Source organism: Aureimonas sp. AU12 (genome assembly GCF_001463705.1).
GTDB lineage: Bacteria > Pseudomonadota > Alphaproteobacteria > Rhizobiales > Rhizobiaceae > Aureimonas.
Map to the genome: position 1 here is coordinate 56,944 of NZ_BBWH01000044.1, position 56,429 is coordinate 113,372.

The 56,429-nt window shown below is 67.4% G+C and carries 52 protein-coding genes (2 of these 52 only partly in view); 21 read left to right on the forward strand and 31 right to left on the reverse strand.

Features of this window, described 5'->3' with window-relative positions; all coding sequences use genetic code 11:
* From AUL33_RS18165 to AUL33_RS18185, 5 genes are all read right to left on the reverse strand, one after another.
* Positions 1 to 243 carry the 5' portion of a GNAT family N-acetyltransferase gene (locus AUL33_RS18165; protein ID WP_062211598.1) on the reverse strand. The gene continues 195 nt to the left of window position 1, outside the view, so 243 of the gene's 438 nt are visible here — the first part of the coding sequence; its start codon is at positions 241 to 243; the stop codon falls past the left edge of the window.
* A gap of 78 nt (positions 244 to 321) precedes the next feature.
* The gene (locus AUL33_RS18170; protein ID WP_062211602.1) at positions 322 to 1,317 is read right to left on the reverse strand and encodes a biotin-dependent carboxyltransferase family protein; all 996 of its coding nucleotides are present in this window, start codon (positions 1,315 to 1,317) and stop codon (positions 322 to 324) included.
* The gene (locus tag AUL33_RS18175; RefSeq protein WP_062211605.1) at positions 1,314 to 2,183 is read right to left on the reverse strand and encodes an allophanate hydrolase subunit 1; all 870 of its coding nucleotides are present in this window, start codon (positions 2,181 to 2,183) and stop codon (positions 1,314 to 1,316) included. Before AUL33_RS18175 ends, AUL33_RS18170 begins: the two co-directional genes overlap by 4 nt.
* Positions 2,180 to 3,553 carry an acetyl-CoA carboxylase biotin carboxylase subunit gene (locus AUL33_RS18180; protein WP_062211610.1) on the reverse strand — a complete coding sequence of 458 codons (1,374 nt, stop codon included), beginning with the start codon at positions 3,551 to 3,553 and terminating at the stop codon, positions 2,180 to 2,182. The genes AUL33_RS18175 and AUL33_RS18180 overlap by 4 nt, the downstream gene beginning before the upstream one ends.
* A gap of 2 nt (positions 3,554 to 3,555) precedes the next feature.
* Complete coding sequence (locus AUL33_RS18185) at positions 3,556 to 3,798, reverse strand: acetyl-CoA carboxylase (RefSeq protein ID WP_062211613.1); 243 nt, start codon at positions 3,796 to 3,798, stop codon at positions 3,556 to 3,558.
* Between the two features lie 133 nt (positions 3,799 to 3,931).
* Here AUL33_RS18185 and AUL33_RS18190 point away from each other — a divergent pair, with 133 nt between their 5' ends.
* From AUL33_RS18190 to AUL33_RS18200, 3 genes are all read left to right on the forward strand, one after another.
* The gene (locus tag AUL33_RS18190; RefSeq protein ID WP_062211615.1) at positions 3,932 to 4,897 is read left to right on the forward strand and encodes a LysR family transcriptional regulator; all 966 of its coding nucleotides are present in this window, start codon (positions 3,932 to 3,934) and stop codon (positions 4,895 to 4,897) included.
* 69 nt (positions 4,898 to 4,966) lie between these two features.
* Positions 4,967 to 5,692 (forward strand): LamB/YcsF family protein, encoded by a 726-nt coding sequence (locus tag AUL33_RS18195; protein ID WP_062211618.1) that lies wholly within the window; start codon positions 4,967 to 4,969, stop codon positions 5,690 to 5,692.
* Positions 5,693 to 5,695: 3 nt separating this feature from the next.
* On the forward strand, positions 5,696 to 6,316 hold the full coding sequence (locus tag AUL33_RS18200; protein ID WP_156419481.1) for a glutathione S-transferase family protein: 621 nt from the start codon (positions 5,696 to 5,698) through the stop codon (positions 6,314 to 6,316).
* Here the strand turns inward: AUL33_RS18200 and AUL33_RS18205 are convergent.
* The 11 genes from AUL33_RS18205 to AUL33_RS18255 form a co-directional block, all read right to left on the reverse strand.
* On the reverse strand, positions 6,280 to 7,512 hold the full coding sequence (locus AUL33_RS18205) for a PotD/PotF family extracellular solute-binding protein (RefSeq protein WP_062211623.1): 1,233 nt from the start codon (positions 7,510 to 7,512) through the stop codon (positions 6,280 to 6,282). The genes AUL33_RS18200 and AUL33_RS18205 overlap by 37 nt on opposite strands.
* Before the next feature lie 31 nt (positions 7,513 to 7,543).
* The gene (locus AUL33_RS18210) at positions 7,544 to 8,596 is read right to left on the reverse strand and encodes a GTP-binding protein (protein WP_062211626.1); all 1,053 of its coding nucleotides are present in this window, start codon (positions 8,594 to 8,596) and stop codon (positions 7,544 to 7,546) included.
* Complete coding sequence (locus tag AUL33_RS18215) at positions 8,593 to 8,919, reverse strand: hypothetical protein (RefSeq protein WP_062211629.1); 327 nt, start codon at positions 8,917 to 8,919, stop codon at positions 8,593 to 8,595. The genes AUL33_RS18210 and AUL33_RS18215 overlap by 4 nt, the downstream gene beginning before the upstream one ends.
* A gap of 67 nt (positions 8,920 to 8,986) precedes the next feature.
* Positions 8,987 to 9,868, reverse strand: coding sequence for a polysaccharide deacetylase (locus AUL33_RS18220; protein WP_062211632.1), 882 nt, complete (start codon positions 9,866 to 9,868; stop codon positions 8,987 to 8,989).
* 45 nt (positions 9,869 to 9,913) lie between these two features.
* Entirely contained in the window at positions 9,914 to 10,999 is a 1,086-nt protein-coding gene (locus AUL33_RS18225) for an ABC transporter ATP-binding protein (RefSeq protein ID WP_062211636.1), read from the reverse strand.
* Between the two features lie 81 nt (positions 11,000 to 11,080).
* Positions 11,081 to 12,313 (reverse strand): PotD/PotF family extracellular solute-binding protein, encoded by a 1,233-nt coding sequence (locus AUL33_RS18230; protein ID WP_062211638.1) that lies wholly within the window; start codon positions 12,311 to 12,313, stop codon positions 11,081 to 11,083.
* A 73-nt stretch (positions 12,314 to 12,386) separates the two neighbouring features.
* Positions 12,387 to 13,148: an SDR family NAD(P)-dependent oxidoreductase gene (locus AUL33_RS18235; RefSeq protein WP_062211806.1), complete on the reverse strand. Its 762-nt coding sequence runs from the start codon at positions 13,146 to 13,148 to the stop codon at positions 12,387 to 12,389.
* 11 nt (positions 13,149 to 13,159) lie between these two features.
* Positions 13,160 to 13,903, reverse strand: a complete 744-nt coding sequence (locus AUL33_RS18240; RefSeq protein ID WP_062211641.1) for an SDR family NAD(P)-dependent oxidoreductase — start codon at positions 13,901 to 13,903, stop codon at positions 13,160 to 13,162.
* Positions 13,903 to 14,745 carry an ABC transporter permease gene (locus tag AUL33_RS18245; protein ID WP_062211643.1) on the reverse strand — a complete coding sequence of 281 codons (843 nt, stop codon included), beginning with the start codon at positions 14,743 to 14,745 and terminating at the stop codon, positions 13,903 to 13,905. The genes AUL33_RS18240 and AUL33_RS18245 overlap by 1 nt, the downstream gene beginning before the upstream one ends.
* A 13-nt stretch (positions 14,746 to 14,758) precedes the next feature.
* On the reverse strand, positions 14,759 to 15,682 hold the full coding sequence (locus AUL33_RS18250; protein ID WP_082652718.1) for an ABC transporter permease: 924 nt from the start codon (positions 15,680 to 15,682) through the stop codon (positions 14,759 to 14,761).
* Positions 15,683 to 15,693: 11 nt separating this feature from the next.
* Positions 15,694 to 16,773, reverse strand: a complete 1,080-nt coding sequence (locus tag AUL33_RS18255; protein WP_062211646.1) for an ABC transporter ATP-binding protein — start codon at positions 16,771 to 16,773, stop codon at positions 15,694 to 15,696.
* Positions 16,774 to 17,227: 454 nt separating this feature from the next.
* Between AUL33_RS18255 and AUL33_RS18260 the strand changes: the two genes are divergently transcribed.
* Together AUL33_RS18260 and AUL33_RS18265 are read left to right on the forward strand one after the other, a co-directional pair.
* Entirely contained in the window at positions 17,228 to 18,244 is a 1,017-nt protein-coding gene (locus AUL33_RS18260) for a GntR family transcriptional regulator (protein WP_062211649.1), read from the forward strand.
* A gap of 484 nt (positions 18,245 to 18,728) precedes the next feature.
* Positions 18,729 to 21,248 carry a bifunctional diguanylate cyclase/phosphodiesterase gene (locus AUL33_RS18265; RefSeq protein ID WP_082652719.1) on the forward strand — a complete coding sequence of 840 codons (2,520 nt, stop codon included), beginning with the start codon at positions 18,729 to 18,731 and terminating at the stop codon, positions 21,246 to 21,248.
* 539 nt (positions 21,249 to 21,787) lie between these two features.
* Here AUL33_RS18265 and AUL33_RS18275 read toward each other — a convergent pair.
* The 4 genes from AUL33_RS18275 to AUL33_RS18290 form a co-directional block, all read right to left on the reverse strand.
* Positions 21,788 to 22,549, reverse strand: a complete 762-nt coding sequence (locus AUL33_RS18275; RefSeq protein ID WP_156419483.1) for a hypothetical protein — start codon at positions 22,547 to 22,549, stop codon at positions 21,788 to 21,790.
* Between the two features lie 29 nt (positions 22,550 to 22,578).
* Positions 22,579 to 22,914: a hypothetical protein gene (locus tag AUL33_RS18280; RefSeq protein WP_156419484.1), complete on the reverse strand. Its 336-nt coding sequence runs from the start codon at positions 22,912 to 22,914 to the stop codon at positions 22,579 to 22,581.
* A 140-nt stretch (positions 22,915 to 23,054) separates the two neighbouring features.
* Positions 23,055 to 23,609, reverse strand: coding sequence for a type II secretion system protein GspM (gene gspM / locus AUL33_RS18285; RefSeq protein WP_082652720.1), 555 nt, complete (start codon positions 23,607 to 23,609; stop codon positions 23,055 to 23,057).
* Positions 23,606 to 24,691 carry a hypothetical protein gene (locus AUL33_RS18290; protein ID WP_062211667.1) on the reverse strand — a complete coding sequence of 362 codons (1,086 nt, stop codon included), beginning with the start codon at positions 24,689 to 24,691 and terminating at the stop codon, positions 23,606 to 23,608. Before AUL33_RS18290 ends, gspM begins: the two co-directional genes overlap by 4 nt.
* A 115-nt stretch (positions 24,692 to 24,806) precedes the next feature.
* On the opposite strand from AUL33_RS18290, the gene AUL33_RS18295 reads away from it, so the two are divergent.
* From AUL33_RS18295 to AUL33_RS18315, 5 genes are read left to right on the forward strand one after another with little or no spacing between them, the layout of a single operon-like run.
* Positions 24,807 to 26,561, forward strand: coding sequence for a GspE/PulE family protein (locus AUL33_RS18295; RefSeq protein ID WP_062211670.1), 1,755 nt, complete (start codon positions 24,807 to 24,809; stop codon positions 26,559 to 26,561).
* Entirely contained in the window at positions 26,558 to 27,772 is a 1,215-nt protein-coding gene (locus tag AUL33_RS18300) for a type II secretion system F family protein (protein WP_062211673.1), read from the forward strand. Before AUL33_RS18295 ends, AUL33_RS18300 begins: the two co-directional genes overlap by 4 nt.
* Positions 27,769 to 28,233 (forward strand): GspH/FimT family pseudopilin, encoded by a 465-nt coding sequence (locus AUL33_RS18305; RefSeq protein WP_062211675.1) that lies wholly within the window; start codon positions 27,769 to 27,771, stop codon positions 28,231 to 28,233. The genes AUL33_RS18300 and AUL33_RS18305 overlap by 4 nt, the downstream gene beginning before the upstream one ends.
* Positions 28,230 to 28,646, forward strand: coding sequence for a hypothetical protein (locus AUL33_RS18310; RefSeq protein ID WP_062211679.1), 417 nt, complete (start codon positions 28,230 to 28,232; stop codon positions 28,644 to 28,646). Before AUL33_RS18305 ends, AUL33_RS18310 begins: the two co-directional genes overlap by 4 nt.
* 4 nt (positions 28,647 to 28,650) lie before the next feature.
* Positions 28,651 to 29,382, forward strand: a complete 732-nt coding sequence (locus tag AUL33_RS18315) for a hypothetical protein (protein WP_156419485.1) — start codon at positions 28,651 to 28,653, stop codon at positions 29,380 to 29,382.
* A gap of 4 nt (positions 29,383 to 29,386) precedes the next feature.
* On the opposite strand, the gene AUL33_RS22550 is transcribed toward AUL33_RS18315, so the two are convergent.
* Complete coding sequence (locus AUL33_RS22550) at positions 29,387 to 29,755, reverse strand: hypothetical protein (RefSeq protein WP_192843218.1); 369 nt, start codon at positions 29,753 to 29,755, stop codon at positions 29,387 to 29,389.
* Here AUL33_RS22550 and gspD point away from each other — a divergent pair.
* Both gspD and AUL33_RS18325 read left to right on the forward strand, forming a co-directional pair.
* Entirely contained in the window at positions 29,745 to 31,574 is a 1,830-nt protein-coding gene (gene gspD / locus AUL33_RS18320) for a type II secretion system secretin GspD (RefSeq protein ID WP_192843219.1), read from the forward strand. The two genes, AUL33_RS22550 and gspD, sit on opposite strands and share 11 nt — an antisense overlap.
* 134 nt (positions 31,575 to 31,708) lie before the next feature.
* Positions 31,709 to 32,719 carry a type II secretion system protein GspK gene (locus tag AUL33_RS18325; RefSeq protein WP_062211688.1) on the forward strand — a complete coding sequence of 337 codons (1,011 nt, stop codon included), beginning with the start codon at positions 31,709 to 31,711 and terminating at the stop codon, positions 32,717 to 32,719.
* Here the strand turns inward: AUL33_RS18325 and AUL33_RS18330 are convergent.
* Entirely contained in the window at positions 32,665 to 33,216 is a 552-nt protein-coding gene (locus AUL33_RS18330) for a prepilin peptidase (RefSeq protein ID WP_062211691.1), read from the reverse strand. The two genes, AUL33_RS18325 and AUL33_RS18330, sit on opposite strands and share 55 nt — an antisense overlap.
* Before the next feature lie 92 nt (positions 33,217 to 33,308).
* Between AUL33_RS18330 and gspG the strand changes: the two genes are divergently transcribed.
* From gspG to AUL33_RS18345, 3 genes are all read left to right on the forward strand, one after another.
* Positions 33,309 to 33,752 (forward strand): type II secretion system major pseudopilin GspG, encoded by a 444-nt coding sequence (gene gspG, locus AUL33_RS18335; RefSeq protein ID WP_062211694.1) that lies wholly within the window; start codon positions 33,309 to 33,311, stop codon positions 33,750 to 33,752.
* A 151-nt stretch (positions 33,753 to 33,903) separates the two neighbouring features.
* Positions 33,904 to 38,205 (forward strand): RICIN domain-containing protein, encoded by a 4,302-nt coding sequence (locus AUL33_RS18340; RefSeq protein ID WP_156419486.1) that lies wholly within the window; start codon positions 33,904 to 33,906, stop codon positions 38,203 to 38,205.
* A 35-nt stretch (positions 38,206 to 38,240) separates the two neighbouring features.
* Positions 38,241 to 38,843 (forward strand): SCO family protein, encoded by a 603-nt coding sequence (locus AUL33_RS18345; RefSeq protein WP_244492339.1) that lies wholly within the window; start codon positions 38,241 to 38,243, stop codon positions 38,841 to 38,843.
* Between the two features lie 179 nt (positions 38,844 to 39,022).
* Here the strand turns inward: AUL33_RS18345 and AUL33_RS18350 are convergent, their stop codons facing one another.
* Both AUL33_RS18350 and AUL33_RS18355 read right to left on the reverse strand, forming a co-directional pair.
* Positions 39,023 to 39,943 (reverse strand): fatty acid desaturase, encoded by a 921-nt coding sequence (locus tag AUL33_RS18350; protein ID WP_062211703.1) that lies wholly within the window; start codon positions 39,941 to 39,943, stop codon positions 39,023 to 39,025.
* Between the two features lie 139 nt (positions 39,944 to 40,082).
* The gene (locus AUL33_RS18355; protein ID WP_082652723.1) at positions 40,083 to 40,874 is read right to left on the reverse strand and encodes a phosphate/phosphite/phosphonate ABC transporter substrate-binding protein; all 792 of its coding nucleotides are present in this window, start codon (positions 40,872 to 40,874) and stop codon (positions 40,083 to 40,085) included.
* A 389-nt stretch (positions 40,875 to 41,263) separates the two neighbouring features.
* Between AUL33_RS18355 and AUL33_RS18360 the strand changes: the two genes are divergently transcribed.
* The 3 genes from AUL33_RS18360 (at position 41,264) to AUL33_RS18370 (ending at position 43,931) form a co-directional block, all read left to right on the forward strand.
* Complete coding sequence (locus AUL33_RS18360; protein WP_062211710.1) at positions 41,264 to 41,530, forward strand: hypothetical protein; 267 nt, start codon at positions 41,264 to 41,266, stop codon at positions 41,528 to 41,530.
* Positions 41,531 to 41,668: 138 nt separating this feature from the next.
* Positions 41,669 to 42,544 (forward strand): SDR family oxidoreductase, encoded by an 876-nt coding sequence (locus AUL33_RS18365; RefSeq protein WP_062211713.1) that lies wholly within the window; start codon positions 41,669 to 41,671, stop codon positions 42,542 to 42,544.
* A 265-nt stretch (positions 42,545 to 42,809) separates the two neighbouring features.
* The gene (locus tag AUL33_RS18370) at positions 42,810 to 43,931 is read left to right on the forward strand and encodes an ABC transporter ATP-binding protein (RefSeq protein ID WP_062211716.1); all 1,122 of its coding nucleotides are present in this window, start codon (positions 42,810 to 42,812) and stop codon (positions 43,929 to 43,931) included.
* Positions 43,932 to 43,942: 11 nt separating this feature from the next.
* Here the strand turns inward: AUL33_RS18370 and AUL33_RS18375 are convergent, their stop codons facing one another.
* Positions 43,943 to 45,604 carry an iron ABC transporter permease gene (locus AUL33_RS18375; protein WP_244492341.1) on the reverse strand — a complete coding sequence of 554 codons (1,662 nt, stop codon included), beginning with the start codon at positions 45,602 to 45,604 and terminating at the stop codon, positions 43,943 to 43,945.
* 47 nt (positions 45,605 to 45,651) lie between these two features.
* Positions 45,652 to 46,638 carry an ABC transporter substrate-binding protein gene (locus tag AUL33_RS18380; RefSeq protein ID WP_062211812.1) on the reverse strand — a complete coding sequence of 329 codons (987 nt, stop codon included), beginning with the start codon at positions 46,636 to 46,638 and terminating at the stop codon, positions 45,652 to 45,654.
* 536 nt (positions 46,639 to 47,174) lie between these two features.
* On the opposite strand from AUL33_RS18380, the gene AUL33_RS18385 reads away from it, so the two are divergent.
* Positions 47,175 to 48,737, forward strand: coding sequence for a tyrosine-type recombinase/integrase (locus AUL33_RS18385; RefSeq protein WP_156419488.1), 1,563 nt, complete (start codon positions 47,175 to 47,177; stop codon positions 48,735 to 48,737).
* A 417-nt stretch (positions 48,738 to 49,154) separates the two neighbouring features.
* Here AUL33_RS18385 and AUL33_RS21745 read toward each other — a convergent pair whose 3' ends face one another.
* The 4 genes from AUL33_RS21745 to AUL33_RS18415 form a co-directional block, all read right to left on the reverse strand.
* Positions 49,155 to 50,954 (reverse strand): DEAD/DEAH box helicase, encoded by a 1,800-nt coding sequence (locus AUL33_RS21745; RefSeq protein ID WP_082652724.1) that lies wholly within the window; start codon positions 50,952 to 50,954, stop codon positions 49,155 to 49,157.
* A gap of 72 nt (positions 50,955 to 51,026) precedes the next feature.
* On the reverse strand, positions 51,027 to 51,494 hold the full coding sequence (locus AUL33_RS18405) for a hypothetical protein (RefSeq protein WP_062211733.1): 468 nt from the start codon (positions 51,492 to 51,494) through the stop codon (positions 51,027 to 51,029).
* Positions 51,491 to 53,320, reverse strand: a complete 1,830-nt coding sequence (locus AUL33_RS18410) for a MobA/MobL family protein (RefSeq protein ID WP_082652725.1) — start codon at positions 53,318 to 53,320, stop codon at positions 51,491 to 51,493. The genes AUL33_RS18405 and AUL33_RS18410 overlap by 4 nt, the downstream gene beginning before the upstream one ends.
* Positions 53,317 to 53,625: a hypothetical protein gene (locus AUL33_RS18415; RefSeq protein WP_062211737.1), complete on the reverse strand. Its 309-nt coding sequence runs from the start codon at positions 53,623 to 53,625 to the stop codon at positions 53,317 to 53,319. The genes AUL33_RS18410 and AUL33_RS18415 overlap by 4 nt, the downstream gene beginning before the upstream one ends.
* Positions 53,626 to 53,877: 252 nt before the next feature.
* On the opposite strand from AUL33_RS18415, the gene AUL33_RS18420 reads away from it, so the two are divergent.
* Together AUL33_RS18420 and AUL33_RS18425 are read left to right on the forward strand one after the other, a co-directional pair.
* Positions 53,878 to 54,150 carry a hypothetical protein gene (locus AUL33_RS18420; RefSeq protein ID WP_062211739.1) on the forward strand — a complete coding sequence of 91 codons (273 nt, stop codon included), beginning with the start codon at positions 53,878 to 53,880 and terminating at the stop codon, positions 54,148 to 54,150.
* A complete protein-coding gene (locus tag AUL33_RS18425) occupies positions 54,147 to 56,255 on the forward strand; it encodes a DotA/TraY family protein (RefSeq protein ID WP_062211742.1) in 2,109 nt (702 codons plus the stop codon). Before AUL33_RS18420 ends, AUL33_RS18425 begins: the two co-directional genes overlap by 4 nt.
* Positions 56,256 to 56,303: 48 nt before the next feature.
* Here AUL33_RS18425 and AUL33_RS22315 read toward each other — a convergent pair whose 3' ends face one another.
* On the reverse strand, positions 56,304 to 56,429 hold the 3' portion of the coding sequence (locus AUL33_RS22315; protein WP_156419489.1) for a hypothetical protein. 30 nt of this gene lie beyond the right edge of the window; only the last 126 of its 156 coding nucleotides appear in the window; the start codon falls outside the window, past its right edge; the stop codon is at positions 56,304 to 56,306.

Sequence of the window (56,429 nt, forward strand, 5' to 3'; positions counted from 1 at the left end):
ATCCTGCAGGTAGCAATAGTCGCCGGCCGTCCATGTCGAGCGGTGATAGATGAAGTGGACAAGGCCGACGGGTCGGCCGTCATGCAGATCGAGGGCGGCGAACATCGGCTCCGCCGGATCCAGAAGCCGCTCGAAGGTCCGGTTCGTGATCTCGGCCGCGATCTCGACCTTGTAGAAGGTCTGGTAGCCGCTCCAGAGACGCAGCCAGTCGTCGCGGTCGTCGGCTTCGAGCGGTCGGATCATCGGTTCGTTTCCTGTTGAGGCGCGAGGTTCGTCGCGACGAGGCCGGGCGCCTGGCCGGGCCTCGTCGATCCGTCGAATTCAGCGTCCGAGCGCGGCCTCGACCCCTTCGGCCAGCGCCTTGGCGTCATGGCGCGCGGCGAGCGCCGCCTCCATCGTCACCGATTCGAAGCGCACGGCCTGATGGGGCTGAAGCTGTCCAATGAGGTCCATGTCGACCGAAATCACCGTGCCAAGCATGAAATAGCCGCCACCCGACACCGCGTCGCGGTGCAGGACGATCGGCTCCGTGCCGCCGGGTACCTGCACCGAACCATAGGGGTAGCAGCTGTCGACGATGTTCGACGGGTCGGAGCCCGCGCCGAAGGGCTGCTCGCGCGGTTCGAGGTCGAGCTTGCGCCCGCCGCGGAACCGGTAGCCGATCCGGTCGGCTTCGGGCGCGACCTTCCACTCGTCCTCGAAGAACGTGCCTTTCGACCCTTCGGTGACGCGGTGCCAGTAGAGGCCGGGCAGCACGCGCAGGGTCTGCGAGGCGCCGATCGGGCGGCGCAGAGTCTCCGCCACGCTCGCACCTTCGCGCGCGGCGCCGGTCGGCACGCCGAGCGCCAGCGTGTCGCCGGCCTTCAGCGGACGGCCCTCGAAGCCGCCGAGACCGCCGAGCGCGTAGGTGGAGCGCGAACCCAGCACGAGCGGGACGTCGATGCCACCGGAGATGGCGATGTAGGCGCGCGCGCCGGCCTTGAGGAAGCCGAACGAGAGCACCTGGCCCGCCTTCACCGGGAAGGCCGTCCAGCCCGGCTGCTCGATGCCGTCGACCTTCGGCGGCATCGCCGCTCCGGTCACGGCGACGAGCGCGTCCGCTCCGAAGCGGATCTCCGGTCCCATGAACACCGCCTCGAGCGCCGCTGCGCCGGCCTCGTTGCCGACGAGGCGGTTGGCGGCGACGAGCGCGTGGCGGTCCATCGCGCCGGAGATCGGCAGGCCGAGATGGTAGTAGCCGGGACGCCCGAGATCCTGGACCTGCGTCGACAGGCCGGGCTTCAGGATCTCGATCGTGGCTATCGGGGAAGCGCTCATGGCAGCACCTTGAGGATCGAGGCGTTGGTGCCGTCGGGGTCGGCGAGAAAATCGGCGAGCGAGAAGCGCACGTCGCGCATCGCCGGTTCGAACCGGCCGCCATCGACCGCTTCCGCCGCCGCGTCGTAGCCTTCGCGATCGACCCGGCGGAACTGCACGATGTCGCCGGGCCGGAAGAGGATCATGAAGTCGCGGAGATAGCTGACCTTTTGGGCGGGATCGTAGATCGGCATCGGCGTGATGCCGAACATCTGGTAGCCGCCGGCGCCGCGCACCGAGTAGATGCAGCCGAAGCAGCCGCCGTGGCCGACCGTCAGCCGCGGCGTGTCGGTGCGCGGGCGTAGGTACTTCGGCACCTCGATCTGCCGCTTGCGATCTACCATCTGGTACATGAACGGCAGGCCTGCGACGAAGCCGACCATCGAGACAAACCATGGCGCGCCCGAATGCGCCTCGATGAAGGCCTCGACATTGCCGAAACCGTTGATGCGGGCGGCGTAGTCGAGATCGGTTCCGCCGGGCTCCTGATGGCGTTCGCGAAAGCGCATCAGGGTCTCGCGGGTCCACGGATCGTCGTAGAAGACGGGCACCTCGATGACGCGGGTCGAGATCACCGTGTCGGTGGTCTCGGCGCCGGACTCGAAGCTCTTCAGCTCCGCCATCAGGTCGTCCGGCGCGATGACGTCGGGGTCGAACTTGATCTGGAACGAGGCGTTGGACGGGCAGATCTCGGTGACGCCCCGGATGCGGCTCTCGCGCACCGCATTGGTCATCGACAGGCTCTTGAAGAAGGCCGGGAGGGACATCTCCTCGTTGACCTCGACGAAGATATGCTCGTCGCCGCCGAAGGAATAACGCGTCGTCATCGTCCGGTCTCCGTATCCGTCAGTGTGGGAAGCGGCCGTTCCTCGAGCCAGCGCGTGTGGAACCGACCGGCCTGCACGTCCGCGTCGCGGGCGAGCGCCTGGTGCAGCCCGGCGGTGGTGGCGATGCCCTCGATGCGCAATTCGCCGAGCGCCCGGTCGAGGCGGGCGATCGCGCCCTCGCGCGTGTCGTCCCAGACGATGAGCTTGCCGATCAGCGAATCGTAGAAGGGCGGCACGGCGTAGCCGGCATGCAGCATCGTGTCGAAGCGCACGCCCATGCCGCCGGGAATGCGGAGCGCCGTGACCGTGCCGGGGCAGGGGCGGAAGTCGAGCGTGGGATCCTCGGCGTTGATGCGCACCTCGATCGCGTGCCCGCGCATCGCGATCTCGTCCTGACGCACCGAAAGCGGCGCGCCGCCGGCGACGCGGATCATCTCGCGCACGAGATCGAAGCCGGTGATCATCTCGGTGACGGGATGCTCGACCTGGATGCGCGTGTTCATCTCGATGAAGTGGAAGTCGCCGCGCGTCTCGTCGTAGAGATATTCGAGCGTGCCGGCGCCGCGGTAATTGACGCTCTGGGCCAGTTCGACCGCCGAGCGGCAGAGGGCTTCGCGCGTCTCGGGCGACAGGCAGGCGGCCGGTGCCTCCTCCCAGATCTTCTGGCGCCGACGCTGCAGCGAGCATTCGCGCTCGAAGAAATGCACGACGTCGGTGCCGTCGCCCATCACCTGCACCTCGACGTGCCGGGCCCGGGCGATGAAGCGTTCGAGGTAGAGGCCACCGTCGCCGAACGCCGCCTTGGCCTCGGCGCTGGCCGGGCCGAACTGCGAGCGAAGTTCGTCGGCATCCGCGGCGACGCGAATGCCGCGCCCGCCGCCGCCGGCCGCCGCCTTGATCATCACGGGATAGCCGATGCGCTCGGCCTCATTGATCGCATCGTCGATCCCGGCGATGACCCCCGCGCTGCCGGGCACCACGGGAACGCCGGCGGCTTGCGCGATTTCTCGCGCCTTGGCCTTGTCGCCCATGGCGCGGATCGTCTCCGCCTTCGGTCCGACGAAGATCAGGCCGGCGGTCTCGACGGCCTCGGCAAAGCCCGCGTTCTCCGACAGGAAACCGTAGCCGGGATGGACCGCGTCGCAGCCCGACGCCAAGGCCGCCTTCAGCATGGCATCGACGGAGAGGTAGGATTTCGAGGCGTGGGCGGGCCCGACCTCGGCGATCTCGTCGGCCAGATGCGCCGCCAGCATGTCGCGATCGGCGGCGCTCACCGCCTGCACCGTCGCAATGCCGAGTTCACGGGCCGCGCGGATGATCCGCACGGCGATCTCGCCGCGATTGGCGACGAAGAGCTTGGCGATCGCCATCGTCAAGCGTCGAGGTCGAGAAGCGGCTGGCCCGCCATCACGGCGTCCTCGTTCTCGACATGAAAGGCCTTCAGCGTGCCGGCCTCTTCGGCGACCACGGGCGTGAAGCTCTTCATCACCTCGATGAGACCGACCATGTCGCCGACGGCGACGGCATCGCCCTCCGACTTGAACACCGGCTCGCCGGGCGAGGGCGAGCGATAGAACGTTCCGGGAAGGGGGGCCATGATCGTGACGACCGGCATCGCTGAATTCTCCTGAACGGACCGAGGTGACGGGAGAGTTGCAAAGCCGGTTCGCCGTGTAAAATCGCAAATCGGAATTGGATCCATCTGAAAAATCGATAGGATAGCGCGGGTTTCGATCGAAGGATGCGCCGTGTCGATTTCTCTCAAGCAGATGCGCTATTTCGTGGCGGCCGCCGAGGCCGGTCGCATCGGGCAGGCGGCCGTCGAGCTCAACGTCTCGCAATCGGCGGTGACGGCGGCGATCCAGCAACTGGAGGCCGGGCTGGGTCTGCGGCTTCTCGATCGCGCCCCGGCCGGCGTCTCGGTGACGCTGGAGGGCGGGCGGTTCCTGCAGCAGGCACGCGATATCCTGGCGGCCGTGGCGGAGGCGACGCGCCGCTCGCGGGTCTCGCCGCAGGAGGTCGGCGGGTCGCTTCGCGTCGGCGTCACCTACACGGTCGCGGGGTACTTCCTCCCGCGCCATCTCATGCGGTTCGCCGCCACCTTTCCCCGTGTCGAGATCGATCTCTTCGAGGCGCCGAGGACGGTGATCGAACAGGCGCTGGCGGACGGGGCGATCGACATGGCGGTGCTCCTCGTCTCGAATCTGCGCAGTCCCCAGTCCATCGCCTTCGAAACGCTGACCCGGTCGCGCCGCCGCCTGTGGTCGGCGCCCGGCCATGCGCTGGCGCGGCTGGACCGGGTCGGCCTCGCGGACGTGGCGGGTCAACCCTACATCATGCTGACGGTGGACGAGGCCAAACCCACGACGCTGCGCTACTGGGAGGCGGCGGGCGTGGCCCCCAACGTCCTGTTCCGCACCTCCTCCGTCGAGGCCGTGCGATCGATGGTGGCGGGCGGAATGGGCGTGACCATTCTGTCCGATATGGTCTATCGCCCTTGGTCGCTCGACGGACAACGGATCGAGACGCGGCTTCTGGAGGAGGATATTCCGACGATGGATGTCGGCCTCGCCTGGGCTCGGGAGGCCGTCCTCGCGCCGCCAGCCGAAGCCTTTCGCGACTTCCTGCGGTTCGCCCTGACCGGCGTCGGCCACCAGCGACCGGAGGACCGCGCGGCGCCGCCATCGATTTTGTCGATGACGCCGGCCAGTTAAAGCAATTTGACGCTCGTCTTTCCGCCCGTCAGGTTTCGCGTCGAACCGAAACGGTTGGGAGCCAAGGCGATGGGCGTGCAGATCAACTGCGACATGGGCGAGAGCTTCGGCCTGTATCGCTGCGGCGATGACGAGGGGCTGATGCCCTTCATCCACATAGCCAACGTCGCGTGCGGTTTCCATGCGTCGGACCCCGTGGTCATGCGCAAGACGGTGGCGCTCGCCGCGCAGCATGGCGTGGCGGTCGGCGCACACCCGTCCTTTCCCGACCTGCAGGGGTTTGGACGGCGCGAGATGAAGATGGGGCGCGACGAACTCTCGGCGGCGCTCCTCTACCAGATCGGCGCGCTGAAGGGCTTCCTCGACGTCGCCAAGCTGCCGCTGAACCATATCAAGCCGCACGGCGCGCTCTACGGAGCGGCCGCGCGCAATGCCGAGGTGGCCGAAGCCATCGCGGATGCCGCCGAGTCGTTCGGCGTCCCGGTTCTCGGCATGGCCGGCACCCATCACGAGACGGTCTACAAGGCGCGGGGCCTTGCCTTCATGGCCGAGTATTACGTCGATCTCGACTACGACGCCGAGGGCCGGCTGATCATCACGCGCGAGCACGACGCCAAGGATCCGGCGGAGGCGGCGCAGCGCGCCGTCCGCGTGATGGAAGAGGGGATCGCCACTTCGATCGACGGCCACGAGTTCCCGATGCGGGCCGACTGCGTGTGCGTCCATTCCGACACGCCGAACGCGGTGGATCTCGCCCGCGCCGTCCACACGGCGCTGCGCCCCTGGTTCGGCTGAGAAGTGCGTATCTACACCGGCCCGACGACACCGTTCGGACGGATGGTCGAGATCGTGGCGCTTGAAGCGGGTGTCACGCTCGAGCGAGAGGTCATTCACGTCTACGAGGCGGCGTTCCTCGAAGCGGAAAACCCGCTGCGGCTGATCCCGACGTTGGTCGGAACGCCGCACGGGACGCTGCACGACAGCCGCGTTATCTGCCGTTACCTCGCCGGGCTGGCGCCGGATCGGGGCTTCCTGCCGCCGGAGACGGACTGGCGGTTCGAGACCCGCCTGGCGCTGATCGCGGGCATCATGGATGCCGGCGTTGCTCGGCAAGGCGAAGTGTCGCGCGCGTCAGGTTCGAGCGAGACGAAGATCGCCGTGTTCGATCGACGCATCCGGCTGGGCCTCGCCGCGCTGGAGCGCGAGTTCGATGTGGTCTCGCAAAGCTGGCCGCGCCTCGATGCGATCGGCACGGCGGTTCTCCTCGAATATCTGAACTTCCGCATCGGGCCCGAATGGCGTGCGGAGGCACCACGCCTTTCCGACTGGCTCGATGCGCGAAACGAGATGGCGTCCATGCAGGCCACTCGGTTCACGGCGGCTCAGCCGACGAGTTCGACCCAGCGGCGGACGAGGTAGTTGTGCTCGTCCATCGTCGTGTTCCAGACGGCAATGTTGGCTGCGCGGTCCCAGTAGGAGCCGCCGGAGCGGATCGAGCCGGCGGTGATCGAGGTCTGGCCGCCGGGACCGGGCAGGTCGACGCGCGCGGGCAGGCCGTCGTACCAGTAGTCCCATTCGGGTGCGCTGAGATGGGGCCGGATGCGGTCGATGACGGACATGTAGTAGCCCTGCCGGGCGACCACGGCGCCGGGCCAGCCGGACAACCACCAGTTCAGGTATTCGTAGGCGACGTCGAGCAGCCGGCCTTCCAGTCGAGCAGAAAGGGAGAGGCCTCCGTGCCAGGCACGGTAGCCCTCCGCGGGCACCGCCTGACGAACGGGAACCTTGCGCTGCTTGAGCGCCGCGATGCTCGGCGACCACATGCTGCCCAACGCCATCGATCCGTCCGCCATCATTCGCGTCGCATCGTCCACCGTTTGCCAGAATCCGGCGAAATGCCCGTCCGCCTTCAGGACGAGAAGGTGATCGATGAGGGCGTCGATCTCTTCCACCGACAGGTTGCCGGTGTCGACGAAGCGCATGAGGCCGGCCGATTCCGCCGCCAGCACCGCGTCGAAGATGCCGATCGCCGGCTCGTCGACGAGGGCGACGCGGCCGTGGAAGGCGGGGTCGAGCAGCGCCTTCCAGCTGCCGACGCGTTCGGGATGGCCGGCGACGGCGCGCTCGTCATAGGCGAAGGCGTCGAAATTGTGCACCGTCGGCAGCATCGAGATATGGCGCGTGACGCGCGACCCCAGCGAACCGTCGGCCTGCACGTAGAGCCGCGTCACCGGGGCGTCGCCGCGTCCGACACGGGCGGAGGGGCGGATCGCGCCTTCGCGCGTGAGCTCGCTGACCTCGTTCCAGAGCGCGATGCGCGTCGTGTCGATCGCCTGCACGGCGCGCCAGTACCAGACGATGTCGAGATTGTGGAAGCACTGGTCGTAGATGTCGAAGGCGTCCGGCGAGCGGGCGGCCTGCCGCTGCGTCGCCTGGAAGTTGCGGCAGTCGAACTCGATGCGAATGCCGAGATCCGCTTCGGCCCGGGTGCGGATCTCGTCGAGCAGTGTGATCTCGGTGCCGAGGATGCGAAGGGTAGGGCGCTCGGCCGTATGGCTTGCCGGTGCGGCGAGGCGCGACCTCGCCGGCCCCCGTTTGATCGTCAGTTCGTTCATGCCGGGGCTTTGCGGGGCGAAGCGGACGAGGTCAAGCGGCCTCGATCCGCGCGGTCGCGGCCGCCGGGGTGGCCTCGCCGAGCACGAAGGCGTCGAAGGAGCGCCGGATGCGGTCGGGCTCGAGCCCGTCGACGATGAAGACCAGACGCGAGCGCCGATCGTCGCTCGGCCACGCGGCCATATGCGTCGGCGGATGAACGAGATGCTGGACGCCGTGAACGGCCACGGGTCGCTCCTCGCCTTCGAGGGCGAGGATGCCCTTCACCCGCAGGATCGACGTTCCGTGGCGGTTGAGCAGCATCGACAGCCAGACGCCGAACCGGGTCCAGTCCACGGCCCGGTCCGGCACGATCGAGAACGCTTCGATGGCATCGCCGTGCCGGTTCGGGTCGTGCCGGTGATGATGGTGATGCCCGTGACGAGGCTCGTGGTGATGGGTCTCGTCTGCGATCGCCTCGGCCGGGGTTTCGCTCAGCAGCCAGTCTACGTCCCAGGCGGCGGCGTTGGCGTCGCGGATCTCGGCGGCCGGGTTCATCAGCGAAAGGCGCGAGCGCAGCGCCGCGGCATCGGCCGGCGTGACGAGATCGGTCTTGGTGAGAAGGATGCGGTCGGCGCTGGCGATCTGCTTGCGCATCTCGGCGCGGCGCTCGATGCCGGCCGGCGCATTCACCACATCGATCGTCGCCCAGGTGCCGGCGACCGTGAAATGATGGCTGACCACGGGGTCGGCGCGGATCGTGGAGAGGATCGGGAACGGGTCGGCGAGGCCGGTCGATTCGATCACCAGCCGGTCGAAGGCCGGCACCAGTCCGCGCTCGCGCTTCGACAGAAGATCTCGCATCGCATCCGCCAACTCGCCGCGGATCGTGCAGCAGAGGCATCCCGACTGGAGCAGCACGGTGGTCTCGTCGATGCGCTCGATGAGGTGGTGGTCGAGGCCGACTTCGCCGAATTCGTTGATCAGAACGGCCGCCCCTGCAAGCGCCGGATCCTTGAGGATCCGCCGAAGCAGCGTCGTCTTGCCGGAGCCCAGGAAGCCGGTGAGGAGGTGGACGGGCGTGAAGACGGGCACCGCGGCACTCATGCCCGCGCCTCCAGCCGGGCGAGGAGATCGGGGTCGAGCGGATCGAAGAGCCGGTCCGACAACCGCTCGGCAGCGGGCCAGAGATGCGCGAGGTTCTCGATGATCTCGGTCTTGCCGGTCGCGGTCGCCAGCACGTAGCTGCGGCCGTGCCAGTCGCTCAAGGTCAGCCGATAGGCGCGCAGCACGTCGTTGGCGGCGCGGATGCGGCGGCTGCGCTCGGCGCGCCGGCGCAGCGGCTCCTCGTTGCGCGAGAAGACGCCCGGACGCGCCACCGCATCGCTCCAGTGGTCGTCGACGCCGAGAACGCCGCAGAGTGAGCACATCGCAATCAGCCTCCTCGCTGGGAAAGAAACCGGGCGCCGCCGCGAGGCAGGCGCCCGGCAAAGCATCCTACTTCTGGCGCGGCGAACGGCGTGCGAAGTCGTCGGCCATCTCGTTCATCGTCACGAAGCGCACGCCCTCGTGGCCCTTCATGTACTCGAACAGGCGTTCGAGCATGAGCAGCACCTGCGGGCGGCCGGACACGTCGGGATGGATGGTGATCGGGAACACCGCATAGTCCATCTCGCGATAGACCCAGTCGAACTGGTCGCGCCACATCTGCTCGATGTCGCGGGGATTGACGAATCCGTGGCTGTTGGGCGCCTTCTTGATGAACATCATCGGCGGCAGGTCGTCGAGATACCAGTTGGCGGGGATCTCGATGAGGTCGGTCTCGTGACCACGCGTCAGCGGCACCATCCAATCCTTAGGCTGGCCAGCATAGTCGATCTTCGTCCACTTGTCGCCGACACGCACGTAGTAGGGCGTGAAGTCGTTGTGCATCAGCGAGTGGTCATACTTGATGCCGCGCTCCAGCAGCAGCTCGTTCGTGACGTTCGAGAACTCCCACCACGGCGCGACGTAGCCGGTGGGGCGCTTGCCCGAGAGCTTCTCGACGAGGTCGATGCACTTGTCGAGGACCTGCGTCTCCTGCTCGCGGGTCATCGCGATCGGGTTCTCGTGGGTGTAGCCGTGAATGCCGATCTCGTGGCCGGCATCGGCCACCGCCTTCATCTGGTCGGGGAAAGTCTCGATCGAATGGCCGGGGATAAACCAGGTCGTCTGGATGTCGAAGCGCTGGAACATCTTGAGAAGGCGGGGCGAGCCGACCTCACCGGCGAAGAGGCCGCGCGAGATGTCGTCCGGCGAGTCCTCGCCGCCGTAGGATCCGAGCCAGCCTGCGACGGCATCGACGTCGATGCCGAAGCCGCAGAGGATTTCCTTTGCCATGGAATGGTCTCCCTTGAAGAAGTGGGTGGACGGGTCGCCGCCGGTTCAGGCGGCGATGACGGTGGAGCGGGCAGGGTCCCAGGACATCACAACGGTGTCGCCCTCGCGCGCGGTGAGATCGCGGAACCGATCGACATGCGATTCAACCTGGACCGGCTTGCGGCCGGGCAGCGCCACCCGCAGCGTGCCGACATGGCCGACGATCTCGCGCGACAGGACGGTGCCCTCGACGCGGTTGTGCGCCATGGCCCGCCAGCCCGCGGGATGGACGTCGAGCGCATCGGACGGGATCGCGATGATCGCCTTGCCGCCGGTCGCGACCTCGCGCGGATCGACGCCTTCCATCGGGCCGAACGGCGTGTCGAGGCGGGCGCTGCCGGCGGTCGTGGGCAAGGCCACGGTTCCCTCGAAGATGGTGTTGGCGCCGATGAAGCCGGCGACGAACGGGGTCTGCGGCCGGGTGTAGAGTTCGCGCGGGTTGGAGATCTGTTCGACCTTGCCGTTGCTCATCACGACGACGCGGTCGGACAGGCCGAGCGCCTCGGACTGGGCATGGGTGACGAAGACGAAGGTGATGCCGAGCTCTTTCTGGAGCAGCTTCAACTCGTTCTGAATGATGCGGCGCAGATTGGCATCGAGTGCGCCGAGCGGCTCGTCGAGGAGGAGGATGTCGGGCTCCACCACGAGGCCGCGCGCGAGCGCGATGCGCTGGCGCTGGCCGCCCGAGAGGCGGTCGGCGCGATGCTGGGCGATATCGGTGAGGCCGAGCTTCTCGAGGATGCGGCCGACGCGGCGCTTGCGTTCGGAGGCCGCGATACCCTTGACCGCCAGCCCGTACTCGACATTCTTCCAGACGTTCATATGCGGAAACAGCGCATAGTTCTGGAAGATCATCGAGGTCGGTCGGCGCTCCGGCGGCACGTCGGTGACGTTGCGACCCTTGATGATGATGTCGCCGGAGGTGATCGTCTCGAACCCGGCGATCATCCGCAGCGTCGTGGTCTTGCCGCAACCGGAGGGACCGAGGAAGGCGACGAACTCGCCCTTCTCGACGGCGAGATCGAAGTTCGACACCGCCGTGGTGCCGTCGTCGTAGACCTTGCCCACCTGGATGAGTTCGAGATCGTGCATGGCCGCAATCCGCTGGTCACGCGCCTACGGGCGGCGCGGGGAAGAGATGCGAGGCGGCGGATGCCGCCTCGCGCCGAGCCGTCAGGCGTTGAGGAATTCGTCCCACTTCTGGACGAGCGCGTCGTACTCGTCCGGCCACTGGTGCCAGTAGGCGACGTTGGCGGCGCGGGTGGCGAGCGAGCCGCCGTCGCGCAGATCGCCTTCCTTGATGCCGCGCTCGGCCGCACCGGCCCACGGCTTGCCCTCGTACCAGAAGGCGTACTTCATCGGGTCCATTGCCTTCTCGATATTGGTCGATGGCGAATAGTAGCCCTGCTCGGAGACGGTGATGCCCGGCTCGCCCGACAGCCAGTAATTGGCGTAGGCCGCCACGGCGGCCGCGTTCGGCGTGCCTTTCAGCATGGCTGGACCGATGGCCCAGGCGCGGTAGCCCTCCTTCGGCACCGCGTAGCGGCAGGCCTTGCCCTGCGCCTTGACGGCCATGACGGCCGGCTGCCACGCGTCGCACACCACCATCTCGCCGGAAGCGAGGAGGTTGACCAGCTCGCCGAAATCACCCCAGAGCGCCCGGAACTGACCCTCCTTCTTCTTGGCGATGAGGAAGTTGCCGGCCTCTTCCAGCTCTTCGGCAGTCGGGTTGCCGGGGTTCTTGGCTTCGAGCAGGCCGAGCGAGTTCATCGCGAGGATCGCCTGACCGATCGCGATCAGCGGATCGGTGTTGAGCCCCGACTTGCCCTTCCACTTGGGGTCGAACAGGGCCGTCCAGCTGTTGGCTTCTTCCTCCGAAACGACGTCCGGATTATAGCCGATCGAATCGTAGTTGTAGACGGCCGGCACCATCCAGAGGTTGGTCTGGTTCTCGTCGGTCCAGATCTGGCCGACGATCTGCGCCGAGCGGTCCCACTTCGGATCGGGCTTCGTGAACGTGTCGCGGATCGCGGCCCAGTTCGGCACGTCGGACACGGCGATCGGTGCGGCATGGTCGGTCATCGTGATCGCAGGCAGGCGCTCGCCGATCACCTCCCAGCAGTCGTAGTCGGACGAGCCCGACAGGATCTTCGTCTGCGCGTCGGGGAAGGTCGCCGCGGTGCCGGAGGTCGAGCCAACGCCCGACGCCGTCTTGAAGTTCGCGAGGATGCGCTCCTGCACCGTGGTCGATAGACCGGTGGTGCGCAGGCTCTCGCTCGCGAGATTGGCGGCCTGCGCATAGGCGCGGCCCGAGCCGAGGAACGGCGTGCCGCCGCCGAGCGCCAGCGCCATGGCGCCGGCGGTGCCCTTCAGCATCGTGCGTCTGTCGATGTCTTTGCGGATCATGCTGGAAGCTCCTTCGAGGGGACGGGGATGCCGGACACGCGCCGCCACCGTGGCGGACGCGAAGCGGGAGGGGTCAGTAGCGGCCGACGAGAAGGCCGCCGTCGACGGTGAGGGTTTGGCCGGTGAGGTAGCGGGCCCCCTGCGAGGCCAGGAACAGGATCACGTCGGCGATGTCGCCGGGCTCGCCGAGACGGCCCATCGGGATGAACTCGGCGGCCTTTTCGGCGCCGGCCGGACCGAGCGAGTTCTTTTCCGAGAGAAGCTGCGCGGTGCGAATGTAGCCGGGCGCCACGCCGTTCACGCGAATGCCCTCGCGCGCCAGTTCGACCGCCAGTCCGCGCACGAGACCGACCACGCCCGACTTGGCGGCGGAGTAGTGCACATGCTCGTCCCAGCCGTAGGCGACGCCCATGATCGAGGAGAGACAGACGATGGCGCCGGACCGACGTGCCCGCATGCCGGGCAGGGCGGGGCGCACGACGCGCAGGATGCCCTTCAGGTCGACGTCGAACGTGTGATCCCACTTCGCGTCGGTCATCTCGGACAACGGCACGCGGTGCGCGATGCCGGCATTGGCGACGATGACGTCGATCGCCCCATGCCGGGCCTCGACGTCGGCGACGAGCGCGTCGGCGGCTTCCGTGGATGTCACGTCGAGGCGCAGGAACTCCGCCGAGCCGCCCGCGGCCTCGATACCAGCGACGACCTCGCGGCCGTCCGTTTCGAGAACGTCGGTCACCACGACGTGGTCGCCGGCTGCTGCGAACGCCTCGGCGGTGGCGCGGCCGATGCCGATGCCGGCGCCGGTGACGAGGACGATGCGGGGAGAGGTCATGGCGGTTTCCATCAAAGCATCACGTCGCCGGAGTTCGGCCCGAGCGTCTGGCCGGCGTAGATCGCGGCATCGGTGGAGGCGAGAAAGGCGACGGTGCCCGCCACGTCCTCGGGTTCGCCGAAGCGCCCGAGCGGAAGTTCGGCGCGCTTGGCGGCCTGCCAGTCCGGCGAGAGGGCACGCACCAGCGGCGTGTTGATCGGGCCGGGGGCGACGGCATTGACGCGCACGCCCCTATCCGACACCTCGCGCGCCAGCGATTTCGTCAGCCCGATGATCGCGGCCTTGGCGGCGGAATAGTGCGACAGCTCGATGCCGCCGATCTGGCCGAGCTGTGAGGCCATGTTGATAACGATACCCTCGCCGGCCGCCAGCATCCCCGGCAGCACGGCCTTCGTCATCAGGAAGGTGCCGCGCACATGCACCGCGAACATCCGGTCGAAGTCGGCGACGCCGAGATCCTCGAAGCGTGCCTGATGGACGTGCCCGGCATTGTTGACGAGCAGCCCGACCATGCCGAACGTCTCCGTCGCGAGATGCTCGGCGGCCGCGACGCTCTGCTCGTCGGAAATGTCGGCCTGAGCCCAGGCGGTTTCGAGGCCGGCCGCGCGCAGCCGGCGGCTGGCATCCTCGGCCTTTGCGCCGTCGAGATCGACCAGCACCACGCGGGCGCCATCGGTGGCGAGCCGCTCGGCGACCGCGAGGCCGATGCCCGAGGCGGCTCCCGTGACGAGCGCGGTTCCCGTGAAGGCGGCCATCAGACGGCCTCCACCGGCACGCGCTTGGCGCGGTTGACGGACTGCACCATGAGCACCGCGTAGACGGCGAGCAGGGCGAAGGAGAACAGCGTCGTCAGCACGCCGAATGCGAAGACGTTGGGATGGATCTCCACCGAGAAGGTCCCGTAGATCGCCAGCGGCAGTGTGAGCTGCGGGCCGGAGGTGAAGAGCGTGCGGGCGAACTCGTCGTAGGACAGGGTGAAGGCGAAGAGCATCGCCGACAGGACGCCGGGGAAGATCACCGGGAAGGTCACCTTGCGGAACGTCGTCACCGGCGAGACGCCGAGCGACCACGCAGCCTCCTCGATCGACCGGTCGAAGCGGTTGAAGATCGCCAGCATCACGAGGAAGGCGAAGGGGTAGGTGTAGACGACGTGCAGCACGAAGGCCGTGCCCCACCAGGCGCGATCGACGCCGACGAGATTGGCGAAGAGCGCCATCCCGAGGCCGACGAGAATGCCGGGCACCATCATGCCGAGCACGATGAGATAGAAGATCGGACCGGAGCCCTTGAAGCGCTGGCGGAAGGCCTGCGCCGAGGCGACGCCGAGGAGCGTCGAGACGACCATCGTCATGAAGGCCAGCGCCAGGGAGCGCAGGAGACCGTCGGCGATCGGCAGCGGCGCGATGCGCGTCGCCGGCACGAGGCCGAAGAGCTGGCGATACCAGTAGGTCGACCATTCCACGATCGGGAACTGCGGCCCGCCCTCCGGTCCCGACTGAAACGAGAGGATCGCGAGCACCACGAAGGGCCCGTAGAGAAAGACGAGGAAGAGCGCGGTGTAGACGGCCAGCGCGGGTTTCAGGATGCCGGTCTGCATCGGGGCGTCCCTCTCAAAGCTCGTTGCGCAGGTTGACGACGCGCAGCAGGCCCGCGATCACCGCGCCCATCAGCAGCGTCAGGATGCAGCCCGCCACCGCGGCGAAGGCCCATTTCAGTGAGCCGACCTGGCTGACGATGATGTTGCCGAGCATGTTGGTCTTGCGGCCCGACAGGGCGGCGGCCGTTGCGAACTCGCCGAGCACCATGACTGACACGAAGATCGCGCCGACCACGACGCCGGGCAGCGACAGCGGCAGGATGATCGTGCGGAAGATCCGCCCGAAGCCGGCGCCGAGATCGCGCGCCGCCTCAATGACGTTCGGATCGATGCGGCCGAGCATGAAGGTGATGGGGCCGACCATGAAGACGCAGTAGATCTGCGTCATGCCGATGATCACCGAGAGCTCGGAAAAGAGAAGGATGTCGAGCGGTTGGTCGATGATGCCGAGCTTCATCAGGATCAGGTTGATCGCGCCCTGCGTGCCCAGCATCGGCCGCCACGCGAGCACGCGAATGAGGAACGAGGTCCAGAAGGGGATGACGCAGAGGACGAGCAGAACGGTCTGCAGCGTCTTCGACTTCAGCATCAGGCCGATGAAGAGCGAGACGGGGTAGCCGACGAGCAGCGTCGAGGCGAGAACGATCAGCCAGATGCGGACGGTTGTCCAGAGCGCGTCGAGATAGGTCGCGTTGGTGAGGAAGCGCACCCAGCTCGCGACCGTCAGCTTCGGCTCCACCGCAAACGTGGTCTGCGTCCAGAACGAGACGTAGACCACCATGATCATCGGCAGCACGAGGAAGAGCGTCATCCAGGCGACGCCGGGCGCCAGAAGGAGCCAGGACGTGCGGCGGCGCTTGGCGTCGCGCCGTGCGGCGGGCGACAGGCCGCCGGCCTCGGCGATGCCGCCGGTCGATGGGATGACGTCCGTTGTCATGGCAGGCCTCTTCACGCGAAGACGAGCGCGTCGCGGCGCTTCCAGGAAAGGGCGTAGCGGGCGTCGGCCTCGAGCCGCTGCGGCTCGCCGCGGCTGAGGTGCTCCTCCACCTCGACGATGCGCCCGTCGTCGAGCGCGAAGAAGGAAAGGACAGAGGCGCCGCCATATTCGCTGGCGAGGAACCGGGCGCCGAGCCCGGCTTCGTCGTCGGCCATCTCGGTCGTCGGCGCGCGCACGGCGATGCAGTCGTGGCGGATGGCATAGACCGGGGCCTCGTGACCGTTGCGCAGGCTGGCGGGATCCATCGCCAGAAGCCCGGCCTCCGTGCGGAAGCCCACGCCGTCGAGGCGGCCCGGCAGGAGATTGAACGCGTTGAGATAGCGCGCGACGCCGGGCGAGGCGGGTTCGGCATAGACCTCGGCGGGCGCGGCGAACTGCCCGACGCGGCCGGCATCGAGGACCACGAGCCGGTCGCCCATCGCCAGCGCCTCGGTTTCCGAGCCGGTGACATGAAGGAAGGTGACGCCGAGATCGCGCCGGATCTGGCGCAGCTCGTCGCGCATCCGCGCGCGCAGATGTGCGTCGAGGGCACCGAGCGGCTCGTCGAGAAGCACGAGTTTGGGCCGGGTAACCAGCGTTCTGGCGAGCGCCACGCGCTGGCGCTGCCCGCCGGAGATCTGGGTCACCGAGCGCTGCTCCAGCCCCTTCAGGCCGACCATCTCGATGGCCTCGGCTACCATGCTCGCCCGCTTGGCCTCGTCGCGGACGGGGTTCACGGTGCGATGGGTCAGGCCGAAGGCGACGTTGTCGCGCACGTTGAGATGGGGAAACAGTGCGAAGTTCTGGAACACGAAGCCGATGCCGCGCTCATGCGCCGGACGCCCGTCAAGACGCGTGCCCTCGAAGGTGATCGTGCCCGTCTCCGGTTCGTCGAAACCGGCGATGAGGCGCAGAAGCGTCGTCTTGCCAGAGCCGCTCGCGCCAAGCAGCGAGACATAGGCGTCGGCCGGAATCGAGAGATCGATCCCGTCGATGGCCGGCCTGCCGCCGAACGATTTCGAGACGTTGGAAAGGGAGAGGATCGTCGCCATCGAGTATCCCGGATCGTCGGCGCGAGGAGGACTTCGGCTTCGACCGAAGCGCCCGAACGCTGCCCATGACCAGACGCTATCAGCAGCGTTTTTTGTATTCAACAGTCATTTATCGGACGAGTAACGTCAGGCGGCCGCGGCTGCATACGGCCACATCAGGGCTGTTTGAAAAGTGAGCAATCGCAGCATTCATGGCGAGATGGCTTCGACTTTGCGGTTTTGACTTTGGATCGGGCTCGAAATGCCGAGATGGTAGGTCTTGAAGGGACGTTCGGTGCGTTCAAGGTCCCCTGGCTGGTCGCTGCGAAGTGTCGGGTGCCGGCGAGGTGCGATTACCAAATGAGCGGCGTTGCAGCATAAGTATGCAATAATCATTTTTATCGACCACTCCCTCGTGCTGGACAAGGCCGGCAGGGCGGGCGACACCACAAGCGGCTCGAAAACGGGAATCGCGATGCAGGATCGTGCGCTCGCGGCATTGCCGCGCCGCTATGAAGTCGTCGCCGAGACGTTGAGGCGCAACATCGGCGCGGGTCGCCTGCCCGAAGGTACGGTCCTGCTCGAAGGCCCGCTGGCGCAGATCTTCCGGCTCTCCCGCGCGCCGGTGCAGCGGGCCCTTCAGGAGTTGGAGGGCGAGGGGCTGGTCGCCCGTTTCGAGGGGCGCGGCTATCTCGTCGTCGGATCCGGCCCCGCGCCACAGCCCCGGCGTCTGGATCTCGCCGGTCTCGATCTGGATCTGCCCATCGAGGCCGATGACGGGTTCCGCGACCGGCAAACCTGGCGCCAGATCTATGAAACCGTCGAGGCCGACATCACCCGTTGCCTGGTCTTCGGTCGCTACCGCATCATCGAGACGGAACTCGCCGAGCATTTCCGCGTCTCGCGTACGATCGTTCGTGACGTGCTCGGGCGGCTGCAGGATCGCCGGCTGGTGAACAAGAGCGCCAACTCGCACTGGATCGCCGGACCGATCACGGCCCGCACGATCAAGGAGCAGTTCGAGATCCGCCGCATCCTCGAGCCGCCTGCGCTGATCTCGGCCGCCGCGTTCCTGCCGGCCCATCGCCTCGAAACGGTGCTTGACGAGTTGCGCAGCGCCGAAACCCGCGCCGCCGCCCGGCATTCGGAGGGGACCGCCGACTTGTCGACCTATGTCAGCCGCGAGATCGTGCTGGGGACCCCGAACGAGGCGCTTCGCGAACTCGTGTCGCGCAATCTGCGCATGGTGACGCTGTCGCAGCAGGTGTTGCGGGGCCTTGGCCTGCCGCAGGATCTCGCTGCGCTCGCCGAGCAGCGGATGACCGTGGAACTCCTTGTTCACGGTGCCCACGATGCGGCGGCCAGCATGCTCTCGACCCATCTCGACGCCGCGAAACACCGTACGATCGCCCAGATGAAGATCGTCGCCGTCATCCCGCCGCCGACCGGCCTTGCCTCCTATCTTCGCCGGGCGGAGACCGACGCGGATTGAGGAGGTGGGGTGGTTTCGCGTTTCGACGCCAGTTGCCGTGCGATGATCATAACCAAAGCGTTCCGCCTGTGGCAAAGCGTGAGTTGCAATAGGGCCGTGGAGACGTGTCGAGCAGCCGGATCGGTGGGTCCTGCCGCGAATTGAGGAGGTGTCCGGTTCGCTCGGCCTTTGGCCGATGAACCCCTCTTCGGCGGCTTTGCCGCTGACGCGGATGAAGACGGAAGCGTTTCAGCGAGAATCGTACCCCTCGGCTGGCTTCCGCGCGTTTCGTCTGACCAGCGGTGATCCGGACAACCACGGTCCACTCGCGATGTTCACCGTTCGCCGCCTGGGCTTATAATAAGCCTCATATACATTATAACTCTAGTGACAACGCTAAATTGTCGAGATGCAATTGCGACGCCTTGCGAGGAGATGCGTTTTTAAGGCCAACTTTACTTGTAAGCTGCAAGACTAGAGTGATGTTCTGGCTGGCGGTTGATCGATGATATTTTCTTCGCAAGGTGCAGTTTCTCTGTCGCGGGTTCTGACGGCGGTGACCGCGTTTTTAATCGTTGCTCTGCTGGTCAACCTCTCGTTCACCGTACTTCCTGCGATGCAAGGATTTCAGGCCGCTCGCGAGAACCGGCTTGCGGTCTCGCGATACGAGGCGATCTTCACGGCCGCGAACCGCATTTCGGCCGAACGAGGGCCTTCGAACGTCGTCATGTCGATCGCGGTAGGGTCGGACCCCGCGGCGGTCGAGAAGCTGTCGGCGTATCGCGATGAGGCAGATCGTGCGCTGGGTGCCGTCGAGGCCAGCACCGATGGAGAGCGCGGTGTTTGGGTTCGGGACGTTACGGCCGTAAAAACGGCCCTTCGCGATGCTCGCGCGCTGGTCGATCAGGTCGGGGCGCGTCCGCAGAAGGACCGAACGCTGCGAATGACGATCGAGGCGAGCAATGCCCTGATCGAGGCGGTCGATCGGATCCAGCCCATCATTCTTCATCAGAAATACGCGCTGCTCCAATCGGACGGCAGTCTTGCCGGGCCGCTTGGCTTGGCACACGCAGCCAGCGAACTGCGCGAATTCGCGGGGCGGATTGGCTCCTACATCATTCCCTTCGTGATGAAGGGCGCTCCGATCTCGGACGACCGATTCCAGCTGATCGAGGAAACGCGCGGACGTATCCTGCAACTCCTGCGGTTCATACCTCGCGAGATGAGCGATGCATCGCACGAGGCGTTCTCGTCCGCACTTCGCGACATCGATACCCTCTATCTCGGACAAGGGCTGGACCTGATCAGGAGGCTGACGGAGGAGGGCCGGCGGGGCCTCGCCTACAGCGTTCGTCCAGAAGACGTGACCAAGCAGTACGTTCCGACGATGGCGCCGCTGGAAGAACTTCGGAAGCTCGTCATCGCCGGCATGGTCGACCAGTTCGAAAGCCAGCAGGCGCAGGCCTCGTCGACGCTGACATGGTCGATCACGATTGCCGCGGCGACGACGGCAGCGGTCTTTGCTCTCTTGTTTCTCCTGCGCCGTCTGACCGTCCGTCCGCTTCTCGATGCCCGGCGAGCCGTCATCGACCTCAGCCAGGACCAGTTCGGCGCGATCAGCGACGAGCCCGCCCGTATCGTCGAATTGTCGAGCCTGTTCCGTGCCTTGTCCGTGCTCCGCGAGCGCCTCCTCGAACGCCATGCCCTGATCGCCAAACTTCGCCTGCGCACCGAGACCGATCCGTTGACGGGGCTGATGAGCCGGGCTCACTTCGAACATCGCGTGAAGGACGCGATCGAGGAGGCGGGCCCGGAAACGTTCGGCATGCTCTACGTCGATATCGATCACTTCAAGAGCGTCAACGACACGCTCGGGCACCAGATCGGAGACGCGCTGCTGGCCGAGATCGGCGGCCGGTTTCGGGCGCTGGCATCCGACAGGGTCCTGTTCGGACGGATCGGGGGCGACGAGTTTGCCGTCGCCTGCCTGAACGCGATGCCGCGCCAGCGCGAAGCGTTGGCCCAATGCATCATCGCTGCGGTCGCTGGCATCCATCAGATCGACGGGCACGTGCTTACTGTCTCCGCGAGTGTCGGTCTCTCCGTCGGCAGCCCCGGCTCCAATCGCTACAGTGAACTCTGTCGTCAGGCCGACGTCGCATTGTACAGTTCGAAGACGGAAGGCCGGAACCGGGCGACCTGGTATCAGCCTCATCAGGCGCTCAGCGCTCCCGGGCAGGCGTTCACCCGCGGCGATCTCGTCGAGGCTCTCGATCGGAACCAGTTCTCGCTCGTCTTCCAGCCGATCTTCAACCTGCAAACCGGGCACATCGTGGTGCAGGAGGCCTTGGCGCGTTGGGTCCATCCGATCCAGGGCGCCATCCCACCGAGCGTCTTCATTCCCGCTCTCGAATCGGCGGGAATGGTCGGCGAGTTCGGTGAATGGGTTCTGCGGGAGGCCAGCCGAGTGGCTGTCTCCTGGCACGATCAGGCGGGTGTCAGCGTCAATGTTTCGCCGCTTCAGCTCGATCTTGAAACCTTCCCGCTGACGGTCGCCAAGGTCCTCAGCGAGACCGGGCTTTCCCCGGCTCGCCTGCATCTGGAGATCACCGAGTGCATGCAGGTCGGCGACGATGCCAGACGGGTAACCTGCCTGGATCACCTTCGTCGGCTGGGCGTCAGGATCGCCTTGGACGACGTGGGAACAGGCTATGCCGGTCTAAGCGCGATCCAGACCGTTCCCTTCGACTCGTTGAAGATCGACCGCCGCTTCGTTTCCGCGATCGGCACATGCCAGCGCAGCGAAGCCATCCTCTTGAGCCTCATGGCGCTGGCCCGTCATCTCGGCCTGTGCGCCGTTGCGGAAGGGGTTGAGACACCCTCGCAGTTGGATTGGCTGACAGCGCACGGATGCAACTTCGCCCAGGGTTATCTGCTCGGCAGGCCAGTTCCCGTTTCTACGCCACGGGGCGCGGATGCAGCAGCGGACCCGAAACGTCTCCCCGTCGCCTTCGTCAACGGCTGATGCCGGGACAGGCTGGGAAGCGATCCGGCGCTTTCACGAGCTGGCATTCTCAACCGCGCCTTGCCACGGCCCCCGCGTCGTCGAAGTTCTGGTGATCAGCCGCCGCGGGAACAGTTCTGTTGGAACATGAGTTCGAATCGGCTGATGACGTCGGCGGTCGCTCGGACGCCGCCTCTGTCGTTCAAGCGATACCCGTAACGGACGGAAGGCTCAGGCGCGTTTTCTGGCGCGGCCGGTCGGTCTCTCTCCACACCGTCGCAATAGAGTCCGGCAGCACCTTGATGATGACCTGCAGGACGCTGGCCGGCTGAAGCCAAGCAGGACCCGGCGCAGGATGAAGCGGTCTTCGCTGACCATCTGCGGACGCCTTCGATGTTACCCTGCTGGCCACCCGGATCGTGCAATCCGCTTGCGCGATCGCGCAGGGCCGCGCGCTTGTCGTCAGGTCTTCGAACGCACGGGACTTCGGCCTTCTGTCCGTCTCAGACTCTCGAGTTCGGGTGGCGCCAAGGCTGTCCGGCAGTCTGGCGGCTCACAGGTCAACCAGCCGAGCGAACGGATCCGCCTGCCGCGGGCCGGCGCACGAAGGTCGCACGGAGCAGAGCGAAGCTGGCGAGGCTCGCGAGCGCGATGCAGGAGAGCCAGATCGGCACGATCTCGGCGAAGCCCGCCCGGCCGTTAAGTTCCCGCAGGACCCCGAGCAGGAAAGCGGTGATCCAGGACATGGCCGAGATCGCTCCGGTCAGCAGCACGAGATAGCCGGTCAGCGGACTGTAGCCCGCGAGGAACCGGCCGTCGGACGCCTGCGACTGCACCAGCGGCAGAATCCAGCGATGCAGCACCGCACCATTGATCGACAGCACGCAGACCACGGCGATCTTCACGTGGAGCTTGGGATTGAACAGCTTGGCGGCGTCGCCGAGCGCGTAGACCGCGAGAAAACCAAGCCCCGAGATCCAGAGCAGCAGCAAACCGATGAGCACCGTGTGGCTCAACGTCTTGAAGACCGGTGCGAAGCCCGGCGATGGTCGTCCCCAAAGGATCCATTGCAGCAGCAGCGCATCGAGCACGAAGGTGCCGCCGAGGCCGAGGCAAAGACCGACGAGGTGCAGGACGAGGAAGCCGTTGCGCGCATTCAGTGCCGGTTCCAGCCATCCACTCGTCGAAGCTGGCATCGTTGCGGCGACAAAGCCTTCCGGGATGATCGAGGGACGAAGTGCGTCGAGAAGGTCGAGACCCTCCGTGGCTCCGGAAACCGCGGGAATGGCGAGGGCGGTACCGGCGGCGATTGCAAACGTCATCAGCGAGCGCGCCGATTGTGGACGAACCATCATCGCTGCAGAGCCTCCAGGCTTCGCAATGTCAGCGTTTCGTCGCCGCGCCGGAGCGTGACGAGGCCGGGGTCCACGGTCGCGACGCTCCAGCTTCCGATGCTGCTGCCGATACCCTGCCAGCCGGCCTCGCCTGCGAAAAGGACACGTCGTCCCTCACCCTCGACGAGGATGCCGGCAAGGCGGACGGGTGCCTCTGGCACGGCGATAGCCACGATTTGCGCGTCGACGGCCGGGGCGAAACGGGCGCTCGCATCGACCGGGCGACGTGCGGTGTCGAAGGGGGAGGCGGCCATATACCCATCGGCCAGCGGCGAGCCGAGAAGAGCGGGCATCGCGATCGACGGCTCCGAAGCCGGGTCGGGCCGCGTCGGGACGAAAGGCGCGAATGTCGCGGCGGCCATCGCCAGCGCGCCGGCGCCAAGCGCACCGAGAGCCCACGCGTCTGGTCGGCCAGGCATGGCGAGGCGCGGGCTCATCGCGACACTCGCAGGAGCGGCACCGCAGACAAGACGACGCTGCCGTTCAAGACCCGCGTTCCGTCCGCTTCCAGCGCCGGGTTCAGCGCCAGCTCTCGCACGCGCAGGAAGGGCCGGCGCGTTTCGATGTCGGCGAGGAAGGCGTGGAAGGCGCCCTCCGTTGCCCGAAAGGAGACCGACATCGCCACCGGCGTGCCGGGGCGATCCTCCGTCTCCATCGCCGAAAGGGCTTCGATACGCAGGCCCTCTGGAAGCAGGGCTGCAGCCGTCTCGACGCGGGTCTGAAGAAGGGCCGAGGCGGCGGCCCGGTCATCGGCGACGATGACGGGTGTTTCGGGCGTTCCGGCGGCGGCTGTCAGCGCGGCGCGGCGGGCGTCCTGGCGCCAGAGCCGGTCGAGCAGCGTGCTCTCGGAAGCGATGGCTTCTCGGCGCTCGGCGAACGCGGCGAGCGGGGAGAGCACCAGCGGTGCCACGAGCCAGGCGAGGCTTGCGAGGATCGCCAGCGCTGCGGCACGGCGCAGGGGCGGCGAAGCTGCGATGCGTTCCATCATGGCGCTGCTCCGCCCCCGGTCGGGTTGGCCAGACGCAGCACGAGGGTGCCGGGAGCGCCCTCGATCCGTTCGACCGAACGCATCAGTGGGCTTGCGGCGAAGGCGGCACGACCGGTCTCGTCATCGACGCCCTCGATCGCCAGGATCGCCTCGCCGGTGGCGAGGTGAAGGCGTGTGAGCACTGCGCCGGTGGGCAGTCGTCGCGCGATCTCGTCGATGATCGATCCGGCGGTGGGCCCAGCCGCCAGTGCCGCCAGTTCGGTCGCGGCTGCGCCTGATCCTCCGGCGCGCGCACCCGGCCCGGCCAGCCGAGCCCGTTCGGACGCCATGGCCTCCAGCGCGGCATCCTGCCGGGCGATCGCGACGAGGGGCGCCGCGGCGAGAAGCAGGGCGGCGAGGCCGAGTGCAAGCTTCGTGCCGCCGGGCAGGCCGAGGAGCCAGGCGCGCAGGCTCGGCTCGCGCCCGCCCATGAGATCGACGGGCGCGGGACGGCCCTCGGCATCGCCCACGGTCAGCCGTGTGATCGACAGACCGGCCGCCACCAGTGGCTCCAGAAGAAACGCGATGCGTTCGCGCAGGAGCACGATCTGGACGAGGTCGAGGTCATGCGTCTCGGGGTTTTCGGTCTCGACATACCAGTCGGCGAGAACGTCCTGTGCGGCCGCCGGCACGAGCGCCTCGACCTCATGGCGCAGGATGGCGCCGGCATGGGAGAGGGCTCGTGCCGGGATCCGGCTGCGTCTGACCAGACACGCGCCGACGGGCACGGAAACGTGGACGGTTCGCTGCGGGGCACCCGATACGAGGGCCGCGATCCGTCGCTCCAGACCTTCGTCACAGGCTATTGCCTCGGTCTCGCCCGGCAGGGCGAGCTGTCCCATGGCCAGCGGCGCGAAGGCGACACGGCCGTCCGGCAGGAGGGTGCAGCCGAACGCTGCGGGAGCACCGCTCGAGCGCGACTTCAGCGCCGGGGGAATGCAGGCGCGCAGCTCGTCGAACCACCAGCGCAGCGCGATGCGCGCAATGTCGGCGGGATCGGGGCGGATGCGCGCGGAGTCGCCTGCCTTCCAAACTGCGCTCACCGCCGGCCTCGAACCCTTCGCGTCAATCCTTAGCCATCAATGCTCGGGAAACCTCTACGGATTACTAAACTTGCGACGCGGCAGGCTTTTGCGGCTTCGCCAGGGGAGAGGTTCCATGCGGGTCTGGGGATCGAAAAGGCGCCCGAACGTCGTGCGGGCCGACCGCCGGCAGGGCGTGCGCCTGGCCGCCCGAGCCGGTGCCGACGAGTTCCTCGACCATCTTGTCGGGGCAGGACTTCTCGACGCCAAGGGTGCCGAGCGGGCGCGCGCCGCCTTCGAGACGCTGCCATCGATGCCCTCCGTCCTGACCGAACTCGGCCTCGTGGACGAGACTAAAATGGTCGTGGCGCTCGCCGCCTTCTCCGGTATCCCCGTCCTGCCTCTCGATGCCTTGCCACTCGAGCCCGCGCTTCCCGAACGGCTCACCGCCGACTATTGTCGGCGGGCGCGTGTCCTGCCCGTGGAGGCGGGACCACCGCCCGTGTTGGCGGTGGTCGACGTGTTCCGCGAGGATCATCTCGACGTCCTCTCCTATGCGCTCGGCGGCGCGTCCTTCCGGCTGATCGGACCCGGTGCCTTCGACGCCGCCTGCCGGCGCCTCTATGGCGAGGAGAGCGGCGATACCGAGGAGGACGAAGGCGCGCGCGCACTCGGCGGCGACACCGAACGCCTGGAGGATGCCGCGCGTCAGGCCCCGATCATTCGCCTTGCCAATTCGCTGTTCCGCACCGCCTTCGAGCTTGGCGCCTCCGATATCCACATCGAGCCGGGCGAGACCGATCTCGTGGCACGATTTCGCGTCGACGGCGTGCTGGTCCGCCCCCAGGTCATGCCGAAGTCGGCCCATACGGGGCTGGCCACCCGTATCAAGATCCTCGCCGAGTTGAACATCGCCGAGCGCCGCATGCCGCAGGACGGGCGCATGAAGGTCGTGGACCGGGGCCGCGAAGTGGACGTGCGCGTTTCCGTGCTGCCCACGACGCACGGCGAGGCGCTGGTGCTGCGCCTGCTCGGTCAGTCGCGCCGCTCCGCCGGCTATGAGGCGCTCGGCTTCGCGCCGGACTTCGCCGGCCGCATCGATGCCATGGCCGACCGCCCGAACGGCATCTTCCTCGTCACCGGCCCGACGGGATCGGGCAAGACCACCACGCTCTACACGCTGCTGCAACGGCTGAGCGATGGTCGCAACAAGATCGTCACCGTCGAGGATCCGGTCGAGTATCGGGTCTCCGGCGTCACGCAGGTCCAGACCCACGCCGCGATCGGCCTCGACTTCGCCGCGGCGCTGCGTTCGCTCTTGCGCCAAGATCCGGACGTCGTCATGGTCGGCGAGATCCGCGACCGCGAGACCGCGCAGATCGCGGTACAGGCCGCGCTGACCGGCCATCTCGTGCTGTCGACGCTGCACACCAATTCGGCGGCCGCTGCCGTGACGCGCCTCGTGGACATGGGCGTCGAGCCTTATCTCCTCGCCGCCGTCCTCAACGGCGTCGTGGCGCAGCGGCTGTTGAGGCTCCTCTGCACCGAATGCCGCCGCGTCCTGCCGGCCGAACCGCCCGAACGCGCCATCGTGGAAAGGCACCGTCCCGGGTTGAAGGGGACGGGTGAGATCCTGCTGGCCCATCCCGTCGGCTGTCCGGCCTGCAACGGCACCGGCTATCGCGGGCGTACCGTCGTGGCCGAAGGGATGGAGGTCGATCGCGCGCTTTCGGCGCTCATCGCGGAGCGGGCCGGTGAGCGCACGCTGGAGGACGCCGCGGTCGCAGGTGGCATGAGCCGGCTGGTCGCCGACGGGCTCGGCAAGGCGCTGGCGCTGGAAACGAGCCTCGAGGAGGTGCTGCGCCATCTCGGCTCGGGCGACGACACATGACGCACTATCGCTATGAGGCGATCGACCGTGGCGGACTTCTGCGCTCCGGGCGCGTCGAGGCGGAGACCCGCGCCAAGGCGATGACGCTCGCCGGCGCAGGAGGGCGGCGCGTCACGCGGCTGGAACCGGTGACGACCGGCGAGAGCCTTTGGACGCGCGATCTTTTCGGCACCGGCAAGGTGCGTCAGGACGACGTGCTGACCGTCGTGAAGGATCTCGCGACGCTCATCGAAGCCGAGCTGACGATCGACCGGGCACTGCGACTGGTGAGCCGGCAGGCGCCCAAGAGCATGACGGCCATCCTCGAGGCGGTGCTTGCCGACGTTCTGGCGGGCCTTGCCCTGTCGAAAGCCTTCGCCAAGCACCCCAAAGCCTTCCCGCGCGACGTGGTGGAGGTCGCGGCGGCGGGCGAGCTGACGGGCACGCTCGGCCGCGTGCTGCGCGATCTCGCCGTATCGATGGCGCGTGCGCAAGAGATCCGGCGCACCGTGATCTCGGCGCTGATCTACCCGACGCTGCTTCTGGTGATGGCGCTCGGCATCGTCGGCCTCGTGGTGGCAGTGCTCGTTCCCTCGCTCGAACCTCTGTTCGACCAGCCGGGGATCGAGCCACCGGCCGTGATCACGTTGACGCGCACGGTCGAGGATCTGCTCTTGCACCACTGGCCTGCCCTCGTCGCAAGCTTCGCCGTCACGATTGCCGCCGCGGTCTCCATCTGGCGTCGGCCGGCGGTCGTCGAGCGTCGAGACGCGCTGCTTCTGCGAATGCCGCTTCTCGGCCCGGTCCTCGTCGGCATCGAGGCGGGGCGCATCTGCCGGACGCTGGGCACGCTGCTCGGCGCCAATGTGGGATTGCCCGCCGCGCTGGCCGCCACGCGTCTCGTTCCGCGCCGCCTTCCGTTTCGGCGTGCAGTGGACGAGGCGGCGCGGCGCGTGCCGGAGGGCGCCCGGCTCGCCGCCGCGCTCTCGGGCCTACAGTCGCTATCGCCGCTAACGCTGCAGATGATTGCGACCGGCGAGGAGGTGAACCGCGTTCCCGACATGCTCATGCGCGCCGCCGAACTGCACGAGGAGCAGGTACAGCTTCGCATCGACCGGCTCTTCACGGCGATGACGCCGATCATCACGGCGGCGCTGGGTCTCATCGTCGGCGGGCTCATCCTGTCGATCATGTCGGCGATCTTTTCCGTCAACGATCTGGCGATGGGATGACCGGCGCTGGACGGAACGAGGGACAGGCCGGTTTCACGCTGGTCGAGATGCTGGTGGTTCTGGCGATCCTGGCGATCGTGAGCGGGGCGTCGGGGCTTGCGATCGCGCGCGGTGGCGACGCCCGCCTCGTCGCCTCGACGGTCGATCGCTTGCTCGCAGACCTCCAGCGCACGCGCATCGACGCGATGCGGTCCGGCCGTCCGCGCAGCCTTGCCTTCGACACGGCCGCACGACACTGGCGGCGCGATGCGGCTGAGCCCGTTTCGATCCCCGCTGGCGTCGCGCTCGACCTGACCACCGCTCGCGAAGCAGACGGGCGGGGCGGCGAGACATCCGCCGCCATCGCCTTCCTGCCGGGAGGGCGCTCGACCGGTGGACGAATCGAGATCGTTGCCGGTGCGGCGCAGGGCACAATCGTCGTCGACTGGCTCACCGGGGCGGTGCGCGAGGTCCAGCCATGAGTCCGACGACCCGACAGGACGCGGAAGAGGGTTTTGCGCTCGCCGAGATCCTGGTGGCCTTCGCCATCCTCGCGCTTGTCTGCCTCGCCATGCTCCGCGCCTTCGCCGGCAGCGTCGAGACCCTGCAGGCGGTTTCGGCGGGCGAAGCCCGGATGGATCTGGCGGAGCGACTGCTGGCCAGGAGCCGCGCGACGCTGCACCTCGCGCCCGGCCGGCAGGAGGGTGTCGCAGACGGACTGCGCTGGTGGACCGCCGTCGAAGCGCTCGAAAACGAGCGCTCGCCGTCGCCAGCTGACGGCACGCCCCGCCTGATGCGCCTGCGGATCGGCGTCGGGCCACTCGCCCCGGATGGTGCGCAGCCGCCGGCCTCGCTGCTGACGACACTCGTCTTCATCACCCCGCCCGATGCGTGACGGCTTGACCGAAACTCGAGCGCCGTCCGATCCCGCGGCGGAGGATTGGGGGCCGGCGGGTAGCGAAGCCGGCACGATGCTGGTCGAGCTTCTCGTGGCGCTGGCTCTTCTCTCGCTGACCGCGCTCTTCATCGCGCAGGGTATCGTGACGGTCCGCGACATGGCGCCGGCCGGTCGACGGATCGATGCGGCCGCCGAAGCCGCCCCCGTGCGCGATCATCTCCAGCGGACGCTCGGAGAGGCATTGGCGACGCTGCCGGGAGGCGGCGCGGCCAGCTTCCGCGGCACGTCCAGCGCGATGGAGTTTCTGGCGCCGCGCGATTCCGTCCTCGAGGTCGGCGGCGTCGGTCGCGTCGTGCTCGCTCTGGAGGAGACGCACGATGGGTTCGCCCTCGTCGAACGCCGGCAGATCGAGCGCTCGCCCGACGACACGGTCCGAACGGATCGCGACGATCCGACGGTCCTGTTGCGCGCCATCGCTTCGGCGCGATTCTCCTATGCAGCGCCGGTCCGGGGCGAGGAACCGCAATGGCGTGAGGACTGGAACGAGGCCACCGCATGGCCCGCCCTCGTGCGCATCGAGGTGACGTTCCGGGACGCCGCACGACGCTTCCGCCCGCTCCTCGTCCACCCCGCAACGACAGGTCGAAGCGTCGATCTAAGCCCGCAAAACAAAGGGTTACTGACCGATCCTGCCGCGAAAGAAGGTCAGCCCCGAGCGACGTTAACCCCCTAGATCGTCAGCCGTACACGAATTGAGGTCGAGAGCCGTCGCGGCAGAAGATCTCCTGCGGATGGATGCGGCATTCGATGGCTTCACGGCGCCTCACGATGGCTTCGATCGAACGGAGATCGGTGCGCGTCTCGGTCAGCCTCATTGCGTTGTCCTTGGCCCTGACCGCCTGCAACACCACCGGCGGGGAGGGCTTCAGCTCGCTGCGCACGGGGTTGGAAGGCACCGAATCGATCGGCCGGCCACGTCCGGCGCGATCCCGTCCGACGCTTTTCGGCGGCGAGCGGCTCCGGCCGACTGAAGTCACGCTGTCGCGCAGTGTCGAGCGCCGCCCTGCGCCGCTCTTCACCGATCGCGGCGAGAAGGTGACGCTCAATCTCGTCGACGTACCGGTGGCGGTCGCCGCCAACGCGATCTTCGTGGAGATCCTGCGCTCCACCGTCGTGGTCGGCGACGACGTGTCGGGCACCATCACGCTCCAGACTGCCGAGCCGATGTCGAAGCAGGCGCTCGTCGATACGTTCCAGTCGGTCCTCGCCGCCAAGGGGTTCAGCGTTGCGCCGGCGGGATCGGGCTACCGGATTTCCGCCGGGCTGGACGGCATCAACACAGGGAGCGTTTCCTTCCGTCGGCAGGGCGACGAGGTGCAGGTGGGGACCGGCGCGCTCGTGGTGCCGCTCTCATCCATCTCCGCCGCCGAGATGGCGCGCATCCTCGCCCCGATCGCACCGTCCGGCGTGCTGCGAGCCGATACGGTGCGCAACGTCCTGATCCTGTCGGGAAATGCCGAGCAGATCCGCTCCATGCAGGAGGCGATCCGGCTCTTCGACGTCGACTGGATGCGTGGACGCTCCGTCTCGATCTTCCCGCTCTCGAATGGCGGAGATCCGACCGCGATCGCCAAGCAACTCGAGGAGGTGTTCGGCGGCGCGAACGGTCCTGCCGAGGGCAACGTGCGTTTCGTGCCGAGCCGCGAGCTCGGCTCGATCATGGTCATCGCCACCAATCCGCGTCATCTCGATCGTGCGCGTGACTTCATCGCCCGGTTCGACCGGATCGCCAGCGCCAACGCGACCCAGACCTTCGTCTACAAGGTCGAGAACCGGCCGGCGAAGGAACTCGCCTCGATCGTCCAGGGAATGGTCGCGGGCGAGGCCGACAGCGGCGTTGCGTCCGGCTTGAACGAACTGCGCTCCTCCACCACCGACGGCACCGGTCAGGAGGCCGAAAGCGGCCTCGACGCCATCGCCGCCTCACGCGCCACGAGCTTCTCGGCCGGCCGGATGACGGTGGTTGCCGACGAGCCGAACAATGCGCTCATCATCATGGCGACGCGCGCCCAGTACGACCGCCTGTTGCCCATCCTCGAATCGTCCGACCGAATGGCCAACCAGGTCCTGATCGAGGCGGTGATCGCCGAAGTGACGCTCAATGACGAACTTCGGTTCGGGCTGCGCTGGTTCTTTGAAAACAATGGCGGCAAGGGCAAGGGCCTCCTCAGCAACGCCGCCAGCGGGGCCGTCTCGGCGATCGCACCCGGTTTCTCCTACCTGTTTGCTAACGCGGACTTCCAGGTCGTGCTGAACGCCCTGGCCTCCATCACCAACGTCAAGGTCGTCTCGTCGCCGACCTTGACGGTTCTCGACAATCGCACGGCTCGGCTGCAGATCGGTGATCAGGTTCCCGTCGTGACGCAGACCGCGACCTCCACGACGACCACGATCAACGCTCCCATCGTCAATCAGGTCGAGATGAAGGACACGGGCGTGATTCTGTCGGTGACGCCGCGCGTCAATTCCAACGGGCATGTCCTCCTCAACATCGAGCAGGAGGTCAGCGATGTCGTGCGCACGACGTCCTCGGGCATTGATTCCCCAACGATCCGCCAACGCAAGGTGTCCACCACGGTGGTGGTCGACGACGGCCAGAGCATCGCCCTCGGCGGCCTGGTGCAGGAGACGAAGGATCGCGGCACCGAGCAGGTGCCGGTGCTCGGCGACATCCCGGTGCTGGGCGCGGCCTTCCGCAACCGGAAGGAACTGAAGAAGCGTACCGAACTCGTAATCTTCATTCGCCCGCGCGTCATGCGCAACGGCTCTGAAGCCGAGAGCGTCACGCGCGAATTCCGCGACGGACTCGCGCAGCTTGGCCTGGGTGGACCGAACGAGACGAACTTCCAGCGGATCCTCCACTGACGAAACCCGCGACGGACCGAAAACCACGAGGACGCGTCTGGCGGCGGTTCAAGACCGCTGCGACGGGTCGCGCGACGGTCAGCCCGACCGATCCCACGTCCGGCGACGCAGGCTTCGCGCTTCTTGCCGTGCTGTTGGCGGCGGCCCTCTTTACAGCCGCTTCGGCAAGCTTCGCGGTGCGCTCCCGGCTGCTCGCGATGCAGGAATCCAACCGCGAGACGTTCGCGCGCGACGAGGCGCTGGTCGATGGCGCGGCGCTCTTTATGGTGGACCGAGCGCGCGATCTCGCGTCCTTGGCGGCAGGCGCGCGTGCGGACCCCGAACCGATGACGGCTCCCGCGGCTGCCGAACCGGCCGAGGGTCCTAGGCGCCCGACCGGCGTGGCCGGCCTGCGAGATGGTGCGGTTCTCAGTTGTACGCTTGCGGACAAACGCGGCTTCGATCTGCGCCTCGTCGATCAGGCCGGCTTGATCGATCTCAACGCCGCGCCGCAAGAGATGATCGTCGACGTCCTGACCGGCGCCGGTTTCGAGCCGTCGCTGACGCAGGCCCTGGCGGGCCAAATCATCGACTTTCGTGACCAGGACGATGTCCCGCAGGCGGGCGGCGCGAGCGAACGGGCGGCCTATGCGCAGGCGGGACTTTCCTGGACGCCGCGCAACGGCGCGTTTCTCGCTGCCGCCGAGATCGCCCAGCTTCCCTCCGTGACGTCGGACGTCCTCGTCCGGCTCCGGCCGCTCGTCACGACGTTCAACGGCACGGCATCGGTCGATTTTGCCGTGATGGCACCGCGCGTGCGGGCCCTGTTTCCGCGCCGCATCGACCCGCTCGGTCCACTCGCCCGCTGGCGCCAGCCGACACCGCGCAGGAGCTTCGCGGTCGAGGCAACGCTGCGACGCGCCGACGGGAGCAGGGCCGCCGGTCGCTTCGCGCTCGTCACCTTCGATCCCGCCCATGCGGGACGTCCGATCATCGCACAGTGGCAAGCCCTGCCGGAGATCGAGACGGTTGAGCCGATCGAAGTTGCCGTGCAGCCGCCTTCGGCGTCACCGGTCTGCGCCACGCTTGCTGCCGCGCTCGCGCTCGAGACCTACGGCACCAGCGCCGCGGCGATCAGCACGGCAAGCAGCGCGATCGCCAGATAGGGGCCGAACCGCAGCCGCGTCTGCCAGCCGACGGCGCCCCCGCGCCATCGGGCCCAGGCCAGTCGCGCGAGCGCCGCAAGGCTTGCCGCGAGAACGAGCGCCGGCAATGCCGCCAAGCCCGTCCATACCGTGGCCGCCGCCAGGAACTTCACGTCGCCGAGCCCCAGGCCGTGATGACCGCGCCGTCGATGATAGGCGAAGCGCAGAAGCGCCAGCAGCGCTGCGACGATCGCCGCATCGAGCAGACGCCCGGCGAGAACGGCCGGTGCTTCGAGCCCTGCACGCAAGGCGCCGAGCAGCAAGATCGCGGCGTTCGCAGTGTCGGGAATACGCCCGCTGCGCGCGTCGACAAGCGTAACCACCGCCAGAAGCGGCAGAAGCAGCGGAACGAAGAGCCAGTCGAGGGTCAGCGGTGGAACTCCCGGCGTGTGGCTCGACACCTGCGACGCGGTCTCGATCCCCCGATCGCTCGTCGTGCCGGCCGCACCAGCATGCATGTGAAGCGATCGCCTCTTAACGCGATCGCAGCCCGCCGACCATAGAGTGCCGGCGCTGTCGAACCACCCAACCATCCACAGGAGAGCAGAGCGTGCAGACCAGCGACCCGCATTCCCGCCATGCCCGGCTGACGGGCGACGAAGGCTTTACGCTCGTCGAACTTCTCGTCGTCCTCTCGATCATCGCGCTCATCGGAACGCTCGTCGGGCCCCGCATCCTCGGCTACATCGGCACCGCGAAGGCCGACACCGCAGCGACGCAGATCCGCAACCTGTCTAATGCGATGGAACTCTACTACCTCGACGTAGGCGCCTATCCGGCAGCCGATCGCGGCCTGAATGCCCTCGTTGCCGCCGACGGAGCGAACGGCTGGAGCGGACCCTACCTGACGGCGGCGTCGGGCCTGCAGGATCCTTGGGGCCAACCCTACCTTTACGAGGCGACGTCGGACGGTTTTCGCGTCACCTCGCTCGGCCGCGACGGGCAGCCGGGGGGAACGGGTGAGAACGCCGATATCGTTTCGACCGCCAACTGACGCGTCACGCTACGGCTCCTCATTAAGCATCTCGGTATGACGCAGAGGAATTTCACCCCGCCGTAACAAGATCCCGCTATGGGATATTGATTGTTGTTTACGTTTGCGTGGTGCCGAAATGTTTGGAAAGCCTGCATTACTTTCGATCGCCGTGTTCCTGTTGCTGGCTGGCAGTGGTACCGCCTCGGCTGGAACGAGCCTCACCGTTCCGATCGTCACGTCTGGCGGCGGAACACCGGCCACGCTGTCGTGCGGGTCGGGTGAAGCGCTCGTCGGTCTCTTCGGCCGGGCAGGCTGGTACGTCGATGCGATCGGGCCGCGCTGCGCGCCGGTGGTGGGGGGAGCGGTGGCTGGCGCAGCGCGCAGTGTCGATCCGCTTCGCGGCGGTCCCGGCGGCGGCGCCTTCGTGCGCGACTGCCCGACCGGGCAGGTGATCGTCGGCCTCGGCGGCCAGAGCAACGACCTCGTATCCCGCATTACACTTCAATGTGGTGTGCTGGCCGGGACCGACCGTGTTTCGACGGCGGGCGCCCGTCTCGCCGACATCGGCTCGGTGGGGGGCGGCACGACCTTCCCCGTCGCCTCCTGCGCCAATGCGGGCCTCGCGACCGGCCTCGTCGGCGAGTTCGACGCGGCCTTCGTTCGCAAGCTCCAGCTCGCCTGCCGCGACGCCTCGGGAACCGCTGGCACGACGCCCGCCACGACGTTCAGCACAAGCGTGACGACACCGATCGTGGCCACGACGGGCGGAACGCCAGCTTCGCTATCCTGCGCCTCGGGCGAGGCGCTCGTGGGCCTCTTCGGCCGAGCGGGTTGGTATGTCGACGCGATCGGTCCGCGTTGCGCGCCCGTGGTGGGTGGTGCTCTCGCGGGCGCCGCACGCAGCGTCGATCCGCTTCGTGGGGGTCCTGGCGGCGGAGCCTTCGTGCGCGACTGCCCGGCCGGGCAGGTGGTTACGGGCCTCGGCGGCCAAGGCAACGACCTCGTGTCGAAGATCACCCTCCAGTGCTCCGTGCTGGCCGGCACCGATCGCGTCTCGACGGCGGGCACTCGGCTCGCCGACATCGGCTCGGTGGGGGGCGGCACGACCTTCCCCGTCGCCTCCTGCACCAATTCAGGCCTTGCCACCGGCCTCGTCGGCGAGGTCGACGCGACCTTCGTTCGCAAGCTCCAGCTCGCCTGCCGCGCCGTCTCGGAAACCGGCGGCACGACGCCCGGGACCGATCCCGGCACGGGCGTCGGCGCGACCCCCGCTCCGGGCGGTGGCACGAGCCCGGGCACTGATCCTGGCACGGGTGGCGGCACGACGCCGGTTCCAGGTGGTGGAACGGCACCCGGGACGACGCCGGGCACGAACCCCAATCCCGTCACGACGTCCAGCACGAGCGTGACCACTCCAATCGTTACGGCGGCGGCGGGAGCACCGGCCGCACTATCGTGCGCGTCGGGCGAGGCGCTCGTGGGTCTCTTCGGCCGGGCGGGTTGGTATCTCGACGCGATCGGTCCGCGCTGCGCACCCGTGGTGGGCGGCGCTCTCACGGGCGCCGCACGCAGCGTCGATCCGCTCCGTGGCGGTCCCGGCGGCGGCGCCTTCGTGCGCGACTGCCCGGCGGGTCAGGTGATCACGGGTCTCGGCGGTCAGGGCAGTGATCTCGTGTCGAAGATCACCCTCCAGTGCTCCGTGCTGGCCGGGACCGACCGGGTCTCGACGGCGGGCGCCCGTCTCGTCGACATCGGCTCGGTGGGGGGCGGCACGACCTTCCCCGTCGCGTCCTGCATCAATTCGGGCTTCGCGACGGGCCTCGTCGGCGAGTTCGACGCGACCTTCGTTCGCAAGCTCCAGCTCGCCTGCCGCGCCGTCTCGGAAGCCGGTGGCACGACGCCCGGGACCGATCCCGGCACAGGCGGCGGCGCGACCCCCGCTCCGGGCGGTGGCACGAGCCCGGGCATCACGCCCGGTACGACACCCGGCACAGGGACCAATCCCGGCACGATGCCCGTCACGAGCGTCACGGCTCCGATCGTCGCCACGACCGGTGGAACGCCGGCCACCCTTTCATGCGGGGCGAACGAGGCGCTCGTCGGCCTCTTCGGACGGGCGGGCTGGTATGTCGACGCGATCGGTCCGCGTTGCGCCCCGATGACGGCCGGTAGCTTGACGGGCGCTGCCCGCAGCATCGACCCGCTCCGTGGCGGTCCTGGCGGCGGTGCCTTCGTGCGCGACTGCCCGGCGGGGCAGGTGGTCACGGGCCTTGGCGGTCAGGGTAGTGCTCTCGTGTCGAAGATCACGCTCCAGTGCAGCGTGCTGGCCGGAACCGATCGTGTCTCGACAGCGGGCGCTCGGCTGGCCGACATCGGGTCGGTGGGGGGTGGAACGACCTTCCCCGTTGCCTCCTGTGCCAGTTCCGGTCTCGCCACGGGCCTCGTCGGTGAGTTCGACGCGACTTTCGTTCGCAAGCTCCAGCTCGCGTGCCGCGCCGTCTCTGAAACCGGCGGCACGACGCCCGGGACCGATCCCGGCACAGGCGGCGGCACGACCCCCGCTCCCGGTGGCGGCACGACGCCGGAAGCCGGTGGCCCGCTTCCGGCAGGCGACACGCCGCCGGAAGGCGACGTGCTGCTCATCAATCGTCGCAGCGGCAGCTGCCTCTCCGTGCCGGACGCGGCCACCGCAAGCGGCACGCAGCTTCGCCAGCGCACCTGCATCGATGGCCCCGCCGACAACTGGCGCTTCGTCGCCGCCGGCGAGGGCTACCAGATCCGCAACACGGCGACGGGCCTTTGCGCCGCCGTCATCGCGGCCGCAGCCAACGACGGCGCTCGGCTCGCTCAGGAAACCTGCTCGACCAACACGCCCTCGGCCCTCTGGCGCGTGACGAAGGTCGATCAATGGTACCGGCTGTCGCCGCTTCATGCGCCTCGCTGCATGAGCCCGACGGGTGGCAACGACAATCGCGACAACGACGCACCCATCGTGATCTGGGGTTGCGACGACGCCGATCCGCAGCGCTGGACCCTGTCGAGCGCAGAGGCGCCGGCCGTCTGGTCGCCGGTCACCCGTCTCGGTCTCGTCCCGGTTTCCGCGGCGACCCTGCCTTCCGGCAAGCTGCTGCTCTGGGCCAGCGACCAGCGCACCGCCTTTGGCGGCGGGAGCAACCAGACCTACACGACGCTCTTCGACCCCGCCACGAACACGTCCAGCGAGCGGATCGTCTCGACCGTCGGTCACGACATGTTCTGCCCGGGAATCAGCACGCTGGCCGACGGCCGCATCCTCATCGCCGGTGGCCAGACCACGCAGCGCACGACGATCTACAACCCGGCCAACGACACGTGGTCGGTCGGGGCGCAGATGAGCATCGGCCGCGGTTACAACAGCCTCACCACGCTTTCGACCGGCGAGGCCATCACGGTGGGCGGCTCCTGGAGCGGCGCGCGCGGCGGCAAGACGGCCGAGGTCTGGTCGCCGGTGTCGCAGACCTGGCGGCGCCTCGATGCGATCGGCGGCGACGTGGTCGCGGCACCCGGCGTCGACGTCTATCGCGGCGACAACTATGCGTGGTTGTTCCCGGTGGCCAATGGCAACGTCTTCCATGCCGGCCCGAGCCCGCAGATGAACTGGTTGGGAACCGCGGGACGAGGAACGGTCACCCCGGCCGGGCGGCGCGCCAACGACGCGTTCGCTATGAACGGCAACGCCGTGATGTACGATCGTGACAAGATCCTCGTCATGGGCGGCGCGCCCGACCAGACCGACGTGCCCGGGCGCGACAGCGTCCACACGATCGACATCGGTCGCGGTTTCGGCGTTCAACCAACGGTGACGCGGCAGACCTCGATGGCGTTCGCCCGCGCCTTTGCCAACGCCGTTGTCCTGCCCAGCGGCGAGATCCTCGTGCTCGGCGGCCAGAACCTGGCCCGCGAGTTCACCGACGAGCGACCGGTCATGATCCCGGAACTCTGGTCTCCCAAGACCAAACAGTTCCGGCGTCTGCCGGCGATGACCATCCCGCGCACCTATCACAGCTGGGCGACGCTCATGCTGGACGGACGGGTCGGGATCGGCGGCGGCGGGCTCTGCAACAACTGTGCCTTCAACCATCCCGATCTCCAGATCCTCACACCGCCGTATCTCCTCGATGCGGCCGGTCGTCCGGCCTCGCGCCCGACGATCTCGGCCATCACCGGCGAGCCGCAGGCGGGCGGAACGCTGACCGTGCAGACCGACCGCGAGGTCGCGAGCTTCGCACTCGTACGCCTGTCGTCGGTGACGCATGCGACGAACACCGACCAGCGGCGTGTACCGCTGGAGATCGGGGATCGGGCCGGAACGAGCTACCAGCTTGCACTGCCGGAAGCCGCCACCGGCCAGTTGCTGCCGGGGCCCTGGATGCTCTTCGCGATGGATGCCGCCGGCGTGCCGAGCGTGGCCAAGATCGTGCGCATTCCATGACGTCGCCCCACCGCACCTCTCGCCGGAGACCCGAGATGAGCCGATCGATTCTCCGCGGTGCCGCCGTTGCCTGTGGCTTTGCGCTCGCTCTTGCCGCCAAGCCGGCAGCGGCAGCGCCCGGCACAGAGACCACGGCCGCTTCGCCGGGATTGGCGATGGCGGGTCACTTCCGCCTGCGGACCGCTGCGGGCGAGACGGTCGATTCCGACGCGCTCGCCGGCACGCCCTACGCGATCTTCTTCGGTTTCACGCAATGTCCGGACATCTGTCCGACGACGCTGGCCGACCTGACGCAGGCCATGGCCACGCTGCCGCCAGCGGCCGCATCGCTGCGGATCTATTTCGTTTCGGTCGATCCGGCCGACGAGGTGGAGGCCATGGCACGCTACACCGCGGTCTTCGATCCGCGGATCGTCGCGCTCGGCGGGTCGCCGGCGGCGATCGCATCGGCAACCGGCTCGTTCGGGATCGCGGTGGAGCGATCCGAACTACCGGGCGGCGGCGCCACCTACGGTCACACGGCCACGGTCTTCCTCGTCGATGCCGACGGCCTCGTCGCCGACCGCACGAGCCTTCAGGATACGTCGGATGCCATGGCCGAGAAACTGGCCAAACTGATGGGAGTCCCGAGGCGCTGATCGATCGGTGCGATCATTGGTCAGCAGTTGTTGGCGCCGAATGCCGTCACAGGCGCGAGGATCTCCCGATAGCTTGCGCTCGTCGCCGGTTCCGGTGGTTGCCTGCATCCAGAGGACGCCAGTCCGAACGAGCCGCCAATGCTCCGAATGAACGCCGCGCTTGGGACGAAGGACAGAAGTTATACGGGCCGGCGCAAACCGCGTGCGGGATGCACCGGTGTGTCGTGCGGCTGGAAGGCGAAGCGGCCGAACACGTCTCCATAACCGGCATAGACCAGTCCCCCGTTCTGTTCGACGAGAGCCTTGCGCTCGTTGCGGTAGACGGAGGGCAGGCGATACCACGGCACCGCAGGCCGCAGGTGGTGCAGGACGTGAAGATTGTTGTTCAGGAACAGGAGGGCGAAGGCGCCGGCCTGCTCGACGATCGCCGTACGCTCCTCGCTGCGCTCGGCCCAGCGATGTTCGGCGAAGGAGCGGATACGACCCAACGAAGCGCCGGGTAGAACGAAGGCGAGCAGGTAGACGCCGAATGGCATCGCGCAGACGTGGAGGACCCAAGCCAGGACGCCGGCCGAGGCCAACAGGTGCAGGGTCCAGATGCGGGCATGCCGGACGTCGCCGCGCACGAGTCGGCTGGCCTCGCTGACGAGAAACCCCAGCACCATGACGAACGGCCCCAGGAGCAGCCGCCCGGAGATCGTGTTGTTGAAGCGCACCAGGGCTCGGGCGACGGGACCAAGCTTCGCCCAGACGGCATCGGTCAGATAGGCAGATTCGGGATCCTCGATGGGGTCGGTCAGTTGCTCGTCGTTGTGATGACGAAGGTGCGACATCCGATAGAGCGAATAGGGGAGCCAAAGGGACAGCGGCACCGATCCGAAAGCGTCGTTGACGATCCGTCGACGGGTTGGATGCCCGTGCATCACTTCATGCTGCAACGACCCATGCCACGCCACGAACCAGCCGCCGACGAGCATCAGCAGCGGAAGGGGTAGAGCGGACCAGAAGAAGGTCGCCAGAAGCCACCCCGCGTGAATCATCACTGCCAGCGCGACCGTCGGCCATTCGATACGCTGGGAACGCTGCGACCGTTCGAACATGTCGATCTCCCCAGATATGGAACCGGGTCGCAATCTATATCAGTCTATCGAATTAATAGAGAAATGACGTTCTTCGCGGGCGCCCGGCAGCGAACCGCCTTTGCGATGACGTCGGCTGGCGCGACGTTTACGTTTGCTTCTACGCGAAACGGGGAAGGCCAAGCTCGTCCGACTGGCGTTCCTGTTCGAGGATCACGTCGAAGGCCGACCGGGACAGGCGCACGACGCCTTTCAGTCGGTGCGCGTCGAGAAGGCCCTCATCGGCAACCTGCCTCGCGGCCATCTGAAGAGCCTCGAAGATTGCATCCACCGCCTCGTGGTCAGTCGCTGCGTTCGTCACGAATGGCAGAGCCGGGGCCGGCGGCGTGAACGTGAGAATGCGGAGGGGTAAGGCAGGCTCGCGATCGAGCGCCAGAGCCAGCGTGACGGCGTCGATTGCCGCAGTATCGGCCTTTCCGCAAAGGACGGCGTCGATCGAGGCTCCATGACTGCCGGTATGCAAGAGCGACCCGAAGAAGGATGTGCCCCCCGCAAGGTGTGCGACCGCCGCCCGCAGGGCGTTGGCGCCCGATTGCGAGTGCGGTGCGTTGAATGCCGCGACCCGCCCGCGAAGGTCGGACAGTTCTTCCGCCGGATCGTCGGCGCGCACGATGACCGCCGAGCGATAGGACGAACCCTCGCATCCCGGCGCATCGTAGACGGGAACGGCCACGAGGCGTACCCGATCGCGCAGGGAGGTGACCAGTGGATAGCCGCACGTCTGGCTGAGGAGCAGGGCTGGATCGCTCCAGTGGGCTTGAAGATCATCCGGCTCCACGATCTCGCCCGAGAAGCCATGTACCTCCAGACCTGCCACCAAAGCGTCGAGGAAGCGTGCACGCGGCTTTGCCGGCACCTTGTACATGGGCAGGGAAACGAGATGGGGTTTCATGTCATGCTTCTTCGTTCATCCTTGAGGCCTGGCACCGTCCTCCCGCGTCATCAATCTCCGCGATCAGGTGATCGCGGAGAACAAGACGCCAAGCACGTCCATGGACTATGACGCACCGGGCTTGGAGTCCAAGCCTACATGGCGCGATCAAATCAATAGCCTGCGCTGTGGGAGACATTCCTTGGTCGAGAAGACGACGCTTCTCGGCGCGGTTGGCTATGTCACCGACAATGATGCCGGATAAGGGTGTCGGACGCTTTCCCGTTCATGAGCTAATCAGAGGCAGCGACGCGACGGGCTTGCCTTCTATTCGTAGATGCGGACAGCGTCGTCCCTGGCTTCAAACTGGGAACGGTGACGGAATGGCGCGATTGCGAGCGGGATCACGGATGGCGGGCGGGCCGATGCAGTTCGCGGTCTCGACGGATACACGGATCGACGACGCCGTCACGCTGCCGCCCGATCGATACACGGGTACCGTCACTTGGCGCGAGACCATGGGGCGCTCCGGCTTCGACCGGTCGAAAAAGATCTACCGGATCGAGCTCGCCGCCGAGGACGTCGTCCGCTGGGGTGGAAACCCGGCGCCCTGCGATGGGCCCTGCGTGATCGACGTGACCGAGCAGGTCGCGTCCGGGGAGATCAAGGCTCTCTGAGAGGTCACTGTCTCACGGTGTCTGAAGCAGGCGCTGGTGCAGCGTGATGTCGCGGCGGGCGCGATGCGGCTTTCCGGGGGAGCGATCCCGGCGATCGATCGTTGGGCTCTTGTCTTCGATACGAGCAGGAACAGTCTCATGACCAACGATCCGCGCACCAGCCAGCCGACCCGGTTTCCGTCCGAGCCGCAACAGCCGGCCCCAGGACTGGAAGCGCAGATGCGCACCAAGCCCGATCACGGCGAAGAGAGCTATGTGGGCAAGGGCCTGCTCGAAGGGCGCGTGGCGCTGATCACGGGCGGCGATTCCGGCATCGGCAAGGCCGTCGCCATCGCCTATGCCCGCGAGGGCGCCGACGTGGCGATCTCGTATCTGGCGCAGGAGCAGGTCGACGCCGACGAGACGAAGGCTCTTGTCGAGAAGGCGGGCCGCCGGTGTATCCTTCTGCCCGGAGATCTGCGCGACCGCGGCCATTGCGTCGATCTCGTGGAGCGGACGGTTGCCGAACTCGGGAGCCTCGATATTCTCGTCAACAACGCGGCCGCGCAGACCGTCAATGAGGATCTCGCCGACATCGACGACGATGACATGCAGGCGGCGTTCGAGGCGAACGTCTACGCAATGATCCGATTGGCCAAGGCCGCGGTGCCGCACATGAAGCCGGGGTCGACCATCGTGAACTCCACCAGCATTCAGGCGAAGGTCGCGACCGAGAGCATGATCGTCTATGCGACGACGAAGGGCGCCATCGCGAGCCTGACGATCGGGCTTTCGAACCTTCTGGCGCCGAAAGGCATCCGCGTGAACGCGGTCGCGCCCGGTCCCGTCTGGACGCCGATCCAGCCGATCGCCAAGCCGACGAACGAGTTGGAAAAGCTCGGCCAGAACACCCCGCTCGGCCGTGCCGGCCAACCGGCGGAGCTGGCTCCCGCCTATGTCCTGCTGGCGTCGAAGGAAGGCAGCTACATCACCGGTGCGGTGATCCCGGTGACGGGCGGAATCCCGATGTACTGAGCGACGGCCCGCGAGCATCTCACGGAACCCTGCCTCCGGTGGATGGCTGGATCCGTGGGATGCTTTTTGCGAAGGGTGGCGCTGCAGGTCGGGCAATGACGTCGGGTTCGGACCGGCACGACCTTCGTTGAGCGGTGATATGTCATGTTGACGTCATATCAAGGTGTCAGCGAAACGAGCCGTTGTAAGCGGACGGCCGGGACACACGGATCGACGGTGTTCCGGTCCCGTTCGCAGCGTGGTTTCCGGAGCTTCGACCGTCAGCATGGCGTCACCCATTCACCTTCAAGCCGTCTCCAAGTTCTTCAGCGGGCAGGCTGTCGTCAATGCCGTTTCCCTCGATATCGCAGCGGGCGAGTTCGTCGCCCTTCTCGGCCCGTCGGGATGCGGCAAGACAACTCTCCTGCGCATGATCGCGGGCTTCGAGACGCTCAGTTCGGGGCAGCTTCAGTTCGGCGACCAGCTCGTGGCCGATAGGAGTTTCCACCTCGTGCCCGAGAAGCGAAATGTTGCGATCGTCTTCCAGTCCTATGCGCTCTGGCCCCACATGACGGTCGGCGAGAATGTCGGGTATCCGCTGCGCGTGCGAAGTATCGCTGGCGCCGAGCGAGCGTCGCGCGTCGCGACCGCCCTCGCGGAAGTCGATCTCACCGGTTTCGAAGCGCGGCGCCCTGCCGACCTGTCGGGCGGGCAGCGGCAACGCGTGGCGCTGGCCCGGTGCTTCGCCATGGAACCGTCGATCGTGCTTCTCGACGAGCCGTTGGCCAATCTGGACATCCATCTGCGCGCCTCGATGGAGGAGACGTTCCGGCGGTTTCATGCGCGCACCGGCGCGACGATGGTTTACGTCACGCACGATCAGTCCGAGGCTATGGCGATGGCCGACCGGATCGCGGTAATGGACAAGGGACGCATTCTGGAAGTCGCGTCGCCCGCGGACCTCTATACTTCGCCGCGAACGGAGGCGGTCGCTCGCTTCGTTGGCCACGGTCGGATCGTCGATTGTTCGATCATGGAGCGGGTCGACCAGAAAACAGCGCGCGTGGCCGTATTTGGCATGCAGACCCTCGTGCGCCACGGAGGCCTGCCATCGGTCCTGCCGGCAACCGGACGCCTCTGTCTGCGCGCCGAAAATCTGGCGGCCATCGAAAGCGGTGGCTTCGAGGCCCGCGTCGTGTCCTCGACCTTCAAGGGCGCGCACAGCCTGCTCGTCGTCGAGCCGACAGCGGCGCCCGGTCTCGCACTGTCCCTTCACGCAAGCATGCCGGCGACGCCGGGCGCGATCATGCGGGTTGCCGTTTCCAACGGTTGGCTTCTTCCACCGCCTGACGGGGGCATCACTGCGACCTTGGACCGAGCCGCGGCCTCGGTCCTCGCTTTCGCCTGAGAGTCGAGCGTTCAGTCGGCCCAGGGCAGGACGCCGCGCGGCAAATGCCTTGCGAGCGCGCTCGTGGCGAGCATCAGGGCGACGATCACCGCGACGCTGACCACCGCCACGGCCGAGGCGAGCGTCGACTGGCCGGCATCGTCGAGATTGAACACGACGACGCCGAGCGTCTCGTTGCCCGAGGACCATAAGAGCGCCGACACGGTCAGCTCGTTGAATGCCGTCATGAAGACGAGAAGGCCGCCGGCCGCCGCCATCGGCGCGAGGATCGGCAGGAGGACGGTGACGAGACGAAAGAGGAAACCCGCGCCGGTCATGCGGGCCGCTTCGTCGAGTGCCCGGTCCATCTGCAGGACGCCGCCGATCACGGGTCGCAGCGCCAGGGTGAGAAAGCGCGCGAGATAGGCAAAAGCGATGATCCAGATCGTGTTGTAGAGGCTGAACCCGAGAAGGGGCAGGGGCCGCAGGAACAGGAGGATCGAGGCGATGCCGAGGACGATGCCGGGCAGAGCATAGGGGATCTCCGCGGCCATGCTGAGGAACCGCAACAGCCGGCCGCCCCGCCAGACGATGAGCACCGCAAGCGGGACGCTGACGGCCATCAGGACGAACGCCGCTCCGAGTGAGAGGAGACCCGAGTTGCGAAAGGCGCGCACCGTCGCGTCCTGTCGGAACAGGACTTCGGCATAGTTCTGCAATGTCAGCGACGCCGCCGACAGCGGAACGCCATAGGCGTTGACGAGCGAGGTGGCGACCAGCGCGAGAAGCGGGGCGACGACGATCGCGGCGATCAGCAGCCAAGCGACGAGTTCGCAGGCCCCACGCCACCGGCCGAGCTCGTAGCCGAGCGCTTTCGACGCCGTGCCGACGACACGGTAGTCGCGCCGGCGCAGCATCCGCGACTGAAGCGTAAAGCCGGCGAAGGCAAGGCCTCCGACGAGGAGCGACAGGACGGCGGTCTCGCCGATGATCTGCGGACCAAAGCTGGCGAGACGCTGGTAGATCAGCGTTGGCAGGACCGTGTAGCCGGCGGGGATGCCGAGCAGCGCGGGAATGCCGAAATTGCCGATGGCGGAGACGAAGGCGAGGGCGCCGCCAGCCACGAGCGGCGGCGTCATCATCGGCAGCACGATCGTTGCGAGAACGCGGGTGCGACCCGCACCGCTCGAGCGTGCCGCCTCGATGAGCTCGCGCGGCAGCGCCCGCAATCCGGCTCGCACAGCAAGGAAGACCAGGGGCGCATGCTGGATGCCGAGAAGGAGGACGATCCCCTGCGCGCTGTAGATCGGGTTGGGCGACCCCAGCGGCGGGGCAAGCCCGAGGGTATTGAGGAGCGGGCTCGCCGGTCCGAACAACTGGACCCAGGCCAAGGCCGTCACCTGCGGCGGGATCATCAGCGGCAGCAGGAAACAGAAGACGAGCGCCGCCTTGCCCCGAATGTCGGTGAGGGCGACGAGCAGCGAAACGACGATGCCGAGGGCCAGAGAGATCACCGTGCCGAGCATGGCGGTGACCAGCGAGTGCCAAGTCGCGATCCAGGTCGATCGCGACCCGAACACCGCGGCGGCGATGGAGAGATCGAACCGGCCCCCCGGCGCCACGGCCTCCAGCAGGAGGCGCAGCACGGGCGCGAGGCTGACCAGCGCGACGAAGCCGGTCAGCACGGCGAGCACGGTGCGCTCGCCGATCGCGTCGAGGATGCCGGATGTCTTCAGGACCGTCAGCCGCCGAAGAGGTCCGAGAACCGCTTCTTGTTCTCGGTCTCGTCCGCCAGCGCCTTGGCGGCATTGAAGGGCAGCAGCTTGATCGTATCGCGGGCGGGAAACCCGGTCGGACCGGCGACCCCGTCGCGTGCCGGGAGGTAGCCCTGGCCGGCGGCCAGTTTCTGGCCGGTCTCGCTCAGAAGGAAGTCGATGAAGAGCCGGGCGTCCTCGGGGTTCTTCGCCGTCTTGAGAATGGCGACAGGCTCGGTCACCGCCGAGACGCCGTCCGTCGGGAAGACGAAGCGGACCGGCGATCCCTTGGCCGCCTCGCGGATCGGCAGGTAATCGACGATCACGCCATAGGCCTTCTCACCGCCCGCGACCGACTTCATCACCGCGCCGTTGCCGCCGGAGGCCGTGGTGCCGTTCTGGGCGAGCGCCTCGATGTAGGGCCAGCCGAGATCGGCATTCTGCGCCAGCGTCGCGACGTGGACGAGGGCGGCGCCTGACGTCAACGGGCTCGGCATGGTCACCATGCCCTTCATCTCAGGCTTCGTGAGATCGCGCCAGGACGTCGGCGCGGCGTCCGCGCGGGCATTGGCCATGAAGCCGGTGGTGATCAGCTTGGTTGAGAAATAGGTCTTGTCGGTATCGAAGAGGCCCGCGGCAAAGCCAGCGGTGTCGGCGCCGGGATAGGGCATCAGCCGGTCGTCGCGCTTCAGGCCCTCCATGGTCACGCTGTCGGCGATGAGGAGAAGGTCCGGCTGCGGGCTTCCGGTCGCGAACTCGGCCTGGAGCTTGGCCATGACCTTCGTGGTGCCCTCGCGGACCCATTCGACGTCGATACCGGGATGGGCCGCCTCGAAGGCGTCGACGGTCGCCTGCGCATCCTCGTTCGGCTGGCTCGTGTAGAGCACGAGTTTGCCCGCCTGCGCCGCGGCGGTGCCTCCCACCAGCAGGCAGACCAGCGCTGCAGCGCCGCGAAATGCGAAGGTTCTTGTCATGAGGCCCATCCCGAAGCGTGATCCCTCGACGGCCGAAGCGGCAGGTTCGGGCAGGTGAAGTTCAGGGCGCGAGTACGCGCGATCCGTGACAGGCATATGAAAGCGTTCAGGCCGTCGTCGAGAGGCGTGTCGGGGATCGCGTTACGCGCTGCATCGTCGGGGTCAAAGCGGATGAAGGTCACACACGACCGAGCCAGTTTTAGAGTACGCCTGGAATTACGGAGATGACCATTCTTCTCGCCTTGCACAGTCGGCCAGCAAGGGACTTTTAAAACACTGCCAAAGCAATCGGTTCGGTCTATAAGCTCAAGCGACGTGCCAGCCGCTAAGCTATAGGCTACCCGACGTCATAATCCGCTGAAATTTCAAGGGCCTGAACATGGTGCCGGCTGCAGAGCTCGAACCCGCGACCCCCTGATTACAAATCCGATACTGCCTGTTTACCAGTCCTTGCGGATGGTCTCCTCTCGCCCTCCAAATTGTTGACAACGTTGGGATTGAGGCGCTTTTGAAGGACTCGTCGGCAAACCGAGTTCTTGCCGGAAGGATTGAAACGGTCGGTACGGAGTCGGTACAAGATGGGGTCGGTACGGGTCGCGCTCACCCAGAAGCATGTCGCGGATGCCCTTGCGGTCGCTGAGATCGGCACGACGTCCCTGGAGGACTGGACCGACACACGAGAGGTCGGGCTTCGCATTCGCGTTCGCGGGCGCAAGGCCGTGTGGCTGCTTCGGTTCAACGACTCGTCGGTGACACTCGGGCCGGCCGGCCGATGGACGCCGAAGCAGGCCCGCGAGATGGCGGGGCACGTCCGGGGAATGCTGAAGAGCGACCTTGACCCGCGTCCATGGGTGGACGCGCGTCTCGCCGGCGCGGACGCGGTAGAGGCCGCCGGGGTCGTGCTTCGGCGCGAGGGCCGCGAGCGACAGGAGTGGACCGTGGGCGAGGTCGTCCGGCAGTACGTCGAGCAGCACCTCAAGCTCGGCCGGGTCGTCCGTGGCGAGCGACGACCGCCCTCCGCCCGTTCGGTGCAGGACGTTGAGTCTACGATCCTGCGCGCGGCGACGTTCCAGGCGATCTCGGGACTGCTCGCTCGCGAACTCGACGCGCGACGACTGGAGACGTATCGGAACACTGTCGCCGAGACCAATGGCGGATCGACGTCGCGGAAGGCCCTGTCGAACGTGAAGACGGCCATGACATGGGCGAAGAAGCACCATGGCGCCGCGAGCGGCCTCGGCACCTTGGCGGCATGGTGGCGGGACGTCGCCTCGACGCATGTAGAGGGTGTTCGATCGCGGATGCCGTCCGTCGATGACCTCGGGATGACGTTGGCGCTGGCCGACGCCGTCCAGACCATGCCCGGACGCAAGATCGACGTTCGGGGATCACGTATGCATGCCCTTGCCCTCCGGCTGCTCGTCATGACGGCGCAGCGCAAGGAATCCATTGCGACCATCCGACGTTCGCAGATCGTCTCGGATGGACGCGACGGCGGCGACGGTTGGGGCATCCTCTACCTGCCGCCGGCCGCGATGAAGGGACGGAAGGCACATACGATCCCGCTGCCGCCGGCCGCTATGGAGATCATCCGGACGGCGATCAAGATTGGCGGGCCCGACAGCGAGTTCCTGTTCCCGGCCGAACGCGGCGGGAAGGCTGGGACTGCGGTCTCGGTCTCCGGATCAGCGCTGAACCGTCGTCTCGCGCAGCTTCGCGGCCAAGACCCGACCGGGCGGACGCGGGGCGGCCGGAACTTGCTGGCGGAAGCCGGGGTCCGCGTCGCCGACTGGTCGCCGCACGACGCGAGGCGGACGTTCGCGACTGAGATCGAGGACCTGACCACGCGCGGAGATGCCGTGTCGGCTGTCCTCGACCACTCCCAGGCCGGGGCGCGGTTCGTCGACGCCACGGCCGTCCCCGACGCGGCGGCGATCACGCGCATCGCGTACTCGCAGGCCCAGCGGTTGCCTCTGAAGCGGCTGGCGCTGGGGCCATGGTCGGAACTGGTTGAGGCCGCCATCGAACAGGCGATGCCTACAGCATTGAAAGTCGTCGGCGAGGCGGTTCCGGCACGTCCGAAGGGTCGAAAGGCTTAAGAGGCCCTTCCTGCAAAGCCGTACGACGACGAAGCCAGGGTGGGTGGTATCTTTCCCCCCCTAGAATCTTCGTCGTCGTACGGCTTTACCGCAGTTCCGATCAAAGCATATTGCGAGCCTGACCGAGCCCAATGCTCCTAGCCGGCAAGCGTGTCTGCTCAGTCGTCAACCTTCACTTCGTCATCGTCGATCACGACGTCCGTTCCGGCCTCAATCGCCAGGGAGACAGTGGTAAGTGAAGCCAGACTGCCGCTGACTATCTTTCGTGCGCACTCAAGACAGTATCGTTCCCAAGTGCGCCCCGTCCGGACGCTCAGTCGAGGTTCCCCTGCCTTGATTGCATGCCTGTTGTTGGCTTGGCACTTATGCGACCGGACCGCCTTTTCGAGTTGCACTCGGGTCACCAGTGAACGGATCCTACCCACGGATCACCTCCGCTGTCGCTCGCGCAACGATGCCGTCGAAGTCCGCCTCGATGGTCGCAAGATCCTCGCGGGAAAGCTCGTGACGTTCACCTGCACTACGGCCGACGAGTGCGTTGGCGTGACGATCAATGGCCGCCTTCAATACTACAAAGTTGCTCCGTCCAAGCCGATTCCGGTCAAGCTCACGTCCCTCTGGATTGATACCGCGTTGCGCAAGAATGGCCCCAACAACCGAAGCAGTTCGCGCAACGAGAGCCGCACGGTCAGCCTGCCTTTGTCGTTGCCGCGTTATAGGGACCGGAACTAATTCGCGCATAGCGTCCCGGACATCGTCTGGAGAGTAACCACGATCTGCCAGCACTTGAAGGGCTTGTACAGCCGCGTCGTCCGCAAGCAGGTGCAACTCTTCCAGTTGCAACCCAGTCTGGCCGCGGACCTCAATACCGTCTCCGTCGACGCGCGGCATTGGATCGACCGTCAACTCGTTGCCGTTACCGAAGTCCAAGCCTTCAACGGGGAGAAGCTCGTCAAAAAACTGTTGGTCGGCCTGAGAATATTCCTGAAAATCTTCCCAGCGCCGCGCGATGTTTGCACCCGCATGGAAAACGACGACACCCCGATTGCGTGGGCTGTCTGGCGCGTTCTGATCGATCACTCTCATGATGCGTCCGACGAACTGAACGAACGGTGACAGATTGCCGAAGACGCTGAAGACCGCGGCGACTGCGAGCTTAGGATGGTCAAATCCTTCACCGAGCTTCCGAACCTGTACGATGACGTCCAGTTCGTTCGCCTCAAGCTTCCGCATGACGCGCTCGTTGGCCTGACCGTCTTCTCGCGAATGCACGAAGTCCGCGCTGCGTCCTCTCGCCCGATACGCAGCTACCACCTGGTGACAATGTTGGTAATTCAACGCCGAAGCGATGATTTTCAGCGTCCGATCGCCCCCTTCATCCCGAAGGCGGTCGAGCTCGCGTATGGAAGCATCCACGATCGTGTTCAGCGTCTCGGGCGAGGTTACGATGCTCCGTCGAAAGTCTGCATCCTCTTCACCAAGACGCCGTACTTCGTCGAGGGAGACTTCAATTTCGTGGCCATCGACTTCCCGGACGTACCTGAGGGTTCGCGGGTTCAGAACGACCGCTTTCAGTCGCTTCACGTAGCCGGAACGAATGGCATCCACGATCGGGTACGAATAGAGGATGCGCCCCGCCATGCGCTGTCCGTCTGACCGCAAGGGCGTGGCAGAAAAGTTGACGATCCGAGCTCTCGGGAACTTCGCCTTCAACGCCGCCCAAGTCGCGGCGACGTTGTGGTGACCTTCGTCGAAAAGGATCAGGTCGAAGAAGTCGTCGGGAAGTTCACGGAGCCATCGATTCTCCGCTCCCTGAAGCTGCTGTATGTTCGTTACCACGATCTCGGAGTCGTCGAGATCGCCGCGGTTTACGGCTTGGCCACGTATCTCGACTGGTTCAGGAAATGGCATCCCATCGAGGACGCCACGCGCTGAGTAGAACTGATTCGCGTTCGAGGGATCCACATCCCGAAGGAGCTGTTGCGCAATCTTCACATTCGGTGCAACCACGAGCGTGCGTGCCGAACGGAATGCAAATGGTGTGATGGCGATAGTCCCCGACTTACCGCATCCGACCGGAAGCACTATCCCGACTTCGCGTTCACCGGTGATCTCCTGCGCGAAATCGACGAGGTGCTGATATGCTGCCTGCTGAGGTTGGCGAAGCTGCTCGTTGCCGGCGATGTTCGGCACACGGTTCTGGAATGGCGACGGCATGATTCCTCCTCTAGCTCCGTCGCCATTCTCACCAGTTTTTCAATTTAGGCGAGTGCCATCGTTCATGGCGACTCAGATCGCTGATAGGGACCGTTTGCCCGTTCCCCTGGAGGCGAACCGCCCGGCCAAGGTTCCCCCATCCACTTGGGTTTCTCTCGAAACGGCGGCGAGGAGGCGCCGGCCCCGGCTGCGCCATTCTGACAAGCAGCGCGACGGGGCGCGGGCGGCCGCGATGTGCAGGCGTCGCCAAGCGCTGAGGTCGTCCGGCTCGATCGTCGCGAACGTCGCCTGAAGTTCGTCGTCGGCCGCGATGCTGAGGTCGCGACCAAGGACCGCGCACCATGGCTCTGAGGGCTGGCGGACGCGACGCCACTCGCGTCCGGAAGTGGTGGCCATCACCTCGTCGGCGGCGAGCCAAGCGCCGAGGTCGGGATCGCGGACCAGCCACTCGGTTGCTTCCCGGCCGGCGGCGCGCTCGCGGGCGTATCGCCGGAGCGCCTGCGCCTCGCTCCGCGTTTCAAGGACGGAGGTCGCGGTCATCCCGGCCGCCGCTCGTATCCGTCTCTTGGCGCCAGCGGCTCGGGCTGTGCGACGACGGTGGCAGACTTCGGGTCCCGTTCGAGTTCGACGCGGCCGAGTTGGCGGAAGGCAGGAAGCGACGCCGTCACGTCCTCGCGGTCGGATTTGGCGAGCTCCGCGCGCTGGTCGTCGTCGAGGTGGCCGGCGACGAAAGCGCGGAGCGGCGGGTCCAGCCTGCGCAACGCCGCGACGTCGCCAGCGGCCGCTGCGAGGACGAGATCGGCCTCGCGGACTTCGGAGCGGACGGCCCGGAGCTTCGTGGTCGAATCGGCAATTGTTGCCGATTCAGCCTGCCACGCCGCGGCGCATTCGGGCGACGGCTCGTAGCCGGCGAGCGTGACCCCCTGACGCTGGCATTCGAGCCACAGCCGTGCGCGGGCCTCCTCGGGCCACGGGCCGTCCAGCTCCAGGGAACCCGACCAGTCTTCGGCTGCCTTGGTCGCAAGGGCGCGCAAGGCCTCGTCGGTGACGGGGCCGACGAGGTCGACGTGCTTGCCGGAGTCGAGCAGCCTGCTGCGCGGGCCGACGGCGACGCGGACCCCGGCGGGACTTTCGCCGACGTCGTGGAACCCGCGGCGCCTCCATCTGTCGGCCAAGGCGACCGCCTCGACCTCGGCCACGGCCTGCCTGCGGCGCGCTCTGCCGGGCTTCCCGGCCCTAGCGGTGCGCGGCAGGGGATCGACGCCGTAGCCGGTGGAAACGGCGATGACGTTCGCGAGTGCCGCGGCCTGCGCGCTGCGCGGTCCCCAAAGGCTGACGGTGCCGCTCTCGTCGTCCGCCTCCACCCACGCGCCGTCCTTGAGGAGGACGCGGGTCGCGCGCGTGTTCCGGACGTCGACCATGTAGAGGCTGCCGCCGAAGGCGGACACGTCCGCGTCCGGGAACCGCTCCTTGAGGAGCGCGACCTTGTAGTCCTGCGCGTCGCCGGACCGCTGTTTCCGGTCGGGCGCTCGGGGAAATCCTCGGGCCTTGAGTGCCATGTCCATCTCCGTTCGAACGAGTTCGTTGTCCAGTTGCCGTGACTCACGCAGTCCGGCGACGACGGCGGTTCGCCGATCGTGTTTCCGGCGCTTCACGACGCAAGCCTTCCGCCGTTCGCCGATCAGCGGCTCCGGCACGCGGGGATCGCCGCGGGCGGCGTAGGAGCGGTGGTCGGCGCGGCGGCGGGACCCGGCACCTCGAAGGTGCGCGTTGAGGACGCCGGCGACACGCTCGCGCTCCCGCACGAGGGCATCGCCCTTCCTGCCGCCCGCCCGGCCGCCGCTCTCGAAGATCGCGAGGAGGTCGGCGTTCCGGACAGCGGCGAACCCGGTCCCCGTGGACGGATCGAGCGCGCGCATCGTCATGAGGATGTGTCCGTGCGGCTGGCGTTCGCGATCGCCGGCCGGCGGGCAGTGGATCGCGACGTCGACCACGGCGCCGGTCGCGACGTAGGGGGCCGCGACGTCCCGCAGGAAGTCGGCCCATCGATCGTCGGGAAGGTCGCGCGGGATCGACACCTCGACCTCGCGGGCCGTCACCGAATCCTTCCGGCGCTCGGCGAGCTCCGCGCGGCTCCACAGGGATTCGCGGTCCCGTGTCCATGCGGGCGCGCCGTCCGGCACCATGACGAAGGAGTCCGTGACGTGGCGCTTGCGCGAGTAGTCCCACGCGCTGCCCGTCCGCGCGTCCACTAGGCGCGTTCCGGAACGGTACGCGGCCGCAGCAACCGCGGAACGGCCCCGGCTCCGCTGGACCACCTTGGCGCAGACATGGCACAGGGCCTCGTGGGCGGGGAGGCTCGTCACGGGCGGTCGTCGGCACCGAAGTCGAGGGCCGCCAGCGTCGCGCTGACGCGTGCGGCATGCCGTTCGTCCTCACGCTGGGCGCGGACGTAGGCTTGATGCCAGCGCGCCTCCGTCGCCTTCACGTGCCTCGCGACCGCCGCGCGTTCGCCAGCGGAGACGATTGCCGAGGCCTTGACGCGCGCCTTGAGTCCGACGGCGAGCCGGAACCCTTCCCATGCGGCTTCCTCGATCGCCCGATACGCATCCATGCACTTGCTCCTCTCGCCGGCGACGGGGAGGTCCGCGCCGCAGGCCGTGCGCGTCATCCCGAAGGGGTGACGCTTAAGCGCGCCCTTCGGGTACCTCCCCGGTTCCTCCACGATGGTTCGGCGCCGATTTGCTCCGCGCAAGTTCTCACCGGACCATGGATATCGGGCGCTTCGCGTGGGGCGCCTGCGGGCCGCACGAAACCTCGAGAAACGGTCGGCGGCCCGGCATCCGGGGCGGAAAACTTTTCCGCTCCGCGATCGGGATTCCGCCGGCGGATCGGCCGACCGGCTAGACGGGAGGAGAACGGCATGACGATCGATCTCGGGAAACTGGAACAGCGGCGGGCGAGCCTGGAAGCACGCCTCGCGGCAACGACGACGACGCTGCGGGATGCGCAGAGGAAGGACGACACTCGGCGGAAGGTCGTCGCCGGGGCGGCCCTGCTGGCGGCCGTCCGCGAGGGTGTGGTCCCGGCCTCTGTCCTCGACGTCCTCCGCTCGCGGATGACCGAACGGGACCGCGCGCTCTTCGCTGGCGAGACGGCTACTCCCGCAGCCGAGTTCGGGGAGCGTCGGTCGTGACCTTCCCCGACATTCTCGCCGTCCCGGCGGACACGGACGTCGCCTGGATGGTGGCGACGACGCTGCTGCCGCTCGACGGCGACGACACCGCCTTCGCCGTCGTCATGCGCGTGCTCTCATCCTCGCTCCTCCTCTTGGCGGTGGCGTATCTCGCCTATGCCGTCCTCTCGCTCGTCGTCCATGCTGCTCGGACGGGGACGCCCGTTCCGGAGGAGTCGTCCTCCGTGTTCGTCATGCTGCGCGTCGTCCTCGGTCTCGGCATGCTGGTCCCGCTCGGCGGACTCTCGACCGTCCACTACGCGCTGCGCGACTACGTCGTGCTGCCGGGCATCAACATCGCGAATGCGGGCGCCTCGGCGGCCGTGGAGTTCGTCATGCGCGACGGACATCCCCTCTCGCCGGTCTCGGCATCGGGCCGCGACCTCGTGCTGTCCGTCGCCGAATCCGAGGTCTGCGCACGGACCTACGCGGTCGCACGCGAGTGGCGGGCGATCGAGGGCGCGGGCGCCGCGCTGTTGCCCGAGCCGGCGGGAGCGCCGGTCGTCGCGCCCGCCGAGGAGTCCTGGTGGCCGTGGGGCGAGGACACGACAGAGCGGACGGTGGGCCATGCCTGGTCGTGGGGTCCGGCCTGCGGCAGCCTGACCCTGACGACGTCGGACGGGTTCGCCGAGGGACGGTTCGGCGAGGTCCGGCGACAGGCGGTCGCCGCCGTCGTCGCCGAGGTCCGGGCGATGCCGTTCGCCGGGACGCTGGCCGACGCGGTGAAGGTCGCCTCGGACGCGGGGACGCAAGTAACGGGACCGGACGCCGAGGCCGCCTTCCAGTCCCTCGGCCTGCTCCGGACGAACCTCGAGTCGGCGCTGCGCGAAGCCGGGCGGCGTTACGACCGGGCGCTCTCGCAGGCAGCCGCCTCGCTCTCGACGGGCGACGACGTCGGACTGCGGGAAGAGGTCGCGCGCGATGTCCGTGAGCGCGGGTTTCTGGCGCTCGGCGGGTACTATCGCGTTCTGGCGCACGCCAGCCTCACGGCATCCGAGGCCGTCGCGGAACGGCCGGTGCGCACCGCGCCCGACCCGGCTGCCTGGGAAACGATGGCGGGTCCCGTCAGGGCGGCACTCGCCCTCGTCGACTCGCAGCTTCGGCGCGGGTCCGCCGCGGCGACGCTGGCTTCGGGCGAGGCGCTGTCCGGCGAAGCGGCCGGAGCCGGGAACGTCATGTCGGCGCTGCTCTCGTCCGTGACGACGCCGGCGATGGAGTTCCTGACGCAGTACGAGGGATTCCGGCCGGACCCGGTGGGTGACCTCATGAACCTCGGCAACCGCCTGCTCGTCGGCGGGCAGTCCGCCTTCGCGCTGGCGCTCGCGGCCTACGGAGGCAGCGCCCTCGCGCTCGGCACCGGGCAAGGACTGCTCGACTTCGTCATGGTGCCCGGCTGGACGCTGATCGGTATGGCGTGGCTCGGGGGCGCGGTCCTCGTCTACGTGCTGCCGATGGTGCCGTACCTTCTGATGCTGTTCGCGTTCGCGGCGTGGTCGCTAGAGGTTCTGGTCGCGGCGATCGCGGTCGTCGCGTGGGCGTTCGCGCATGTCCGCATCGACGAGCCGAACTTCGTCGGCCGTGCGCAGGTGCAGGGTTACGCTTCCCTGATGGTCTCGGTGCTCCTCCGCCCCGTCGTGACGGTCGCGGCCTTCGTCGCGGCCCACATGGTCACGGTGACGCTGCTCAACGTGTTCCTAAGTTCGTACACCGTTGCGTTCAAATCCGCGCAGATCGGGTTCACGCTCGGTGCCACAGGCGTGGTCGTGTCGGTCGCCGTGATGGTCTACGTCCAGTGGCACCTCGTGCTCTGGTCGTACCGCATGATCCTGACGACGCCCGAGCGCGTCGGCCAGTTCCTCGGCTTCAACGTCCCGTCCTGGGGTGAGGGTGAAGCCGGGGCCACCGTGATCGGCGGCGTCGTCGGAGGGCACCGCCACCTTCCACGGATGGGCGGGACCGGAGGCAAGGGGAAGGACACGAACTCCGAAGACAAGTCGGGCGCGGCGGCCGGAACGCCACTGCGGGCGACGGGCGCAACCGGAAAGGCCGTTGCCTCGACGGCATAGCGGAGGAATCCTTTACGGACGAGGGGACCCGATCGGGTCCCCTCGTCGTCAGATGCCGTGGATGACCGACAGGCTCCACAGGAGGGCGAAGCCGCCGAGAGCCATGAAGAGGACGAGGACCGGGCTGGCGACGATCAGCATGGCGGCGAGCGTCCGGAGGAGCGGATTGCGGAT

What these genes read in the sequence shown, in the direction of transcription:
- AUL33_RS18195 (WP_062211618.1), top strand. Translation starts at nt 4,967, where the DNA reads ATGGGCGTGCAGATCAACTGCGACATGGGCGAGAGCTTCGGCCTGTAT.
- AUL33_RS18355 (WP_082652723.1), bottom strand. Translation starts at nt 40,874, where the DNA reads ATGAAACCCCATCTCGTTTCCCTGCCCATGTACAAGGTGCCGGCAAAG.
- AUL33_RS18280 (WP_156419484.1), bottom strand. Translation starts at nt 22,914, where the DNA reads ATGCCCGCTCTTCTCGGCTCGCCGCTGGCCGATGGGTATATGGCCGCC.
- AUL33_RS18370 (WP_062211716.1), top strand. Translation starts at nt 42,810, where the DNA reads ATGGCGTCACCCATTCACCTTCAAGCCGTCTCCAAGTTCTTCAGCGGG.
- AUL33_RS18205 (WP_062211623.1), bottom strand. Translation starts at nt 7,512, where the DNA reads ATGAACGAACTGACGATCAAACGGGGGCCGGCGAGGTCGCGCCTCGCC.
- AUL33_RS18255 (WP_062211646.1), bottom strand. Translation starts at nt 16,773, where the DNA reads ATGGCGACGATCCTCTCCCTTTCCAACGTCTCGAAATCGTTCGGCGGC.
- AUL33_RS18275 (WP_156419483.1), bottom strand. Translation starts at nt 22,549, where the DNA reads ATGACGTTTGCAATCGCCGCCGGTACCGCCCTCGCCATTCCCGCGGTT.
- AUL33_RS18240 (WP_062211641.1), bottom strand. Translation starts at nt 13,903, where the DNA reads ATGGCCGCCTTCACGGGAACCGCGCTCGTCACGGGAGCCGCCTCGGGC.
- AUL33_RS18210 (WP_062211626.1), bottom strand. Translation starts at nt 8,596, where the DNA reads ATGAGTGCCGCGGTGCCCGTCTTCACGCCCGTCCACCTCCTCACCGGC.
- AUL33_RS21745 (WP_082652724.1), bottom strand. Translation starts at nt 50,954, where the DNA reads ATGCCGTCGCCATTCCAGAACCGTGTGCCGAACATCGCCGGCAACGAG.
- AUL33_RS18265 (WP_082652719.1), top strand. Translation starts at nt 18,729, where the DNA reads ATGATATTTTCTTCGCAAGGTGCAGTTTCTCTGTCGCGGGTTCTGACG.
- AUL33_RS18170 (WP_062211602.1), bottom strand. Translation starts at nt 1,317, where the DNA reads ATGAGCGCTTCCCCGATAGCCACGATCGAGATCCTGAAGCCCGGCCTG.
- AUL33_RS18310 (WP_062211679.1), top strand. Translation starts at nt 28,230, where the DNA reads ATGAGTCCGACGACCCGACAGGACGCGGAAGAGGGTTTTGCGCTCGCC.
- AUL33_RS18330 (WP_062211691.1), bottom strand. Translation starts at nt 33,216, where the DNA reads ATGCATGCTGGTGCGGCCGGCACGACGAGCGATCGGGGGATCGAGACC.
- AUL33_RS18350 (WP_062211703.1), bottom strand. Translation starts at nt 39,943, where the DNA reads ATGTTCGAACGGTCGCAGCGTTCCCAGCGTATCGAATGGCCGACGGTC.
- AUL33_RS18245 (WP_062211643.1), bottom strand. Translation starts at nt 14,745, where the DNA reads ATGCAGACCGGCATCCTGAAACCCGCGCTGGCCGTCTACACCGCGCTC.
- AUL33_RS18180 (WP_062211610.1), bottom strand. Translation starts at nt 3,553, where the DNA reads ATGGCGATCGCCAAGCTCTTCGTCGCCAATCGCGGCGAGATCGCCGTG.
- AUL33_RS18405 (WP_062211733.1), bottom strand. Translation starts at nt 51,494, where the DNA reads ATGACCGCGACCTCCGTCCTTGAAACGCGGAGCGAGGCGCAGGCGCTC.
- AUL33_RS18380 (WP_062211812.1), bottom strand. Translation starts at nt 46,638, where the DNA reads ATGACAAGAACCTTCGCATTTCGCGGCGCTGCAGCGCTGGTCTGCCTG.
- AUL33_RS18345 (WP_244492339.1), top strand. Translation starts at nt 38,241, where the DNA reads ATGAGCCGATCGATTCTCCGCGGTGCCGCCGTTGCCTGTGGCTTTGCG.
- AUL33_RS18300 (WP_062211673.1), top strand. Translation starts at nt 26,558, where the DNA reads ATGACGCACTATCGCTATGAGGCGATCGACCGTGGCGGACTTCTGCGC.
- AUL33_RS18415 (WP_062211737.1), bottom strand. Translation starts at nt 53,625, where the DNA reads ATGACGCGCACGGCCTGCGGCGCGGACCTCCCCGTCGCCGGCGAGAGG.
- AUL33_RS18360 (WP_062211710.1), top strand. Translation starts at nt 41,264, where the DNA reads ATGGCGGGCGGGCCGATGCAGTTCGCGGTCTCGACGGATACACGGATC.
- AUL33_RS18250 (WP_082652718.1), bottom strand. Translation starts at nt 15,682, where the DNA reads ATGACAACGGACGTCATCCCATCGACCGGCGGCATCGCCGAGGCCGGC.
- AUL33_RS18185 (WP_062211613.1), bottom strand. Translation starts at nt 3,798, where the DNA reads ATGCCGGTCGTCACGATCATGGCCCCCCTTCCCGGAACGTTCTATCGC.
- AUL33_RS18305 (WP_062211675.1), top strand. Translation starts at nt 27,769, where the DNA reads ATGACCGGCGCTGGACGGAACGAGGGACAGGCCGGTTTCACGCTGGTC.
- AUL33_RS18225 (WP_062211636.1), bottom strand. Translation starts at nt 10,999, where the DNA reads ATGCACGATCTCGAACTCATCCAGGTGGGCAAGGTCTACGACGACGGC.
- AUL33_RS18235 (WP_062211806.1), bottom strand. Translation starts at nt 13,148, where the DNA reads ATGACCTCTCCCCGCATCGTCCTCGTCACCGGCGCCGGCATCGGCATC.
- gspM (WP_082652720.1), bottom strand. Translation starts at nt 23,609, where the DNA reads ATGATGGAACGCATCGCAGCTTCGCCGCCCCTGCGCCGTGCCGCAGCG.
- AUL33_RS18420 (WP_062211739.1), top strand. Translation starts at nt 53,878, where the DNA reads ATGACGATCGATCTCGGGAAACTGGAACAGCGGCGGGCGAGCCTGGAA.
- AUL33_RS18295 (WP_062211670.1), top strand. Translation starts at nt 24,807, where the DNA reads ATGCGGGTCTGGGGATCGAAAAGGCGCCCGAACGTCGTGCGGGCCGAC.
- AUL33_RS18175 (WP_062211605.1), bottom strand. Translation starts at nt 2,183, where the DNA reads ATGACGACGCGTTATTCCTTCGGCGGCGACGAGCATATCTTCGTCGAG.
- AUL33_RS18215 (WP_062211629.1), bottom strand. Translation starts at nt 8,919, where the DNA reads ATGTGCTCACTCTGCGGCGTTCTCGGCGTCGACGACCACTGGAGCGAT.
- AUL33_RS18365 (WP_062211713.1), top strand. Translation starts at nt 41,669, where the DNA reads ATGACCAACGATCCGCGCACCAGCCAGCCGACCCGGTTTCCGTCCGAG.
- AUL33_RS18260 (WP_062211649.1), top strand. Translation starts at nt 17,228, where the DNA reads ATGCAGGATCGTGCGCTCGCGGCATTGCCGCGCCGCTATGAAGTCGTC.
- AUL33_RS18230 (WP_062211638.1), bottom strand. Translation starts at nt 12,313, where the DNA reads ATGATCCGCAAAGACATCGACAGACGCACGATGCTGAAGGGCACCGCC.
- AUL33_RS18220 (WP_062211632.1), bottom strand. Translation starts at nt 9,868, where the DNA reads ATGGCAAAGGAAATCCTCTGCGGCTTCGGCATCGACGTCGATGCCGTC.